The sequence below is a fragment of the Methanobacterium sp. BAmetb5 genome (genome assembly GCF_003491305.1).
Taxonomy (GTDB): Archaea; Methanobacteriota; Methanobacteria; order Methanobacteriales; family Methanobacteriaceae; genus Methanobacterium.
This window is the reverse complement of record NZ_CP022706.1, coordinates 1,507,501-1,560,000: the sequence shown is the minus strand read 5'-3', so window position 1 is coordinate 1,560,000 and position 52,500 is coordinate 1,507,501. Positions and strand designations below refer to the sequence as shown.

The window sequence follows — 52,500 nt, the reverse complement described above, 5'->3', positions numbered from 1 at the left end:
CCCGCTTTTACAGTAAATGATGTAGGGCTGGTTTTTATCCAGTTTTTCCACTTTACTCGGGAACTGGTGGCCATCATAATCCAGGTTCACTGACCCGGGAATATGTTCCCTCTTAAAATCTGCATTGGGCCGTATGTCCAGTATGGTGATCTCTGGTTCCTTTTTAATTAATTCCCAGGCACTTTTCGGGGTTATGGTAATGAACTCTCCCATATTTTATCACCATTTTTATTATTGTTTTAATGACCTTTCTTATTTTCTATAGTCGGCAAAGATTTAACTATAGATTAAAAGAAGGGATATGGTAAAATGAGAACATCTCTCCCGGACTATGCCCGTGGATTAGATCAGATTGTATCCTCTCCATAATTTTCATTGTCAGGATTATGTCATCATACATGTCCAGAATGGAGAATCTGACAGAAATTTAACCCTTTAAATCCGCAAAGTATATATAAAGGTTGAAATTATAATTATATCCCATACCCGGGGGACAATTAAATATCCCGGAGTTTCCCAAATATGGGGGGTTACAGTTTAAATCCATAGCGGTTACTGTAGAAAAAGAAGGAACTAAATATATTAAAACTGATCTTAAAGGGAGTCAACTCCTTCAATCTTCACAATTAAATAAGGGTACTGCTTTTAGCACTAAGGAAAGGGAATTGTTTCATCTTATCGGACTTTTGCCCCATTCAGTAGAAACTCTGGACGATCAACTGCAGAGGGCTTACCAACAGTTCTCCCTGCAGAGCGATGATCTGCAGAAAAATATCTTTTTAAACAACCTCTACAACACCAATGAAACACTATTTTTCCGCCTAATCAGGGAACACATCCAGGAAATGATGCCCATCGTTTACACACCAACTGCTGGCCTGGCAATCCAGCGTTACAGTGACGAGTTTCGAAAACCCCGTGGTATTTACCTATCTTACCCTGAAAGGGAACATATCCAGGAAATTTTAGACCACTGGGCTGAAGATGAGATCGATCTTATTGTTTTAACTGATTCTGAGCAGATACTGGGGATCGGTGACCAGGGAGCCAATGGAATTGGTATTTCCGTGGCAAAACAGGTGGTTTACACCCTGTGTGCCGGTATCAACCCCCGGAGGATGCTGCCCATCATGATCGATGTGGGCACCAATAATTCACGTTTACTGGAGGATCCATTCTATCTTGGCTGGCGTCATCCTCGTATCAGCCAGGGGGAATACCATCACTTTGTGGAGGCGGTGATTGAGGCCATAAAGGGCAAATTCCCCCGTGTTTTCCTCCAGTGGGAAGATTTTGGTAAGAAAAATGCCAGACACCACCTGGATCGTTACCAGGACAGGATGTGCACCTTCAATGATGATATACAGGGTACCGGGGCCGTTGCCATGGCCGCCCTCCTTAATGCTTTGGAAGTAACTGGAACCCCTTTATCTCATCATCGGGTGCTTATCTATGGGGCGGGAACTGCCGGATGTGGAATTGCCGACCAAATATGGAAACAAATGGTAAAGGAAGGACTAAACCATGAAGAAGCCTACAGGCGTTTCTGGCTCATAGACAGGAAGGGACTGGTAACCAGTACCCGGGAGGACATCGATTATTTCAAGGCGCCCTACGCCCGTCCACCTGAAGAAACCGAAATTTGGGGTTCTGGTGATGATCCAGGAGACCTGCTGGATGTGGTGCGTAAGGTGCACCCCACCATCCTGATAGGTACCAGCACAGTGCAGGGAGCCTTCACCCGTGAAGTCATTACCACAATGGCCTCCCAGGTGGAGCACCCCATCATATTCCCATTATCCAACCCATTAACTCTGGTAGAGGCTGTTCCCGATGATTTAATCAGATGGACAGGGGGAAAGGTACTGGTGGCCACTGGAAGTCCCTTTAAAGACGTGAATTTCCAGGGACAATCTTATCCAGTGGCCCAGTGCAACAACGCCCTGATATTCCCGGGGCTGGGTCTGGGTGTAATCAGCAGCCAGGCGGAAAGGATGACTGCAGGAATGATGGACGCGGCTACACAGGCACTGGCCAGTTCTGTGGAAGAGGAAGACATCCGGAGATTGCTCCCTGATGTTTCCCATTTAATGGAAGTGAGTAAAAATATTGGAATGGCTGTGGCAGAGCAGGCCATTCTGGAGGGAGTTGCCTGCTGCCAGGATAACGATGTGGAAAGCCTGGTGGAATCTAACATATGGGAACCAGTTTACAGGCCCTACAAACCCTTAAAAATACCAGCTAAATAATGGTAGACTTATAAATATTTTAAGAGAAGATTTAACTATTTATCATCGGTGATGCTCATTTTAAACCCATATTTACTGTTCAGTGCTGTTAGCGATCTGCATTTTTTTACACTAGGACTATTAACCCCCACATCCATAATTAATTTCTAGATAAAATATCCCATAAAAAATGAAGGTTAAAACATGTCACTGGTCATTAACACCACCACACCAGAAGGAATAGTGCTGGCTGCCGATAGCCGGCAGAGTTACCGCAACATGAAGGGCATGGCCCGGATAGGCAGTGAAAACGCCATTAAAATCTTTCAAATAAACCCTAGGATAGGGGTAGGTATAACTGGTCTGGCTTTCCTCCCTGAGGAAGGAGTGCAGAAGAACGTCAGCCAGTACATTGAAGAGTTCCGCCGCTCATCCCGGGTTAAAAAAATGGGAGTTAAGGATGTGGCCTGGAAACTGCACAGCATCTTCAACGATAAATACCACTGGAAGGAACAGATGGACCAGATCAAGGCTAACATCCAGAATGACCTGAATTCTAAAGGATGTACCATCCTGCAGATGGAAATGGATGACCAGTCTTTGAAGTTCAGCTTCAGAACGCCCCAGGGAACCATTGAAAATGGGATGGCCCGGGCAGACCCCATTGAGATACTGGTGGCCGGTTACAATCCTAACGGGTCCCACCAGGTTTACAGCGCCACCATCCCCGGAGATGTGCAGGAACTGCGGGACAGTGCCAAGCCTGGCATGGAATATGGTAGTTCCTGGCTGGGCCAGGGAGATGTGGCTGCCCGGATTGTGCTGGGATTTGATGGGAGGATTCAGAACGTGGATTTTGTTAAAGAAGCTATCCAGAACCAGGGGGAACAGTTGATAATGACCCAGCTCCGGGGGTTGGAATACGCCATCCAGTGGGGGACCATGACCTTGCAGGATGCCATTGACTTCGCCACCCTCATGATCCAGACCACCAGTGCCATACAGCGTTTCAGTGATGGTATTAACGCTGACCCGGGCGATATGCCTGGTGTAGGGGGCCCTATAGACGTGGCCGTCATCACTCCCGATCATGGCTTTGTCTGGGTAAATAAAAAGAAGTTAAAATTTGGTGCTTGTGAGGTCGACTTGGATAACGAGTCATTCCTCTAATCTCATCAATCCCGTCCTAATCCAACCATTCCTAATAAATTGAACAAGTACAGAGATTAACTTACGATTTTGAAAGTTGCAGAAGTTAAAAACCTCTAATGAAGATGAATTATATAATGTACATCTCTTCAGCGCGCCGGTAGAGTTCTTCACGGAACCGGGGATGGGCTATGTTTATTATTTCATGTGCTCTTTCCCGGGTGGATTTACCCTTGAGATTGGCAACCCCATACTCAGTGACCAGGTAATGGGTGTCCATACGTGGTGTGGTGACCATGGCCCCGGGGTCTAAATGATCCACCACCCGGGATACCGTGCCATTTCTGGCGGTGGAATAGAAGGCCAGTATGGATTTCCCTCCACGAGAATCGAAGGCCCCCCGGACAAAGTCCAGCTGTCCACCGGTTCCACTGTACTGGTGTCCTGCCAGGTACTCGGCATTACACTGACCCAGGAGATCCACTTGTATCAGGGAGTTTATGGAGATCATCCTGTCGTTTTTGGCGATGACTGCGGGGTTGTTCACGTAGGAGCAGGGATAGCTTTCCATGGCCGGGTTCTGGTTCATGAACTCCAGCATTTCCTGGTCTCCCTGGGCTACAGTGAAGACGTGTTTGCGGGGGTGGAGGGTTTTCTTTTCACCGGTTATCACTCCCTTTTTTATGAGGTGTACCATTCCCGGACCAAATACTTCGGTGTGTATTCCCAGGTCAGAGTGGTTTTCCAGTTGTTCAGCCACGGCGTTGGGCAGCACCCCGATACCCATTTGGATGGTTGCACCGTCAGGTACCAGTTTGGATATGTTTTTACCAATGATATCTGCCTCGGGCTGTTTTTCACCACAAGGGAAGTCGGAGATAGCCTGATGGTTTTCAACCACCGCATCCACCTCAGATATGTGGATCAAGGAGTCACCGAATACCCGGGGCATGTTACGGTTGACCTCCACCATTAAAATCCGGGCTGCCCGGGCTGCGGTGGAGGTAAAATCATTAGCCGTGCCAAAGGAGAAATATCCTGCATCATCCATAGGTGAAACCGTGGTTATACACACGTCAACTCCGATGAACTCTTCCAGGAGTCGGGGAATCTGGTGGAGGTGATTGGGAACGTAATAGTTTAGACCGGCACTCACCAGGCCCCTGGTACCGGAGTCTACGAATCCACTGTAGGCCTCCACACAGTCCACCAGGTCCGGGGCCAGTATGGTGGAACAGACACTGTCCAGGGGGATAACACTGAACATCCTAATCTTTTCCAGGTCACCTTCACGTAGACGGTCGGCCACTGCTTTTAGGAGTGCTGGTGGCTCGGCCATGGTCAGCCCATGGACCAGCATGTCTCCATTATGGATTGATTTAACTGCTTGTGCGGGTGTGGTTAACTTCCCCTGGTAGTCCTTTTCATACATTTAAAACCCCTTATCCCCTTTTTTAGTTTTTAAATAAATATTGTAGCTTAAAATTTTATTTTAAGAGTTATTTTCTGATCCTTTTCCCATCAGGTATCCTCCGAATCCCAGCAGCCAAAGGATAACCGGGTAAGCCACCCATCTTTCCACTCCTCCTCCACCGAGCACTGGTATGAACAGGTTGTAGGTGAAGAGGAAAAATAGGGAGAGGAGTCCCAACAGGAGTGATATGTATTTGAATGGTGATTTGATTAATTTGTAGGAGTAAATAGCCGATAAACCTCCACAGATGAAGGTCATCAACGAGAATATGGGGTGCATGGGAGTCATATTCCCCGGGAATACCCCCACACCGAGGGCTCCTAATCCCAACAATCCCACCAGTATCCCACCGATTTTATCGTGGTAAACTTTAAAAAGAAAGTAATTACCCATTAGAATCAGAATTCCAGCGATGATCATAGCAAAATTAAATATGGTTGCCGAGGGCTGGGTTATGATACTGTTAGGAGGCACTGTAGCCCCCAAATCACTGATCATACTCTGAGCCGTGGTGTAAGTGAGTTCTGGAGGGTAAAAAATTTCTCCAGTTATAATACCCATTAAAACCACCATGGCGGCTATGAAAATGAAAATACCCGCTAGAGTGACATGTGTAGCGGATGGTTCCGTCCCCTTAATCTGGTTTTCAGTTGATAAATCCTCTTTATAAGACATGGTTCCCCCCCTTACTTCGAGTTTCCCTTTAGACTTTTAACTATGTAAATTTATCATATTTCCGGTTTTTAACATTTCATATATTTCCCATTATTATAAATAAGTTGTTATACCCTCTCCAACTGCCAATGTAAGGCATTATAATTACTAAACTATTTTGAAATTAGATAATATTCTATGAAATTTGTAAAAAAGTTGAATGACTGATTTTCAAGCCAATGATAATAATATAATATTTGTAAAAATATACATTACTGGAAAGGATACCACTTCTATTAATTTGAACAGTTCCTATTTGCAATTGGACATCACTTACATTAAAAAGAGGAGATTATATGAGTTCTTTAAATTTGGATAATTTTAGGGCACTGGCCGAAAGATTCGTGTCCCAGATGTTACAGGGTAACTACGAAATGGCTGTCCAACAGTTTGATAACCAGATGAAAACTGCTATTCCTTTACCTGAGTTGAAAAAGTCCTGGCAACGTTTAACCATACCCGCAGGTGATTTAATCCAGTCTGGAGTGTTGCAAACCGCGGAACTGGAAGGACACCAGATCGTCAGTGTAAGGTGCCAGTTTGAACGGGCCAACATTGATGTACAGGTCGTGTTCAACAGTAAGGGCCGTATCAGTGGATTAAGCATAATACCCTCCCAAACTGAGTACCATCCACCAGATTACGTGGATGATTCCACCTTTAGAGAGGTTGAAGTGACTGTTGGCCGCGGGAAATGGTCTTTACCCGGAACTATCACCCTTCCCACTGGTTCTGGGCCGTTTCCGGGCGTGGTTCTGGTCCATGGTTCTGGTCCCAATGATCGGGACGAAACTCTGGGACCCAATAAAATATTTCGGGATATCGCCTGGGGCTTGGCTTCAAAGGGAATTGCAGTCTTAAGGTATGATAAAAGAACCCTCCAACATGCTTCAAAGTTTACACCGGACCAGTTGGCTCAGCTGACGGTGCAGGAAGAAGTTATTGATGATGCTCTCCTGGCAGCAGATTTATTGCGCCAGACCCCAGAAATCGATCCAAAAAGTGTATATTTACTGGGCCACAGTTTAGGTGCATCTGTTGCTCCACGTATCGGGCAGGAGGACCCGGATCTGGCAGGATTGATTATAATGGCCGGTATTATCCGGCCCCTGGAGGATACCATCCTGGAACAGTTCACCTACCTTTACAGTCTTTCGGGTAAGATGACCAGGGAACAGAAGGATACACTGGAATCTTTAAAGGTTAAAGTGGCTCGTGCAAAGGATCCTGAGCTTTCCGCAGATGTTCCATCAAAAGAGCTGCCTTTGGGTATGTCAGCATCCTATTTCTTAGATCTGCGCAACCACCCCACTAAAGAAATCATTAAAAACCTGGAAATGCCCCTGTTGATCCTGCAGGGAGGACGTGATTATCAGGTGTCACCAACCAAAGACTTCAAAGTGTGGGAAAAGGAGCTTGAATCTAGAGAAGATGTCACCTGCCATCTATTCCCCAGTTTAAACCATTTGTTCATTGAAGGAGAAGGTAAATCAACTCCCACTGAATACGGAGTAGAGGGACATATCAGTGCAGAAGTGATACAAACCATCAGCGATTGGTTGATATAGGTTTTAATCTACGGCTTAACTCCACCCGGGCCATGAAATTCTTTGAATCTGAATACTGGTCTTCCAGCAAAACTCATGTTACACCTCGACTAACACTTTGTTTTGGGGTTAGTGTTATGGTTTGTGTAAAAATACTCTGGAAGAATCTAAATCAAAGAAGGGTTAATATCCCTTGACAAGACCCTTAGAGTGCAGAAGTGGATTTTCACCCAAGTGTGAGTAATAACATAACTATAATAATTAATTTAATCAAATAACCCAGTGGAGGTTAATTTATGGGAAAAATGTCTTATACTCTTGTACTTGGTATACTGTTGTGTATTGTTGTGGCTGCCTCAGGATGTACCCAGCAAACTGGAACTGGGAACCAGACCCCGGATGTTAAGGGGATTACCACTGTTGCTTTAAATGGCCCTGGTACCTTAATCATCCAGCAGGGTGACAATGAATCCTTCCGAATGGAAGCAGATAGTAATTTGATGTCTAAAATTTCCACCACTGTATCGGGGAACACCCTGTCAATCAACAACCTGAACAGTGTGGGTAATGGGGCTGTAAAATTCTACGTCACCCTTAAAAATTTGAAAACCCTCGTCACCAATGGCGGAGGTAACTCGGAAATCACCGGCCTGAACACCGATAAACTCACCATTACCCTGGATAACGGTAAAATGACCCTTTCGGGTACTACCCAGAATATGGTGGCCACCATCAACGGAGGGGGTAACATAGACGCCAATAACTTACAGAGCCAAACTGCCACCGTGACCATTAACGGGCAAGGAAAAGCCAATGTTAACGTGATAAACACTCTCACCGCAATAGTTAATGGTGGAGGTTCCATAACCTACACTGGTAGCCCTCAGGTAACCCAGCAGGTCAATGGTCAGGGTTCCGTGACCAAAAGCGGTTAAAAAATACATTAAGAAGTCGGGGAGGGATGGTGATTATTAACTCTATCCCTTTATTTTTTTTGATTTTTAAAAAATTTCCAAGTTTCAAAAGGGATTTTAGACAGGATAGGAGTTTTTTAGGGCATTTATCCAACCATATTTAATATAAACCTTCACCTTTGGATAAATATAAATCAACGAAAACAAACTCACAGTGATGAAAACCCAGTTTAACTTCAACCCTAAAGGACCCTTCAACCTGTCCCTCACCATCAACAGTGGCCAGACCAGCCAGCCCCCGTGGAAAGAGGATAGTCATCATTTCCAGGAACTGGTGATAGTGAATGGTGCTCCATGTCTGGTAAAGATTGGTCATGAAGATTCAGATCCAGAAAATAGGGTAAATATCATGGCAGAATCTCCAGAAGAGATTTCAGGAAAAGCCATTGAAAGTAAGGTCCGGGATATTTTTGGTCTTGACCATGATCTGGACCAGTTATACGATTTTTTAGGTGAAGATCCTAAACTAAAACCAACCATTGCCTTCTGCCAGGGTCTCAGAATCTTTAAAGCCCATAACCCATTTGAATGTATTATATCTTCAATATCTTCGGCTAACTGTTCCATATTACGCTGGACACGCTCAGTGAATGATATTAAAAGGAGGTGGGGTGATGGATACCGGTTCAGCTCCGGTGATTTTTACACCTTCCCCTCCCCAACTGTACTGGCCCGTGCTCCGGAACATGACCTAGAAGAGATGCAACGCTGTGAAGATAACCTGCCCCCGGATTTCGTCTTTGATAAAAATCTCCAGGCCTGCGGGGTTGGATACCGGGCTAAATATATTATTAATGCCTCGCACATGGTGCAATCCGAAATAAACCTGGATAAACTGGCCAGAATGAAGTACGAAAAAGCATTTGACACTATCCTACAGCTACCGGGTGTGGGGCCCAAGGTGGCCGACTGTATCCTGCTCTACGGTTTGGGGATGGGAGAGGCTTTCCCGGTGGATGTGTGGATTAAAAGGATCATAGAATACCTTTATTTCCCTGGTGAGGAACTTAAACCACAGGAAGTCCGTGAATTTGGTATGGAACATTACGGTGACTGGGCAGGGTACGTTCAGCTCTATTTATTCCATTATGCCCGGAAATCTGGGCTTTTAGAATCTTTAAAGAAAAAATAAACCTTCAGTACCCACACCTATTAGAATCTTTAGAAAAAATAAAAATTTATTCTTCATCGGTGTCCGCATTTCTCCAGTCATAGATGCTGATGGCCAAAAACACCGCAAAGGCCAGTATGGCCAGGAAATTGAAGGTGGAGTACTGTCCCATAACGAAGGTTTGGTAGAGGAGTATCACCAGGATTATCCCCATCAAAACTGCAGCAATTAGACTTAAAGTTTTGTTTATTGTATCAGTCCCCTGTGGATATTTTTTAATTACATTTTGATTATTTAATTCCAAGTGTTTTTAATTCCAAGTGGTATATCATTTAGAAATCAATTTACTTAATGAAATCAATGGGTAATCCCTGTTCTAAACATTTTTCCAGTATCTTTTTCAGTTTCTTCTGGTGAGGTGGCCAGGCCATATATAACAGACCCTTCAACTTCAAGAGTGAAGATGGTCCTGGTGTTTCCATGAGTTTCCGTATTTTCTGGGTATCCGGTATCCCTGCTAGAGATAGCATGTTTTGCAGGGCATCAGCATAGTATACTGACTCTGCAAATCCTCTTCCCAGGAAACGACCCTCATTGTTTCTGATATTTACTCCTCCCTCGGAATACTGAGCCCCACTGGCATTGTAACCCGTCTGCCCCCCAGTTACTATGGGTGTCATGGTAAATTCCCTCAGATCATCCGGTACCATGTCCTGGAACTTGAAATTCCACCTATCAGGATACCAAGTGTTGGTGATGAAGTAATTCTCAGGGTCGGATGATTTAACACTTTTAACCCACTTATCAACCACTAAAGTTCCTTTCATGTCTGTTAAATTGTGTTCAGCATCAATAAACTGTCCTTTAACCTGGACATTCATGTTTCCTGGTGGTTCTTCCCCAGTCTGCCCGTAGTACCCTGAGTTTTCGTCAGTGTGGGGTGCGTACATGGTCATCTGCCGGTCCTCGTCGAATTGGGCCATGAACCAGTCCCATCCTCTTGATTGAGATGGTTTGGCGAGCATGCTTGCTGCCCGAACCACCTTACATCGGCTGTTTCCCAGGGGCTCCAGGCCGTTGCCCCACTGGTGGTCGAACCAGAACTGTCCCTGGGTGAGGGTTATCTCCTCTCCACCCAGTTTCAAAAGGCTGCCTGGTTCCAGGCGTAGATTGGTAGCGGAATAGTAGAGGGTTCCAATGTTACAGCAGCAGGGGAGACATCCTTGGTTTCCCTGCAGTAGGAAGTCCTTTTTGGAGGAAAATCCCAGATCGACCTCCATCTCCACATCTTCTTCCCCTCCCTGGTTCACCCCCCAGGCCTGCAACCGGAGAGGGAACAGTTCATTTTCCTGTAAAGAGATTATCCGGTTGTTTCCTGCTTCATAATGGAAGGGTTGGTTGGAGAATTTCAAAAGTCCGGTGGTTCCCGCAACTGCGAATGGGCGTGCCTGGAGGTGTTCTTCCCCTTCACGGGCCACTGCCAGTTGCATCTCGAATATCTGGTTATCCCAATCTGTTAACCCAAAACTATGGGCAATTTCTGGAGGTAATAGTGAATAGCGGTAGAAAGATACTAAAATTCCGTATTCCCTCCTTCGGGTATCGCGACAGTGACCTACAAAGAAGTGCCAGCCTACCTGGTATCCCAGTTGGGGGGCGAAGTCACGGGGAAACTCCAGGTTAGCCTCGGGAGGGACATCCTGGTAGCCCCGGCTGGAATCCAATCCTAACAGGTGGTTCATGGCGTAGGCCTGAAGTGGTGTTAGGGAATCACAGTGGTCCAATAGCTTATTATATCTTTCCCGATAATTGGGAGTGAATGAATCAGGATTATCCAGTAAGTCCTGTATAAGGTGTTTCATACGGATTCCGAATGCTTCAGGACTGTTTTTATTGCTTAGAATCCTGGTCTTCACATTTTTGGGGATTTTTTTGACCTGGAAATCCTTCATCCACAGGGCCGTGGCTATGTTCTGTTTTTCCAGCTCATCCAAATTATTTAGTGTATCTTTTGGCATGAGAACTTTTCCTCCAGTGGATCTTTTTTTTGCAGGTGATTCCCGTAATACAGGAACGTGCTTGATCTATGTAGTCCTTTTATAGTTATATAGAATCTCTCCAGGAAAAAATAAAACAGGATGTTTAACATAGATAATCACAGAATAAATCCCGATTTGGTGATCAGTATGGGCAAACTCCAGGAACAGTTGGATAAATTTCAGGATACTGCAGGTGCTGCCTACCAGGAAATAATGGATACCCTGGAGGATAAATACTGCTGGAAATGTCCCATGCGCAGTACCAGTATAAATTCCCATTGCCGGGAAATTCACTCGATGAAAGTCCTGCAGGAAGCATTAGACCAGGGAATTAGGGAAAAGTTAGGGGAAACCGGTGTTTCATCGGTTTTGTTAGAATCTCTAATTTTGAGAACAACCAAAAAAAGGTTTAAAAACCAGGGAGGGGCTGCCCGGGAAAAAACCATTATTATGGATGTTTCACCAGGCCAAAACCTGAATCTGGAGCCTGGAACCCAATTAATGGTTAAAATAAATCCTAAAAAGATCCGTGAGGGTGAACGGATTATGATACTCTGCGAATCCACAGAATCACCAGTTTTAGGAGTTTGTGCCCTTATAATGGGATTTCCCTTCAGGGTGACGGTGGTGGAAAGATTCTTTCATGAAAACAATTTTTGGTATGTTGAAGTGAAGAATAAGAAAATATTTCCCTTAAAATCTATTTTGGGAGTGTTGATTAAAGTTATAAGGAAAGATCAACCAGAGATTAGTTATTTATAATATTCCAGGGATAAATTAATAAAATACATAGCATGGTTAGATTATATTCAGTTTCAAGGTATTGAAGAATAGTTCCAGAACCCGGAGGGTTTTACATGGCTGGTGAAGAAGATCTGTCCTTTTTAAGGGGAAAAATTCAAGAAATGATGCCTGATTCCAACCTCAAAGAAATTTCGGACGAGATTTGGAAAGAGACAAAAAAACATCTAAAAAGCAAAAACTGCTACGTGGCCTTTGTAGATCCTGAAAATAAGGATAGTGTAGGGATATCATTTTCTCATCTCACCCCGGAGTGCCAGATGTATGCGGATATGGGAGAAGCCCGGTTCAAGGTCCGAAAAGACGGTAGTTACGGTGGACTTCTCGGTTACTCCCTGGATACTGGTGAATCACTTTACGTCCATGATGTGGCCGGACATCCCGCAGCCCATGGTGTTCCCCAAGGCCATGAACCGGTGGATCAGTTTTTATCAGTCCCTGTAAAATTTAATAATGAAATCTTAGGCCAGATTGTGGTTGGAAATCCAGAAAAGGATTACGATGCCCATGACCTGGAAATAGCTGAAAATATAGCCGAAATCTACGGTATGGTTCTGAAACAACTTTTATATTAAAAGTAAGCCTCAAATAGTTGATTGATAGATTCTAAGGTATTATTTAAAATTTGAGATTATAAAAAATATTTAGGTATCCTTTAATCTAATTATCCTTTAAAAATAGAAGAAAGATAAAAAAATACCAAGAATTATTCTTGGAATGATTATTCGTCGATTACTGTGACCTTATTCATCACGTCGCCGGCTTTGATGGAGTTAACCACTTCCATTCCCTTGACCACTTTACCGAAGACAGTGTGCACACCATCCAGATGTGGCTGGGGAGAGTGGGTGATGAAGAATTGACTGCCACCAGTGTCTTTACCGGCATGGGCCATGGAAAGGGCTCCAGTTCCGTGTTTGTGAGGGTTAATTTCACATTTTATGGTGTAACCAGGCCCTCCAGTTCCGTTACCCTTGGGGCATCCGCCCTGGATTACAAAGTTGGGTATAACCCGGTGGAAGGTTAATCCATTGTAAAATCCACTGTTTGCGAGTTTTTCAAAGTTAGCCACAGTGTTAGGGGCTTCTTTTTCAAAAAGGGTGAGTTCAATGTTTCCCTTATCCGTTTCAATAATTGCTTTTTTCATGAGAATCACCATGAAAACTTCACTATCTACCAGTTAATAAATGTATAACCAATGGGAGGATGTAGCTATGGTGAGCTTTATGGAGAAAAAAATAAATTGGGGATCATAACCCGGGCTTAAAAAATCATTAAGATTCTAAAACCTCAGTTTTACCCACTAACATGAGGGAAATCAAAATTCCCATTAATCCAGCAATTAACCAGGCTATTCCTGCCATTAAATCTGCCATGTATAGGGTGTAGGCCCCGATTCCCAGTAAAATAAGGGCACATAATAGGGTCATCATCTTCCTTACTTTCACTGCCGTAAGGGGACGTCCCAGCTGGGGGGATATTGATAGAAAAATCACTCCCAAAATGATCCAGATTATACCCTGCGACATCTGACCCATATAAACATTATAAGCTCCAATAATGAGGAGAACTACTGATCCAACATATAGGATAATTTTTTGGTGGTTCATAAATTAACTTCCTTCCCAATTCCAATACAATCTGTGTACATAATGGTAATTCCTTGACACTTTATAACCATTCGGTGGGTTTTAAGTATATTTAATTATTTCCTTTGTTCAGGGATGGATAATGATTATAACCGCAGCAACCAATAATTCATTATATCCGTATTACTGTTGGGAAAATACTCCGGAGATAAAATGGAGGATTATTATATTTACACGGTGATAACATGAATACAGAGGAGATAATAGCTTTAGACAAAGAATATGTAATGCAAACTTATGGTCGGCAGCCTCTGGCCCTTAAAGAGGGTAAGGGAGCTGTGGTGTGGGATGTGGAAGGTCGCCCCTACATTGACTGTGTGGCGGGAATTGCCGTGAACAACGTAGGACACGCCCACCCCAATGTAGCCGAGGCCATAAGCAAGCAAGCCCATAAGTTAATCCACACATCCAATATTTACTACACCGAGGAGCAGGTCCGCCTGGCCGAACTCCTGGTTAAAGTTTCTCCCCACCAGAAGGCCTTTTTCTGCAACAGTGGAGCAGAAGCCAATGAGGGAGCCATTAAACTGGCCCGCAAGTACACGGGCAAAGGTGAGATCATTGCCATGGAGAACAGTTTCCACGGACGGACCATCACCACCATAACTGCCACTGGCCAGCACAAGTACAAGAAGAACTTCGGACCACTTACTCCTGGTTTTAAACATGTACCTTTCGGTGATGTGGAGGCAGTGGCCGAGGCCATCACTGATGAAACTGCAGCAGTACTGGTAGAACCAATCCAGGGAGAAGGTGGAATTATAATTCCCCCCGAAGGATACCTGGAGGAATTGAAGAAAGTGTGTCATGAAAACGGCGTGTTGCTCATATTCGACGAAGTGCAGACCGGATTTGGACGTACCGGGGAAATGTTTGCCTCACAGACCTTTAAAGTGGCCCCGGATATTACCACCCTGGCCAAGGCCATAGCCGGAGGATTCCCCATGGGGGCTGTCCTGGCCAGTGAAGAGGTGGGTAATGCATTTGAACCGGGTGACCATGCTGCCACCTTTGGAGGGGGCCCCTTGGCCTGTGCAGCAGCTCTGGCTTCAATTCAAACCATACTGGATGAAGGACTCCTGGCCCAATCACGGAGCCATGGTGAATGTTTTAAAACCCAGTTGAAAGACCTCTTCCAGGAGTACGGAATGGTAGAAGATGTACGGGGTAAGGGAATGATGCTGGGAATGGAAATGGGCATGCCCTGTGCCAATATGGTTGACGAGATGCGCCATCAGGGAGTGCTGGTGAACTGTACCGCGGGAAATGTTCTTCGATTTGTCCCACCCCTGGTAATCACCACCGAACAGATCAACGAAGTGACTGACTCCCTGGATGAAGTTTTAAGAAGAATTGCAGACTGAATGTCTGATCTTCTCCTTTTTTAGTGGTACTCATACCTGGTAAATGATCAAGGGGTGGTTAACTAAATCCAGGACAAGAGTTATATGCAGTTAAATTGATATATTTAATGTTTACTTCTTTTCGGAGGGATCATTTATGAAATTACACTTCAAGACCAATGAAAAAGGCAATCTGGACATCGGTGGTGCTGATGCTCTGGAGCTTGCCCAAAAATACGGAACACCCCTTTACGTTACCGATGAAACGAGGGTGAGGAATAATTATCAAAGGGTTTATCAAGCTTTCAGTAAAGAGTACGATGATTTTAAAATATTCTACGCAGCCAAGGCCAACACCAGCCTGGCCATGATGAGAGTATTAGAACAGGAAGGAAGCTGTATTGATGCTGTATCTCCCGGTGAAATCTACACTGCGCTAACGGCCGGTTTTCAACCCGAGAGGATCCTCTACACTGGGAACAATGTAACCAGCGAAGAACTGAAATTTGCAGTGGATGCCGGAGTTCGCCTGAACCTGGACAGTACATCCATGTTAGAACGCCTGGCCAAAATTCCCGGGGCAGAAGGAATGGAAATTTCATTCCGGGTAAATCCCATGGTGGGTGCCGGACACCACGACCACTGCATAACTGGTGGAGAACTATCCAAGTTTGGTATAATGGAACAGGAAGCAGTGGAAGTCTACCAGAAAGCCCAGGATTTGGGTTTCAAACCAGTGGGTATTCACACCCATATCGGTTCCGGCATTCTGGACCCCGAACCATTCAAACTCGCAGTACAGGTTCTCATGGATGTTGCGGGTAGGGTACACCAGGAAGCAGGAGTTACCTTCGAATTCATTGATTTCGGTGGAGGACTGGGAATACCTTACACTCCAGAAGAGGGATTACTGGATATTGAAAAATTCGCACAAGAAATTGTGGCCCTATACCAGAATAAACTCGCCGAACACGATATGGGTAACCCTACCATGTGTATAGAACCCGGTCGTTACATTGTGGGAGATGCATCTTATCTCTTAACTCAGGTAAACACAGTTAAACAGAGTTATCGGAAATTTATAGGAGTTAACGCCGGATTTAACACTTTACTGCGACCTACCATGTACGGTTCCTACCACCACATCCTGGTGGCAGATAAACCCGAAGCAAAACCCGTGGAAACAATGGATGTGGCGGGAAATGTATGTGAATCAGGAGATCTCTTCGCCCGCGACCGGCCACTGCCTGAAATCAAAGAAGGGGATATCCTGGCTATTATGAATGCCGGTGCCTATGCTTTCAGCATGGCCAGCCAGTACAATTCCCGGCCAATGCCCGCCGAAATTATGGTATGTAATGGTGATATAGACGTTATCAGGGAACGTGAAAACTTCGCAGACCTTTTCAGAAAACAGAACATTCCCTTGAGGCTATTAAAATGAGTGAAAGAAAAATTTTATTATTTCATAAAATGCACGGACTAGGAAACGATTATGTAGTGATTGATGAATCCGTCGAGGAAATAATTCCCGAAGAGAAAAAGGGAGAAATTTCCGCGGAACTTTGCACCAGAGGATTTTCTGTAGGTGCAGACGGAGTTATATTCGTGGTTAAATCCACTAAAGCAGACATAAGATTCCGTATATTTAACAGTGACGGTAGCGAAGCAGAAATGTGCGGTAATGGAATCCGTTGCTTTGGCAAATACGTTTATGAAAACGATGTCCTGAAACAGAAACAGATGAGTGTGGAAACTCTGGGTGGAACCAAAGAGCTGACGCTACATGTTGAAAATGGTACGGTGAAATCCATACGGGTAGACATGGGAACTGCCACCTTCAAAACCAGGGAAGTGCCTATGGCTAGTGATAAAGAGGAATTCATTGATCAGGAGTTACTAGTTGAGGGTGAACCATTGAAGCTCACCGCCGTCAACGTGGGGAACCCCCATGCCATTGTATTCACCGATGACTTGGAAGATGTGGCCCTGGACCATATGGGCCCTCTCCTGGAGAATCATGATGCATTCCCTGAAAGGACCAATGTGCACTTTGTAGGGGTGTTAAGCCCACAAGAAGTAGAAATGCTAACCTGGGAAAGAGGTGCTGGTTTCACCATGGCTTGCGGTACCGGAGCCACTGGTACGGTTATTTCTGGATACAAACTAGGCTTACTCAACAAGGAGGTCCTGGTTCACCTGCCAGGGGGAGACCTGCAGATAACCGTGTATGAAAAAGATGGGAATCTGGGTGCTTTCATGGAAGGGGATGCAGTTAGTGTCTTTGAAGGTATAATGGAAGTGGAATTTTAATAAAGCACATTCCCCTTTCCTTCATTTTCCCTTCTATCTTTCTTTCTTTTTTTGAATTAAAAAAAATGTATTGGCGGAATTTGAAACCATTTATTATTCAAAAAAACACGATTTTTATGGGTTAAAAAATATTTTTAGGATTTTAATTCATCCAAGACTTCTTTCAGAACTATGGCACTATTGTGTTCCGTGTTGCCTGACGTATAAACCAGAGTAACTGTTTCTTTTTCCCTTTCCAAGTCCAGTATCTGATTTAAAAACTCAGATTTATCCATTAATTCTTCCCTGTATTTAGTTTTGAATTCTTCCCATCTTTGGGAATTTTGAGTAAGCCACCGGCGCAGATCATGGCTGGGGGCTATATCTTTTAGCCATGCATCCATTTTTAAACGTTGTTTTGACACTCCACGAGGCCATACTCGATCAACCATTATCCTGTACCCATCCTTCTGGGCAGGTGACTGATAAGCTCTTTTTATGCGAATCATTTTACATCACTAACATTAATCTGTTGCACATGGTACATTATACTATTGGAAAATTGATGGAAATGACCAATCTTAATGTCAATTATCATTTTAGTGGATTATTTTCATACAGCCTGTGGTTTTTAAAGTGAACAACCATTTTTTCCCAGAATAAGAAAAAATGAAGTTATTTTATTAAATTTTATGAGTAAAGAGGATTTATTAGTTAGGAATCTTACTATTTTTGAAAAACTAAAAACTGAATAAAAAAAGGTGGCCCTATAGTAAAGGAGGGTGTTTTTATTTGGTATGATAAATACATTCCCGTCTTAATTTAAGTAGCTCCTTCTTTTTATCCTCGAGGTCTTCCACTTTTTCCATGATTGAGGGGAGCTTACCCTCTATGCATTGGACAGTGTTGTCCTGATGAATCCAGGTACACTGGTCGCAACTCCATACTTTCTTTTCTTTTATCCAGTGCCCTCCGGTAGATGGATCTCCACAGGGATAGAATGGACAGTAGCAAAATGTACAATTTTGGGGGTGCTGGTGGCAGGGATAATATTCACAACCCCGGTTAGGTCCTTTATTTCCCTCCCCAGCTAGATATTTCTGGTAAAATTCTTCAGCAAGAGGGTGGGTGGAATGGGGAAGTACATATCCCCGGGGCGTTACCATTTTACCATCATCCACATAGGTAAAGGTGTTTCCCACCAGTAAAGTGGTGTTCATGTCCACTTCTTCTTCAATCAATTCCCCTAAAGATACTATCCTAACTTCAGATCCCTTATCACTGGTTTTAACTATTCCCACTGGTGTTTGGAGATTTCTGATCCTGCGGAGTATCTTTAAAGCTTCATTTAAGGGTTTAGTTCTCCGTTTACTCCTGGGGTTGTAAAAGGCGATAATAAAATCAGCGGCGGCAGCTGCCCGAACCTTCCTTTTAATTTCCGAGAGGGGTGTGAGTATGTCACTGAGACTTATAACTGCAAAATCATGTAAAGGCGCTCCTAATAGGGCTGCAGAATAATTGACAGCAGTAACTCCGGGAATTACCTCCACCTTTACATCAGAATATTTTCCCCGGACCTGGTGGATTACATTGGCCATTCCATAAACCCCAGGATCACCACTGCTTATAACCGCCACATGATAGCCTTTTTTAGAATAATCAATGGCTAATTCTGCCCGGTCTACTTCCTGACCCATGCCTTTAGAGATGATCTTTTTACCTTCCAGGAGATCCTTGATCTGCCGGGTGTAACCCCCGTATCCAATTATCACGTCTGATTTTTCCAGGGCTTTGAGTGCCCTTAAGGTCATATCTTCCCGGCGTGGCCCAATACCAATAATTCTTATCATTTGTTTCACCAGTTAACCATAAATTCCCTAATCAACTGTTATACAGTACGCGTGTGGCAGTTATGACAATGGAATTTACATCAATCTGAACTCCCTTATTCTTAGGAGTGCCCACGGCAGTGGCGGTTATACTGTAAGTTTCGTTGGATTTAATTACAATTGGGCCACTAGAAGCGTTTCCAGTTGTTCCTCCAGTCTGCGAGTCCTTGTATCCCATGGCGGTAAGGTTCACAGTGATGGTGTCTGCACTGGTATCCTGATAGGTGGTGGCCTTCAAACTCTGCAAGTTAATTCCATCAATGCCGGTCTTGGCCTTCAGGGCATCGACCACTTCATTCTCATTAAGGATGGTAATATCCTTCTGGGTGGCAATTTTAGGACCTAGGTTAAGCAGTGAAGTAACACCGTTTATTTGCATTTCAATCAGATCAGCAGGGTTTGGCGCCTGTTGGGTTACAATAGTATACGACGCAAAGAGACCTGCCTCGAAAAATACAACAAAGAAAATTAGAAATAAGATTATCTTAACTGCTCTGGACAATAATATCACCTTGAATTATGGATTTGTTTTTAATACGGTTATTGTGTGAAAGTTGATTTTAATAAAGGTTTTTTGGTAAAAACCCCTATAATGGATTTATATCATGAATCTACAATTGAATTATAATCCTTAGGAACATCCGTAAGGATATATAAATTACCAATCAATCTGAATAAATAAAACACATTATCTCATAAACTGTTAGTACTATTATCAGTTCACCTCACCATATTAAATGTTTTCTCCTAATTGTTTTTTGTCCATACTGTCATCTATTAAATTAATTAAAACATAGATCTGTAAACTAAGTATGAGAAAATAAACTACGGAAACATGGACAAAAACATTAAGGAAGGGTTTGTAACAGAATATCGAGGATAATACCATGTTAGGATATTTTTATTTACATTAAAACCTTTATTAAATATTAAAATCAATATTAACTTGTGAACTGATATTTACCATGTAAGAGACAGAATTATGTTTGGGATGACTAAAAAGCAGTTCTTGAAAAAAAGTAAGAATTGTTTGAAGGATACCGGAATTCAGCTACTTTTAGTAAGGAAAATTATTTACCAAGAACAGAACGGTAAAATTGGTTACAGGGAAGCATACCAGAAACTGGATAAGATTCGTGAGAATATGGAAACTATATTCTTTAAATACGAAGACTTGAAACCCCCTTCAAAATGCAGTTCACTCCATATTGAAATCCTAAATACGTTAATAATTCTTCAGGAAACTTTAGTTGCCAATTCTGAATATCTAACCTTATCAGAAAAAGGTTCAAAACCGGAAGCTCTCCGAGAATTAGAAAAATCCCAGGAAAAACTGGAAAACTTCCGGAAGAAATTCCAGGAAGTGGGTCAAAAAGTTGATGTATATCTACAATAACGTGATATTATAACATGTTTTATGTGGTCATTGGCTCTTGCAAAATTGATTCATACAAGAGTAAAGAATGAGTTAAATCTCGGGAAAAGTAAATAAAAGCAGGATAATGGTATAATAAACCTTAAAATCCTTATATTAAAGCCAAACCACTAAAAATGTAATCTGGAGTAGTCCATGACTGATAATATAATAAATAAATTTGTTGATGCGGAAATATTACTAGATGAGTCCGCTTATCAAAAGATAAAAAATTACAATGACTCCGCTTACCTAGTGGACTCTTTAATCAAACACATGACCACTTCTTCACCGGAAATGATGGTTCTCACCGGAAAAGTAGTGGAAGATTACTTGGAACGAACCAGTCCCGATATTCTAAAAACCGCCTACCTTAATGACCCCAAATCCCAAATGAAACTGGTCCCCCAGGACTATGATTTCCAGATTTTGAAAGATGCCAGTAACAAGTCCTACACCAACGGGGAAATCAGGGATCTTTCCAGTTATTTCCGGAGCAGATATCACAAATTAAGGGATCTTTTAACTTACAAACGAGAACTTAAAGATAGTACTTCTATTAAAGAGGCTATGAGTCGTGATGATGTGGTTAACATTGTGGGAATGGTTAACGATATACGTTACACTAAAAACAACCATAAACTCATTGAAGTGGAAGATGAAACTGGTAGTGCTACCGTACTTATTCACAATGAGAATCACGAAGTCTTTGAACATGCCGAAAGAATAGTTAAAGACGAAGTAATTGGGGTGCTGGGTAGTAGAAAAGGAACTCTGGTTATGGCCAACGAAATAGTAAATCCCGGAGTGCCCCGTATCGATGAGAAACCCATGGATTTTGCCACAGTATTCATCAGCGATATACATATAGGAAGCTCCACATTCCTTGATGGTGCTTTTAAACGATTCATTGAATGGATAAATGGAGATTTCGGCGATGAACAACAGCGGGAAATAGCAAACAATGTGAAATATGTGGTGGTTGCCGGAGATATAGTGGATGGGATTGGTGTTTACCCCCATCAGGATAAAGAGTTAACTATAAAGGACATCCATGAACAGTATGAAGAAGCAGCCCGATATTTCGGGGATATCCCCAATGTTAAAATAGTAGTGGCCCCTGGAAACCACGACGCCAGTCGCCTGGCAGAACCACAACCCGCAATACCTGAAGATTATGCTAAGGGACTCTATGAACTGAAAAATTTGGAATTCGTGAGTAATCCGGCTATGGTAAGCTTGGATGGGATTAAAGTGCTAATATACCACGGTCGTAGCTTCGATGACATGGCCATGACAGTTAAAGGGATGAGTCACCAGCAATCGGATCTTATCATGAAAGAACTCCTGGAAAAACGACATTTAGCACCTATATATGGGGAGAGAACTCCCTTGGCCTCTGAAATTGAAGACCATTTGGTTATTGAAGAAATTCCCGATGTTTTACACACCGGACACGTGCATATTAACAGTTACAAAAGGCACAAAGGAGTGCATCTTATAAACAGTGGAACTTTCCAGTCCCAAACTGAGTTTCAGAAGATATACAACATCGTGCCCACCTGTGCTCAGGTTCCAGTTATCAACAAAGGCAGCCTGAAGATGCTGGACTTCAATTAAATTCTGGAAGAATGGATAGAAGGGAAGTTAATAAATTACAGGAGAATAATTTAATGATTCAAAATCCTTTAACCAAGGAAATATGTGAAATCGCCCATTACCTTTACAGTAAGGGACTGGCCCCTGGAAAATCAGGAAATATTAGCGTCCGTTTCCAGGATACCGTAGCCATAACCCCCAGTGGTGTTTCATTGGGGCAACTTAATGAAGATGAGATTGTTTTAACTGATATGGATGGACAAGTAATGGCTGGTGGTGACAATCCCTCATCAGAACTACAACTACACTTGGAAGTTTACAAAAACAAAGAAAAAACTGCAGGGATAGTTCACACCCATTCATCATACGCCACGGGCTTTGCCATGTCTGGACAAAAAATTGAACGATTAGAAGGTTTTGGCGAAAAATCCAAACCATTTTTAAAAATGGTGGATTATAAACCCCCTGGGACCATAGAATTAGCTAAACTGGTGGGTGAAGGTCTTAAATATGAAGACGTGGTTATTTTAGAAAACCACGGGGTGGTGGCTACGGGGGAAGACCTTAATGAAGCTGCACTGCTAGCCGAGTTCGTGGAAGAAACTGCCAAAACCCAATTTGTAGCCAGAGTTTTGAGTAAAATAGAATTTTAAGTTTAGGTTAAATGGGAGAAACCAGGATTTTATAAAAAGTAGTCCTTTAAATCCTGGATATTAAATTTAATTTAGACTAAAAAGAAATTGATTTTATTTTTATTAATTTTTATTCGCGTACGGATTCTAATTCACTTAAAACATTCCATATAAGGGTTCTGGCATGAATGGGGATGTTGGGGTCATTGCTTATTTCATCTAAAATAGATATAACTGTGCTGGCTCTAACAGTTGGTTCATCATCATCCTGTGATAGTAAGTTCTTGGATTCTTCAGCGGCCCGTCTAATATTTCGGGGCACACTTGTATCTCCCATAATGTGTTTTAAAATCTGATTACAACGTTCAAATGCTTCTGTACTCATAATAGCGCCTCCATAGGTCAATTGTGTTTAATGATTTAGTGTGCTTAAAATGGTAATTCATAAAAAGCCTTATCCAAGTTTCTTTATATCTTGGGCTTTAAAAATCTTTTGGTGGGAGGAATTTAGAATCCTGCTGAAAACTGTGTAAATCCAATTAGATGCATATTTTTTCCTTAAAACGTGTTTAAAAAAATTAATTCAGGGTTTTAATCACTACCGCGGGACACTGCAATGGCAACTGTAACCCCGTTGTAAGCTGTTTTTCTCAAGAGGAGGTGTGAACCATTCCCCGCAGTGATTAGAGATGCCGGCTCACATACTCCCTGTACACCAAATTCACGTTGCACCAGTGGTGATGGAGTGCAGTCCGCATGTTCAAACTGGGCAATTTCTTGGAGGGGGACTATGTTAAGAGGTAAATCAGATTTTGCTGCGGTTTCCAAAATACCAGTTTCATCTTTCTTAACTTCGGCAGTTGCCAGGGTATCCAACCTTTCCAAAGGCAGGTGAAGATGTTGAAGAGCAGATCTTAGGGCAAAAAAGACTTGATCTCCAGTTACACCTTTTTTACTACCTAAACCAGCCACCAACTGGAGGGGATGTAAATCTAAAGTTTTTTCTGATTCTATTCCAGCTCCTGAAGTTTTTTCTGACTCTCGTTTTGATTCGTTAGATACGTTTAATTCCCGGGATAAAACTGCTCTTATGAATGATTCCTCCCATATATGGAGTTTATAAGACATGCACACTAAGGGATGGTTTTCTAAGAATCTGAAGCTGGGAGGAATATGCAGATCAACCTTAGTATCCTCAGCAATCAGCTGGTTTACATCTTTAATAAGTTGAGGTTGTTTAATGTCAAGCCAATACTGCCTGGCCAGTGAATCGATACCAATTCTACCTTTTAAATCTGTTGAAGTGGTTATAACTGGAACAGCTCCAATTATTCCGGCAACCTTAATTGATAACTGATTGCCTCCCCCCAAATGCCCGGATAATAAGCTAATAACATGTTTCCTGTTTTCAGATATTACTAGGACAGCTGGATCTGATAGTTTGGATATTATAAGGGGACACACAGTCCTAACCACAATCCCGGTGGCCATTATTGCAATCCAGCAGTCATAATCATTGAATAAATCACGGAAGGTTTCATTCACATTTTTATGGAATAAATCCACCTTCAAAACAGTGGGATCATTATTCAAGTCTAATTCCAGGTCACTGGCGATTTTTTTCCCTTGTTCAGTCACGCTTATAATTGCAATTCTCATATAATCACGTCAAACAGTTTATAGGATAAAGATGAGGAAGTTGTTAGATATACTGATTTTTCTATGGCTAGGCCATGGGTAGTTTTTCAGTTTTCTCTTATGATGATGTTTCGTTTAAATTATGTTATATGTGCTGGTATTGTCTAGTAGTGCCAGTATTTGATATTCATTTAATATTCCTTTATCGAATTATTTAATAAAAAATTTAACAAAAAACAATGAAAATGAGAGTTAACATTCCCATACACATTAAAAAGGTGACTGCAACTATTTTTGCTAATTTTATGGCTTTTTTTATCATTTCTGGTTTTAAATCGTTTTTAGAATGTCCTAAAGTGTACACTCCTGGTTTTATCAGTTGAACTCCCAGTGCGCCAGCTGCTGCTGCCATGGAGTATCCAGAATTAGGACTGGGGGTATTTCGGGCATCAGTTTCCATGACTCTCCAGGCACATTTGTAATCAAGGCCAAGGATGCTGGCTGATAAAACCACTAAAAAACCAGTGCCCCTGGCCGGTACATAGTTCAATAGATCATCTAAACGGGCAGAAAACCATCCAATATTAAGGTTCTGGGGGTCTTTATAACCAACCATGGCATCTAAGGTATTTACCACCCGGTAAGAAACACCAGCCAGCACGCATAATAGAACTGGAAATTGATATCCAGTAAACAGGGATCCTCCCGGCCACCAGGTTGTTGGGTTAATGTTTAACCAAGTCAACCCCAGGATTCCCAAAAAACCAAATAGAAATATGTAGAGTAGGGGGCTTACAATTGAATCGGTGATATTTTCAGTGAGAGTTTCGATTGCCGCGGATATAACTTCTTTTTCAGATAGCTGGGATGTATCACGGCTTACCAATAAAGAAATATATTTCCTACCCGTTTCCAAATCTTTATTTAAACTTTTATACACCGAATTAACTGAACTAATAAGAGATTTTATTGCAAAAGTTGATGATAGGAGGATTGAAGCCACTAGGATGTATAATACAGGGTTAATGGAAGATAATGTCAAAATTATCAGGAAGATTAAGTTAAAAACAATAATCAATAGGGCGGCCATTATAAATCCATTTAATCTGCTTTTATTCCTGTGAGTAGTAGTTAAGAAGGTTTTGATTTTGTAAATTCCTTTACCCATCCAGACCACAGGGTGGATGGAAGAAGGTAACTCCCCTACAGTTAAATCAATTAGAACACTGATGAAAATCACGATTAACAATTCAGTTCCCATTGCTTTTCCTCATTTAAATAGATTGAAAATTTTAAAACAGGTTAAAGGTATATTTTGGGCTTTTAGTTATTATCCTTTTTCCACGGGGGCCAGATAATCTAGAAAGGAAAGTACATTCAAATAAAATAAACAATCCAAAAAGATAAAAACATATTTATTGTAATTCAATCTTATTTTATGTCCTTATTATCCCTCCTATTTTTTAGTTTAATGCCAATAAACCACATAAATTAATTCATGGGGGATTCGAGGGGATTATATTAAATTAAAATCATTCAAAGCAGGGAAAGGTATTCATTAATCCATTAAAATCAGCACCACAGTGAGTAAGACACTGATTTCAAGTGTAAAAATTATTCAGGATGGGCCTTGAAATGAAAAACAGAATAGTTAGTGGTAAATAACATAGAAGGGGTGAAAAAATTATGGAAAAACAAAAAATAAAGGAGTAAGACATTGGTTTCAAGTGTAAAAATTTAAGGGAAGGAAATAACTCACCAGTGAGAGATTAACTTCAAGTGTAATAACCAATGAAAATGAGTTGAAAATAAATAAAACATACATTTCAAGTGTATTTTTTATACGTTTTTTAATTTTATTTAGAATGAAATAGTTGAATGTGAATAATTAGGATTGTGAGAGATCAATTTCAAGTGTAAAAAATAGAAATTTCTAGTGAAAAATAATAATTTACAAATAAAATATACTAAAAAAGTAATTTTTTATTTTTATTTTTTATCTTAAAATGAATTAATTAAATAGATTTTTTTATAATTTTTATATCACTAAAAAAACTTTTTTAAAAGTTATTAATTAAATTAAACAGATAAAATAAAGTTTTTTTCAAAAAAAAATTTAGATAATGTCTAATAACTAAAAAGAAAGCTTAAAAAATTTCCTTTTTTACAAGGTATTATATTATAGAATACTTATTTTTTTATTCTAAAAATTGATAATAGCTATTTTTATTAATTATTTTCCTGTTAAAATTGATTTTATATTTTTTTTAATAATAAAAAATTATAATTTATCTTTGTTTAGTTTTTAATCTAATAAAATATTTTTTTTAAATTTTTTATTACTTAGATCCTTTCTACCTGTGTTTTTTTACAGTTGAAATCAATCTCTCTTTCTATCCTTTTCATTTTTCACTAATTTTTTACACTTGAAATGTACCTCTCACCAAACTTTTTGAAAGTGTGTCATTTTTTACACTTGAAACTGATCTCTTTCATCGAATTTTTGTGAGGTAATTGTTCTTTTTTTACACTTGAAACCTACCTCTCACCATAACCATTAATATAGGATTAGTTACTTACACTTGAAACGCACCTTCACTTCTTAGATATGCAATTTTACACTTGAAACCCACCTCACCCCGGGTGTGTTTAATTGCTTTATGAAGTGTAGACTGTAAATTCATCACTCACATGTTGATAACTTCCACAAAATTTGGTAGATATCTATTTATAAGTGTATAATTTAAGTTGGGCGGAATGGGCTTTGTTAGTTTGGGGTATTCTAATATTAAAGTCCTAACCTGTGTTTATGCAGGTAATCGGTGATGTATGTCATTCAAAATTTGAATTACTGTTTGAATCATTATTAATCTCTGGTGAAAGGTCGGTTTGATCGTTGTCAGGGGTTTGGTCACCGATGCAAACAGTTCTCAATCCTTTTGATTAAAATTGAGAACGAAAATGTATTTTTATAATAAGAAGTGGTATTTATGAATATTTTTGAGGAATTGGGCGGAAAAAATTCGGTATTCAAATGTAAAAAATTTTTAGACCATAGATTTTTACCGGATAATCTTCCTCACCGTGAGGATCAGATTAAATCTGTGGCAAAATATTGGGTTGAAGCATTAAACAATGTTACACCTCCTGATGTTACTGTTTATGGTAAAACTGGAACTGGTAAAACTGCAGTGGCTAAGTTCGCCAAGAAGCAGCTGGACCAGATATCCAAGGAGAAAAACGTTAATATACGAGTAGAATACATTCGTTGCACAGATTTTACCACCGAATATCAAGTTATCGCTCGTTTATGCCAGCAGATGGGTCAGGATGTTCCTTACCGTGGTTGGACCAAGGCTGAAGTGATTAACGCTTTTCGAAACCTGTTCAAGAAAAATGTTTTCGGAAATGACTTGATTTTGATTATCATTCTTGATGAAATTGATATCTTGTTAAAGAACGATGGTGATGGTTTACTTTACACGCTTACCCGAACTGACAATGTTTCCATTGCTTCCATCAGTAACTTTGTTGATTTTAAGCAGTTCATCAAACCACGAGTACGAAGCAGTCTCCGTGATCGTGAGATAGTATTTCCACCTTACAATGCTCAGCAACTGGTGGACATCCTACAGGAACGTTCTAAACTTTCTTTTAATGATGATGTCTTGCATGATGAAGTTATACCTCTCTGTGCCGCACTCGCCGCTAAAGAAGAAGGAGACGCCCGGTATGCTCTGGATTTACTGCGAACCTCCGGTGAACTGGCTGATGAAAAGGGAACGGAAGTGGTTTATGAGGAGTATGTTCGGGAGGCCAAGGACCAGATTGAACACAACAAGGTCACGGATATTGTAATGACACTCCCCAGTCAGCAGCAAAAAGTACTGGAATCGCTCATCTACCTGACCAAACGCAAGGAAGAAATCACCTCCGGTAGACTTTACGACGTATATAAAGACATAACCAAAGGAGATTCTGTGTCATACCGTAGAATTTTTGACTTTATAAACGAACTGGAAATGTTAGGACTTATTTCCACAAAAACAGTCTCCCGAGGTAGAGGTAAAGGAAGAACAAATCTCATCACTCTGCAATGTGATATGGTACTGTTGGAAGATGCTATGTGGAGTGGTTAAAACCTTTTTCTTCCTAAACCCTCTCAAATTTTTAAAAACCTGGATTTTTTGTCAATCCTGAATTTTTTTGTAAAGATTTTATTGTAAATATTAGGATTAATTTACCAATATCCGGTTTAATTTTATTTTAAAATAAAAAATTATAATTTAATAACCTCATTATTTTTTAAAAAGTAATTAAAAGAAATCAATACAATAAAATAAGAAATAAAATTCTCTCCTATTTTTAAACACTTTATATTACTTAAAAATCACTTGATTTTGAATAAATTTTTACTTGTTATCTTATAATCGATTTTAGAAGAGCCATTCGTACTGGAACTCCATAAAATGCCTGTTGGAAATATTTTCCATAGGGGGTGTTGTCTACGTCATGGGAAATCTCATCTACCCTTGGAAGGGGGTGCATTACTATTGCTTCACTACCCTTAAGAAGCTGCGAATCAATAGTGTAGGCTCCTTTGATCTTCAAATATTCCTGTGGATCAGGGAATCTTTCTTTCTGTATTCTGGTCACGTATAAAACATCGGCATAATTTAGAACATCCCGAATATCCTCTGTTTCCTGGACATTGACCCCTGCTGCCGAGAGATCGTGCAGAACTTCTCGGGGCATTTTAAGCTCGGGAGGTGACACAAAACTCATCCTGGCCCCAAACATGGCCAGAGCATAAGAAAGAGAGTGTACAGTTCGCCCATATTTGAGATCACCAATTAAAGCCACGTGCAACTCTTCAATATCCCCCAGTAGACGCTTCATTGTGTATAAATCCAGTAAAGTCTGGGTAGGATGTTGTCCTGCTCCGTCACCAGCATTGATCACAGGAACGTCAACCATTTCAGAAACATAACGTGCAGTACCTTCCATGTTATGGCGTATAACTACAGCATCAGTGTATTCCCCAACGATTCTCACAGTGTCAGTTAAATTCTCACCTTTAACTGCAGAACTGGTTCCAGCCTCGGCAAAACCAACTGTACTCCCCCCCAACCGTTTCATGGCTGTTTCGAATGATAGGCGGGTTCGGGTAGATGCTTCATAAAATAACATTCCCAGGATAGATCCGGAAAGGATACTTGATTTTTCCTGTGAACGGGCAATGGGTTCCATTTCTTCGGCTAATTTAAGAATATATTCAATATCCCCTTTACTAAAATCCTTGATTGAGATTATGTTTTTTAAATTGAAACCCATGGGTATTCACCATCTATTAGTTGTCCACCTGATATTCTTCTTTATCCTTACCTTAACCCCGTAGTTCTATTTTTTATTTTCTATTATAACTTATTCATTATAATTTGTCCCTTAAGATTTAGGGAACTTTTACTTTCAATGGCTTCCCGTACCTAAACTTTCCTTCCAAAGGTTAAATAAGCTGTGTGTCCCGTCATCCGGGTTTTGGGCCGCACACCTTTATCTTTTACTTCAATTTCACGCACTAAACATTCCACACTTTTAATATCAGAGAATTTTCGTTTTTTAAGAATTCGGGTGAGTAGTTTCACCTGGTCAATGTAGGGGGTGTAAGCTGCCAGATAACCCCCTGATTTGAGGGCATCACGGGCCTGCTCCACCACATCCCATGGTTTGGGAAGATCCAGGAACACCAGATCCACATTTTCTTCATCTATCCCATCCACCACATCCTGGCATTTCAGGGTCACATTTTCCAATCCAAATCCCTTGACATTTTTCTCCGCAATTTGGGAGAAATCCTCACGTAATTCATAGGAGTAAACATGGCCAGTTTCCCCCACTAAATTTCCCAGAAAGATGGTGGCAGCACCAGCTCCGGTCCCTGCTTCAACTATCTGCTGGCCACTACCCAGTCCGGTGTAGGCAGCAATGATTCCCAAGTCTTTAGGTAAAATTATGGAACATCTACGGTCCATGAGTTGGATGTAATCGTTAATATTAGCCTCTAATACATGGAATTCCCGGCCCATATGGGTTTTTAACACATCTCCTGGGCTGCTACTGGCAATTTCTTCTTGTTTAATATAACCCTGCTCGGTGTGTAGATCCTCGGTACCAGTCAGGAATTTTTTACCCTTATTATTCATTAAAATTTTCATCAATAATCAATCTCCCAATATAAAATCTCGCCAATGATTTGACAAAATGATTTTCATTACCTTAACTATTCTTTTACATCTATTTTACAACTTAAATTCGAATATTACAGATTAATCAATTATTTTACTAATTGTCCTAATCATTTTACAAGTGAATGGAATATTAATCATTTTTTTCCAGTTTATACTCCATTTTTGGCTTGTTTTTTCCAGTTATGATGGATGTTTCAGTAGCATTCTCAGAATCTGATGGAAAACGGAAGGTATCTGAATATTTAGATTCAATTATCTTCCGAATATTGCGGGCAGTTTTATCCCCAACACCACTTACTTTCTTTAGATCATCAATTGATGCGTTAAAAACACCTTTAACACTATCAAAGGCCTCCAGTAATTTTCGGGCAGTGACTGGTCCCACATTGGGCAGTGACTCTACAATAAAAAGTTGCTGTTCCTGCAATGTAAGTGGTTTCTTTTCAGTTCGCACCTGAATGCCTTTAGAGCCCTTGTAAACTTCTCTACTTGCAATTCTAAGGATCATGGCTGCAGTGTCCTCGGGATCACGGGTGGGGATAATAGGTATGTTAAAATCAACCGTCAAACTGGCCAATGCTCCTCGAATAGCGTTGGGGTGCAATCCACTGCTGTAAAGGTCCCCTCCCTCCAGGATTATCAGTGGTTTGGGGAAGTTTTCCACTAGTTCCTGGGCCTGTTTGTAGATCCTTTTGTCAATTAATGAGCTTACAAAGTCTTTACTACTTTTTCTTTCCACGGCCACGTGGGGACTCACCTGATAATCTCCTACGGGTAAACTTACAGTTTTTACTGTTGCTTCCATATTACTCAATGCTCGAGTAACCCCTGACTTGGCTTCCCTATGATCCACGTAAACTACCAGATTTTTTTCATCTTCTCCCCCTGATGTCCCGGGTTTTAAATCCTCACCCTTCCGATCTAACATCCTAACGTCTGCATCATCGGCGATTAATGGTTTTTCTGGTTGTTTGTATCCATTGGCCAACTGTTTTTTCATTCTCCTTTCACGGTGCATACTGGAATAATAGAAAGATTCATCCCGGGTGTTTTTGGTTATTAACACGATCATGCGTCCTTTAGTGGTCCTACCGGTTCTACCACGCCTCTGGATCATTCTTATCTCCGAAGGAACTGGTTCGTAGAGCACCACTAGGTCCACGCTGGGGATGTCAATTCCCTCTTCAGCCACACTGGTGGAAATCAGAACCTGATAGGTTCTCATCCGGAAAGCTTTAATGATCTCCTTCTGTTCCTTCTGACTGAGACCCTTTTCTTTCTCCCGACTGGCCTGTCCAAAGAATTTAACGGCATTAACACCTTCTTCCTTACATTTATCGTAGATCTGATTCACGGTGTCCCGGTACTGGCTGAAAACAATAACCTGCTCCTGGTCTTCAGAAGCATCCTTAAGGATTTCCAGCAGTTTTCCCAGTTTAGGATGTTCAATACCTTTCTTCTGGGCCTGTCTGGTTAAATTCACGGCTGCTTTGAAATTTTCATCCTTGAATAATCCCTGTGCCGCTTTGGTTTTTTTCTTGGTCATTCTCTGGAAGTATGCATACAAATTACCTATGCCCTGTGTTTCTAAAAGTTCCAGCGAGTGAAGAACACTTAAAACGGCACTAAGCATAGATATTGCTAGCAAACAATCTCGAGGTGGGCTGTTACTCTGAGACAACCTGTTCTGTACCTTTCCTCTAGCCCTCAAAACATCTTTCTTGGTGACCTGTTGGATGGAGCTCAGTACTCCCATTTTCTTTAAGCCCTTAAGACGGTTCTTTAGAGCCACATCCAGATGTTTTTTAATGTCCAACTGTTCCTTCTTCAGGTCTACTCTTACCCATTCCACATCAATGGGGTTGAAATAGGGTTTCACATCGGAGTCATCCTCACTTTTCACCACCACTTCGTTGATGAACAGGTTGTGGCATACTTGATTTATTTTTTCTTCTTCACCACCGGGGGAGGCAGTTAAACCCAGTATTAACTGATTTTTAGCCTGTTTGTTGTAGCGCTGGGCCAGGAACACGTAAGAATAGGATCCGGTTCCACGGTGACATTCATCAAAAATAAGGAGTGAAACATTCTCTAAAGAGTATCTCCCGGCAATTATATCTGACTCGATAGTTTGGGGGGTGGCCACAATTATTTGGGAGTCATACCATCTTTTTTCCCGTTCTTCCACCTTCACGGCCCCGGTTAAACTACTGACGGTGGATTTTAAAAACTCCCGAAAGCTTTCTTCGTGCTGTATTACCAGGGGTTTGGTGGGTGCTAAAAGTAAGATTTTACTGTCTGGATATTTTTCCAGCCTATCTGCTGCAACAAGGGCCGCAACCACAGTTTTTCCCAGGGCAGTGGGGGCCACTATCATGGTGTTTCCCTTTTTAATAACATCAGCAGCCAGTAATTGCTGGTAAAGGCGTGCTTCGATTTTTCCCTGTTCAATTAAAGGGTGTTGTATCCACCGGACCGGTTTTCTTGAATTTTGGGTCTCTTTTTGACGTTTCATTTTGTTATCCCGAAATAATGAAATTTTACTGCTTGATTCCTATTAGAAATGAAAATTTCACATGGTTATTTATTTGGTATTGGTTTAATACAACTTTTTTCCCTATGAAATTTATTGTTTAAAATCGGGGCTACATGACATGGCCAAGGTATGGTTAAGAATAGGCCACTTTTGGTTAGAATAAGTGTGAATTATGGGATATTGCGAGTTGAAAGCTTTAAAGGAAATATTTAAGGCATATCCTCATAACCAGACCCACTATTAAACCAGATAAAACAGCTGCCATTATAATAGGAAGGTTAATAATAAAATACATGAATAAAAACAGTATTAAGGCCCCAGCTAAACCAGTGATCCAGATAACTGACTTTTTATCCAGGTCTCTAAATTTATTTTTTGTATCTACATCTAATTCATAATCTAATTTTACTGATTCCTTATTTTTGAGTTTGCCCCCGCATTCACATGCAAGGTCAAAATCTTCTGGAGATTCACCTTCTTGAAGTTCATAGTAACTCCCACAGTTATCACAAACTAAATATGACATAAATCTCATCTTAGTATTCATTACTAATAAAATGACTCAATATTTGTTACAAATTTTAGATTGACTAAAATAGCCTTAAATTGCCATTAATTTTATTTTCAAAAATATATAACCTGTGAATTTGGAAGAAAATGATTTTGTCTAATAAAAGCCTTGAAGAATGTAAAAATGAGATTTAATAATGATAAAAAGTATTTTAGGGTTTATCTCTCAAAATCCTCATTTTTCTGGTAAATGGTAATGTCTCCATTTTCTTTAATTACATGGTAATCCTTCAGTGCAGGTTTTTTTTCACTCAGGGCGTCGATATAGTATTCGGCACCGGAAGCAGTTAACATGGAGGAGAATTCATTGGTATTTTTAAAATCTTTTAACACACCCCCAATCACCATTTTTTTCATACTCCAGGACACTGCCGGGCTGTAATCAGAGAAAATTACTTTTTCCTGGTAGTGTGGATCGTAATCCTCCAGCCACTGGGTGCAGGGGTCAATGTACTTAATCAAGCAGGTATTGGGAGTATGCCCCATGAAAGTCACGGTCGATGATGTCAAAAATATCAAACCCACCATTGCGTATAACCCCCATGTCTTCCAGGTCTTACTGTTAATTTTTAGCTTATATCTTTCAATTAAAACACTTAAACCCAGAATTATGAAGTAGGCCAGTGCCGGAAGCACGGTAATGAAATAGCGGTCAACTTTCATGGGAATGGAACTATGCATGATGAAAAAGGTTAAAAACCAGCATAGGAATAGTAAATCAATTTTTAAATGACTATTTTTGCCATCGTGGAATATCTTGTAGGTTAAGACGCAGCTTAAAAACAGCAGAATATCCGTGATTATGTAAGATAAATAAAAAAAGCTCACCAGGCTTAAAATTATTAAAAAAACCAAGGCAACTATTTGCACCATGCTTTTTTTATCCCTTTGGTTGACCTTTTCTATTTTATTTTTTAAAATGCTGTAGATGTATATGCCCAGGCCACAGAGGACCAGAACTCCTGTTAGGTAGGATAAGATTGAGGGAACTGCCTGGCTGGGGCTGAATAATTGATAATAACTGCCTTTAACCGGACCTACTCCCATGTAATTTAACAGATTATGCAGATAGTACAGATTATCCGGGTTGTAGGCCACATCTCCCCTACCAATGGACCTCCAGTCAGAGATAGAAGCGTTCATCAGTAATAGGAGATAGGATATGTATTTGGATTTCTGGTAAAGGTAAATCACCAATGGGGTTATTAAGGCCCCTATCACCAATAAATGGGTTAAATGTGTCTTTAAGCCTTTTTCCACAGCACCACCCATGGTCAAGTATAATATCATGGGAAATATTAAAAGGGCAGCAGTGTACCTGGTTAGAACTGCCAGGACAAACAGGGGCAGGGCCAGATATAAATATTTTGAATGTTCCTCTACACCTCTGACCATTAAATAAATAGCCCAAATTGAAAATGAGATGGCCGGAACATCAATAGAACCACTGGCGGCCCAGGAAATTATCAAGGGGAATGAAATATAAATTAAACAACCACATAAACTTTGAATTTCATTAAATCTTTGTTTCAGAAGGAGATAGAAACCGATGACCCCAAATATAAAGAGGACAGCGTCTATAATTATGATAACGTTACTGGACACAAAACCTGCCCGAAATACCAGGGAAGTTAAGAAGGGAATTAAGAAAGGCCCGTGTAATAAATCAGGATTCACCGGTCCCATTCCAGCGTAAAATAGGGCAACATTAAGGTAACTAAATACATCGAAGTAATTGACCCCAATTGATATTTGAACCGCAGAAATATAGATGGCAATGGTCACGGTTACAATGGTTAAAATTATCAGAGGATTTTTAAGCATTTTCCTGATATTTTCAACTAGACCAGCTTTATTCTCCAATATTAATCACCTAAAAATAGAAATATTTACTTCTGGTCTGGCTTTTTAATGGCTATTAAATTCTCCCATTCATCAAATACCACGTCCAGTCCGCACATACTGGGCACGTAGTTAGCAGCTTTAGCAGAATTAACCCCAATAACTTTAAAACCCATATCTTCTATGGGCGCCACCACCATGCAAGTATCACAGACTACATGTCCTCCGGCATTTTCTATGGTCCGGGTGTAACCCATTCTATCGGCGGCAGCTTTAATGGAAATAGATGTGCATATCCATAACTGATTAGTTAATTGTTTACCTTCTAACTTGTTGGCAACTTCTGTTATTTCCTCTAAAGAGGAATGAGGGCATCCTAAACAAACCAGGTCTGGTTTTTGTGATGTGGAAAGCTTTTCACGAGTATTATTCAAATCATTCCGGGTTACAGTTAATTTATCCAATTCATTGACATGTTTTAAAGCTTCCAAGTATTCAGGGGTGATATTTTCCATGTGATAAAGGGCCACTGCTCCGGAAGATGCCAGTGCCGCACCAAGTGCTTTTAATTGGTTTACTTGGGGGGTTATCTGAGTTTTATCCAGTAATCTAAAATAGGGAACTCCGTTTCCCACACTTTTTCCCACCAGATAACCTAGTGCACCGTAATCTGTACCCTTTAATGGAGTTTCAACTTCCACCAGCAGGTTGGGAACTCTCCCCTGGTCCAGGTGGTAGCCGTAGTTGGGCGTTCTACCACATATTGCTGCGGACAATGCTCCGGGGCCACCTTCCCTATTAGTTCTTGCTCCCAGAACTGAATTGGCATAGCAAACTGCGGATGACTCGGACCAGGCAACATGACTGCCTAATGGTGGCACATTACCCACCAAATAGGGGGTACAGGTACAGGTGGTGCTGATCCCCATTCTACGGTAGGCTTCCACGATGAGTAGCTGTTTTTCAGTGAATTCCTGGGGAAAACCAAGTTCTGTACCCTGGTCCAGGTCTACACCTGCGGGGTTGAGGGTGCTGGGGACCACTACCTGGGCTCCTTCCTGGGCCAGTTCTTCCAAGTACTCCAGACCAGCATCACCAATGGTCTTATAGGAGACTCCGGCTATCTGGGCGGAAACAATCTCCACCATTCCATCTGCTCCATATATATCTCCCAGAGCGACCAGTATCTCCATGGATTTCTCCACAGCCGGGCCGTATTCTCCAGAATACATTTTTTCCTCTTCTCGGGTAAGATACATGTAATGCCTCAGTATTTTATGAATTCACTAACAGAATTATCCGATTTAAATAATAATATCAGGGTCTCAGAACATTATTCCCTTATTTTATTTCTATATTTCTGGCAGGAATAATCTTTAAAGGCTCCCTTAATGGTCGTTGATGGTTAACTGACCTGTGAGCCTACAATGTCATTAACCAGGTTTTTGAAGTTTTCCAACTCTTTATAGGGTACCATTGCTCCAGCAGCAATGTTATGTCCTCCACCCGCGCCGTTAAAACTTTTAGCTGCCTGTTCCAGGGCAAAACCCAGGTTGACTCCTTTCTGAGTCATTTCCAGTGTGGTACGTCCCGAAACTTTAACGTCTTGGTGCATGCGGGATAGGGTTATCACTGGTTTTTGGGGATTTAATATCTCTAATTCAATCCCTAATGATGCTAATGTTCCCATTATCTTTTTATTACCTTTATCTTCGGTGTAAAGGTACTGCACATAGTCCATTTCCTGGGAACCTTCCCTGGAGATCCAGCGGATACCTTTGATCAAGGATTCCTGGTATTTGCTCAGATATTCCACTCCTTCGGCAATGGCTGAATCCCGTTCACCCAGACAGATGCTCAGTCCCACGGAGTATTTCTTGTTTTTACCACAGGCATCTAATATTTCGGAGTATTTTTCCAGATTTCGCAGTGCCGGGTTTTCCTGGGGCATGCTGTACACGGTGTCGAATATTTTTGGATTGATCCGGGTCAGGTGTTCAGTGAGGAAGTCCTTCTCCTCGTTGGCCAGGTCGGTGAATTTAATACCGTAGGATATTCCAATTTTTTCTAGGAAGGCCTGACTTTTTTCCAGGTTTCCTGAAATTCCAGGGATGGCTGGCTGAAATGTGTGGGCCAGGGCCTTGTAAAGGGGTTCGGTTTTTGAGGAAATTTTAAGGTCTTCGTGTTCTTCCACAACCCCTGCTTCGGTTGCTTCAGATAAAATGGTCTCGTTCACACCAGTAAAACCATTGGCATACTGCATATCACCAAAAGCACCTACAAGAGCCAGTCCTGCTAATTCAACTTTGTTAAAAGTTTTTACAGTGAGGTAAGTCACTCCCGAGGCACTAACATCTTGGGTCCCGTCCAGTCCGAACAGGTGGGGGTTCACATGCACCACAGTCTCCTCATCATCTCCGGTGCTATCCATGGTCTGGTGGTGGTCGGCGATTATAGACTGGCCATTTAGCCGGCCTATTCTCTCCACATAACCACTCCCCATGTCACAGAAAAAGAAAATTTTGTATTTCTCCTGGGAAAGCCTATCCAGGACTTTGTCCTGGAGACGGGGCACTAAAGTTACATGGAACTTTCCCCCTTCCTGGGAGATGGCATTGCAGATAACACCTGCTGCCGATATACCATCAGAATCATTGTGGGAGATCACTCTCACCACATGGTCCTGATCCAAGTGCTCCTTCAGGAGCACATTTGCTTCTTCAGCTCTATTTAACAAGTAGTGCTGCTTTTTGTGGGTCATATCTCCATCCTTCAGGCAGAACTCCTTCCCGGGTGTAGTACTTTACCAGTCTTCTGATCCTGGATTCTACCAGCTGCAGACCCCTCTTGGTGTGCAGATCCTTAGGGTTTTCCTTAAGGTGGTCCCGGATGTTAACGGCCTTACGGATGAGGTTCATGAGGTCTTCAGGGTATTCTTCACCCTGGTCGTGTTTTTCCAGTACATGGGTTATTTTCATCCCGGTTACTGCTTTAACATCTGGAATTCCGTACTGGTCCCGTAGTATAACTCCGATGACACTGGTTGATTTTCCTTCTTTTCTCAGTTTCAATATGATTTCTTCTATTTCTTCAGTTGAGTATTCAACCCATTCAGGCTTTGCTGCCATAAAATCACCTCTTATATTATATATCTAATTAGCTTTAAAATACTGATTTAAGCTCAAAATGTTCATTAAGCTCCAGACTAAAAGACATCACTTAATGCAAGCTCGTCCGGTCAAAGATTTCATTATTCGCCATTTATATAATTCTTATACCATTGGGCAAAGTTTTCCAGTGAACAGCGACGGTGGGAGAATTCATTCTTCTCTTTCCGGGTGAGTTCACCAAAAGTCTGGCTGTATCCTTCGGGTACAAACAGTGGATCGTAGGCGAAACCATGATCTCCTTTTTCCTGATGGGCTATCTGTCCTCCGACTACACCTAAAAAAGTCTCGGGCTCGGTTTTGGGTGTTGCAAACCCAATCACCGACCTGAACTCGGCGTAACGGTCTTCGACATTGTTCATCAGTTTTAAAATGCCTTGATTGCCCAGGGTGTCCTGCACGTATGATGAATATGTTCCGGGAAACCAGTTAAGAGCTTTTATAAACAGACCGGCATCTTCAACAATGACTGGTCTTCCTAGTCGCCGGGCAGCATCCACTGCACCAAAGCGAGCCACATCTATCAGCTCTCCCTGAATTTCAGGGTATCCCAGGTCTACGTGTTCCACCTCAATATTGAACTGGTGGAATATTCCTTGAGCTTCTTTTACTTTGTGTTGGTTACCGGTTATAAAGGTTATGTATAACGGATCTTCTGATTTGCCCATCGATGCCACCAGTGTTATTTTGGATAATTTATTTGATATTTCACATTATATTGGTTTAACCGAATGTATAAAGCTTACGCCGGCTTTAAAAATATTTATTTAATCTTTATTCTAATCAACTTATTCCGAATTACTGTATTAATACCAACTATAATGAGGGCCCCCACCAACAACAGTAGCATTTATATACTTCTTAGTGTCTTTAAAGAGTGTTAGAGTGATACCACTGACTTCAATGGACTTAAACTGAGTGAAGAATAAGTTGTGTAGAACGTGGAGTATGGTAAAAATTTATTTTTGTTTTAGGTAAGTACAGTAAATTCCTGGAAAAAACATTTCTAAATAGTTTTAATTCCAAAAATTAAACCAAGGACTAAATTCGTTTGGTGTGCATGAATTCCAAATTTAGTAATAAAAAATAAAGAATTAATTATGCATTTAATGGAATATGCTAAATTTCTTAAAGACCAGATTATTCCCAAACAGACATTCCAATCGTTATTTTCTCTAAAATGTGATTTAAAAAAAATTTAAAAAAATTAAGGGTGAAAAAACATGGTAAAAAGCGCCAATAACTTGGATAATGAGAAAAAAGTTTTTAAACCTAATTATATGTTGGTGGAAGAGGCCCACGTAAAGAACTGGGAGGCAGAAATCGAGAAGGGTAAAGATATCGAGAAGTACTGGGCAGAAAAGGCCGAACAATTTGAATGGTTCCAGAAATGGGACCAGGTCCTGGATGAAAGTAATAAACCATTTTACAAGTGGTTCAACAATGGAAAAATCAACCTGGCCTACAATGCCGTGGACCGCTGGATACACACCGATAAACGGAACCAGGTGGCTATCCTCTACGCCAACGAGAGGGGTGACGAGAAGAAGCTCACCTACTACGAGCTCTACCGTGAAGTGAATAAAATGGCCAATGCCCTGAAGAACCTGGGTGTGGAAAAGGGAGACACAGTTTCCATGTACATGCCCATGTGCCCGGAACTTCTGATCTCCATGCTGGCCTGTAACAAGATAGGGGCAATACACAGCGTGGTATACTCCGGATTGAGTGTCGGTGCATTTGTGGAGCGAATGAACGATGCCAAGGCCAAAATCCTGGTAACCGCCGATGGAACCTTCCGCCGAGGAAAAGTCATTGACCTTAAAAAAATCGTGGACGAAGCTATGCTGAAGTGCCACACCATTGAAACCACCATCGTGGTCAAGCACGCTGGAAACCCCATTCACATGTCGGAGTTAAGTGGTAAGGAAATATTTTATGACACACTCCTGGAGGGTGAACCAGACGAATGTCCAGTTGAGGAAATGGACTCAGAAGACCCTTTGTTCATACTTTACACTTCGGGAAGCACAGGGAAACCCAAGGCTGTCCTCCACACCACAGCGGGATATATGGTGGGGGTGGCCACCACTTTAAAAACCATTTTTGACATTCATAACGGTGATTTGTGGTGGTGTACTGGGGATATAGGCTGGATCACTGGCCACAGTTACCTTATCTACGGGCCCCTGCTTCTGGGAACCACCACCCTGGTATATGAAGGAGCCCCTGACTATCCTGATCCTGGGATTTGGTGGAAGATTGTGGAAAAATATGGTGTAACCAAGTTATACACCTCCCCAACCGCTATAAGACATTTAATGCGTTACGGGAATAAGTACCCCACCGTTTACAACCTTTCTTCCTTGAAGATACTGGGTAGTGTGGGTGAACCCATGAATCCGGCCGCCTGGATGTGGCTGTACAAGAACATTGGCCAGGAAAAAACGCCAATTATGGATACGTGGTGGCAGACAGAGACGGGAATGCATATGATTTCCCCGCTGCCGGTTTCCCACCTGAAACCCGGAACACCCACCCTTCCCTTCCCTGGTGTGGACATCGATGTGGTGGATGAAAATGGAAACCCGGTTCCCGTGGGGGAAGATGGTTACGTGGTGGTTAAGAAACCATGGCCGGCCATGTTCCGTACCCTCTATAAAGATGAAGAAAGATTTGTCAATGTCTACTGGAAGGACATACCGGGAGGGGTCTACCGGGCAGGTGATATGGCCCGCAAGGACGAAGATGGCTACATATGGATACAGGGCCGCTCCGATGACGTGCTGAAGATAGCCGGCCACCGGGTTGGAACCTCGGAGGTGGAAGCTGCCTTTTCCTCCCATCCTGCGGTGGCGGAAGCAGCAGTCATTGGTAAATCAGACCCGGTTAAGGGACAGGTTATTAAGGCCTTTGTCATACTCAAAGAAGGGTATAAATTAACCACCAAACTCATCAGTGAATTGCAGCGGCATGTGCGTTACGAACTGGGACCAGTGGCCGTGCTGGGTGACATTGTACAAGTTGATAAGCTACCTAAAACCAGGAGCGGTAAGATCATGCGCCGTGTACTCCGTGCCCGGGAAGAAGGAAAGGATCTGGGAGATTTATCCACCTTAGAAGAGTAAATCTTTAAGTGGATTCATTTAATTACCCGGATATCGTTAATAAACCCCGACCTTGAGTGAAAATTGAAGATTTGATTGATTAATAAATTCAGACCTTCATTTTCACTTAATTGGGGCTGTTAGATGGGTAGATTCTCACAGGGAATCTTTAAAAGAGAATTTTTATAATAAAATAAAAATTAAGGAGATATCATCTTCTATCCTTTAATTAACTTTTATTCTTATATTGTCGTTATCAAGTACCTTTTTATAGGCTTCGGCTTCGATCACGGTTTTCAACTTGGCCAGTGGGATGGATATTCCCCCTGATTCAAGTTTCAATGCTATTTTTTTAATGTCTTCGTATTCTGCTTTTAATGATATGACCTGGTCGTTATCATTTTTGAGATATTTAACTTGTACTTCCAGTTCTAATTGATTATTTTCTGTTTCAACTAATACTTTTCGAGAAATTATTTCAAAAGGGAGTTTAATATGATCTGTATGGAATATTTTCATTCCTAATGTCCCTAATTCCAATGCAAGGAATGCTGAAATATCTTCTAAAGATTTTTCACTAACTTCTACTAAAAAAATATATTCTACACGTCCTTTTTTAGTAATACCATTCAGGACGTGTATATTTTTAGCTCCTCTCTCCATGGTGCGTTCAATAACGTAGGGCAAACCTTCGGTGGGTAGATCGTCCACGGTGATCATCAGCAGCATTTTTTCACCGGGATTAAAGTTCAGCCATTATTTTAATTGCTCGTTTACTGACTTCTTCAGCCCTTGGAATTCCTCCCGGTATTGCTGATGATATGTAGGCACCGGCCACAGCCTTTCTTGCTATTTCACGGGGGGATGCTTTGGTGTTCATTGCTGCAGCAACTGCTGCCGGAACGATGATGTTGATAATGGTGTGGCCACATAACTGTAACTCCACCACTGGAACTGCTGCTAGGGGGATTGCTTCCAATATATCCCTTTTTTTGTTAACCACTGCATCAGGTATTACTTTTTGCGATAAACCGTCAAAAACAATTTTTTCTCCATCAACAGTTACTTCGACCGTGGCGTCGGTATCAAATCCACAATATCTTTTCAGGAAATCATTGGGGCGTCTACGACCACATCCCTGGTAGTTGGTTATCTTTATGTCTATTTTTTTACCCATCATTCCACTGAACAGGGCACTGCAAGCAGTTTCCACGTTGTTTAATTTTTCATCATCCAACATGTGCACGATTTCATCCAGTTCTTTACCTTCTTTTAGTTTATCAAAGGTAAATTTAGCCCTTTCGCTCACGGCTTTTGCCAATCCACCATCAGTGGCCAGTATCATTGCTTTGGTGACGGGTCCCCTTTTAACTTGTTCTGCTTTGCGGGATATGGTGTTGGTGGCTACTTTGGCCAGTTCTGGTTCGATCCAGAATTTTTCTTTAATTTCTCGTATTTTTTCAGCGGCCACTTCCAGGTCACCAGCACTGGATATTAGAACTTTCATGGCCAGTACAGCGTCGGCGGTCATGTGTCCCAGTGGGGGTTGTAATGGCCCACCAGAAAAACCAGCCCCGATTTCAAGGGACTCTTCAAAGGCGGATAACATTTCTTCAAAGGCCATCATACCTATAACTGATGGTCCTCCGATATCTTTAAGTATAACACCTAAATCCCCCACAAGGTGGGCGGTGTCATATTCTTCCCCGGTTCCTCGGATGTGGAGCTTTTCGGGAAGTCCAGCAGCTTCAACTGCACCCAGTCCGGCAACGTAGGCGCTGTTATCTTTGAAAAATTCCCCATATTTTTCCCCTATTTCAGAATCTGGATGGACAATTTCGAGTATTGCTGCAGCTCCAAATATTGCTGCGGTAATTGGGCTTGGTGGCATGCCCACGTTAGCATATGCCTTTAACATTCCTTTGGTCCCTGCGGCAGCACCGTTGCGGGCTATTTCAGGGAAGGCGATGTCTTCTCCCAGGGTACCATGACCATAGAGTGGTCCACCTCCCACCCCCAGGGGCACAATACTTCCATCTATTTTGGTGATTTTGTTTTCGAAAACATCATCATATAAAGCTTTTACTGCTGCGTAGCCGGATATCCTATTGTTTACTTTGGCTGTGGGTATGGCAATGACCCCGCAACGATCCACTCCGGCAATTATCCGGGCCATGGCCCCTAGTTTCCGGTTCCCGGCGGGCACTCCTGCTTGTGCGTTTGTCCCGGCAAAATAACATAGAGCAGCACTTATAAGGGCGGCGTTTGCAGGATCAGCTCCTGCTACTTCGGCGGATTCAATGGCTTTTTTTAAAACATCGTCTATGGGTAAATGCTGAACATTGTGGTCGGTGAGCTTTATTTCTGTCCCTCTTAGAACCTCTTGTGCAATAGAGTTGGCTGCACATATGGCAGCGACATTTAACATCCCATGTCCCTTGGTCAGAGCTTCTATCCGATCGTTGGTCATCATATCTATGTCGGACGTTGAAGCCATAATGGCTGCTATTATCTCTTTTTCCATAGAATCACCGTTAATATATATGGGATGATGTTCTCATATAGTTTTTGATATATATTCATAATAAGAAATTTTAAATTATTATGCAGGTTGATTTTGTAAATCCGGACATAACTTGGCTTAACTCCAAAAAAAATAGGAACATGTTACTTAGAATATATCTTATAACTTGTAACTTATTACTTATAAGTTATAACTTATAATTACAATACTAATGGGAATAAAAAAAACTGCATCAGGTGTAACGGCCCCGCCCTTCTATTTCTTCTATTTTGGCCACTACTGCCCGGTAATCCCGGGCACCCTCATACCCTTTAAGTATATGGTCAAAACATTCCTGGCTGATATCATGGTGAATTCCGTTAATGGCCTTTTTAAACACCAGGAGATCCACACCCTTATCCTCCACCAGGTCGGAAACTTTACCCAATCCAAAGTCTATGAAGACCACGGATTTTCCATCCTCCCCTAATATGAGATTACTGGTGGTAAGATCCCCGTGGATCAGGCCACAATCATGGAGACGGGCCACATTTTCCCCTATAGTCCTGGAGATTGATTGTATTTGGTTTAAATCAAGGTGATCCTCACTGCTGAAAATCTTTTTCACCTCTATGCCCCGGACTTTTTCCATGGTAATGGAGTGTTCCTTAAGATCCACGTCGTAAACCAGGGGAGTTACCACTCCGCAGCGTTTGGCCTCGGCCAGGAGTTTGGCTTCATTTTTGGTCCTTTTTTTCCGCAGATATGCATCGATTTCTTTAATCCGGTAACCCTTAACCACCCTCTTTTTAACCAGGACTTCTTCGTCCAAGTAATGATCGGGATAGATATTGGCCTCGGCACCCTTAGCCAGCAGTTCGGAAGGTAATTTCAGCTTCAGGGGAGATTTTTCTCTCCAGGGAACATCCACCTGATCGGTCCGGAAGCGTTGTTTAACCCGGGTGTCACCAATATCCATTTTTTTAGAGTTCTGGTACATTATTAATCCCAACCAGGCATTCATGGCCCCATTATCCCCACAGTACTTCATTTCAGGCATGAAAAATTCAGCGTAGTGTTCCTGGGCCATGACTTCCAGCATCTCCCGCAGACGCTGGTTGGCAGCCACTCCACCCACCAGGAGGACTTCTGATTTTTTGGAATGGGCCAGGGCCCTTTCAGTTACCTCCACCAGCATGGCAAAGGCAGTTTCCTGCAGGCTGTGGCAAACATCTTCCAGGGCAGCACCAGATTCATATTTACGGATAGCCGCAGTGAGTAATCCCGAGAAAGATAGATCCATACCCTTCACAGTGTAGGGTAATTTCAGGTAGTTATCTGAGGCCAGAGCCAGTTCCTCCACCCGGGGCCCACCAGGGTGTCCCAGACCCACTGTACGGGCGAACTGATCCAGGCAGTTACCAATGGCAATGTCCAGGGTCTCTCCAAATATCTGATAGCGACCGGCATCGAAGGCCGTCACCTGGGTGTTTCCCCCACTCACGTAGAGGGTCAGGGGGTCCTGGCACCCCGTGGTCAGTCTTCCAATCTCTATGTGGCCTATGCAATGGTTAACGCCCACAATGGGCACATCCAGAGAAAGAGCCAGGCTCCGGGCGGCAGTGGCCACCGTTCGCAGTGCTGGTCCCAGGCCCGGGCCACGGGCAAAAGCCACCATATCCAGATCTTCCAGACTCAAATTGGCTTCATCCAGGGATTTTTTTATGAGAGGAACCAGGTTTTCGGCATGGTGTTGGGCTGCTTCCCGGGGGTGAATTCCTCCCTTCTCCGGAAGAAGAGCCCGGCCTTGCAGGGCCAGTACATGACCATCGGAGTCTACAATTCCCACACCAGTTTTTTCGGCTGTTCCCTCTAAACCTATACATATCACGTACATCACACTCTAAAAAAACCATGAAAGTGACTTAGATTAGGTTATTTTTTTCCCTTCGGTTTATGATAGGGATCATAAACCCTAGTCCTTCACACAGTCATTAAATATTCTTTTTATCTCTTTTCTTTTAGTTTATTTCTTTAGCCCTATTCCCTTTCAATGTCAGGTGAAATTTATTTTATATAGCACTTCACCCTATTTTATAGTCAAACATAATTTTTAAAATTGATACTTTACCTTTAATTTTCCAAGAGGAATTGATATGGATAAATCTGTAAAATGTTATGGATCACGCGATGCACTCTACCAGCTACAGGATAAGGATTCATTGTTTTTATGCGTTATTGCCACCACCTTAACTTCCAGAATACCAGGAATCACCGGTGCAGGAGCATCACCAGAATTAACTGATTACACTCCTGCCGCAGATGTTGAATTAATAGTCCATGGTGCACCAAAGTGCCTTCCGGAAATTCCCCAAACAGTGGTAGGGGATGAAGCAGCTCCCACACCAGCAGTGATTACCAAAGCTTCCCTTGAAATAGCGGATATTCCTTTCCTGGTTGCTAATGCTGGTTCAGTAGTTAAACCATCTCTTCCCTACGTGAATATCAACGATAAACAGGGAGGGGACATTGCCACTGGAAATGCAGTTGAAGATCCGGAAGATATATTTAACAAGGGGAAATTATTGGGTAAAACCCTTTCCAAGTTTACGGATCACCTGATAATTGGTGAAAGTACTCCCGCAGGCACCACCACAGCCCTGGGGGTTCTGGCTGCCATGGGATATGATGCATGGGGAAAGGTAAGTGGAAGCACCCCGGAAAACCCCCACACCTTAAAGCGTCAAACAGTGGAAAAAGGACTGGAAACCGCTGGATTGAATGATAGTATCCCTCTGGATCCATTCCATGCCGTTAAGATAGTAGGCGACCCTATGATCCCTGCAGTGGCTGGAATTGCCGCCGGCAGTACCGTACCCGTAACCCTGGCTGGTGGCACCCAGATGACAGCGGTCTGCGCCTTGCTTAAAGAAGCGGTTAAAGACTTTGATTTCGACAAGATTTCCATTGCCACCACTATCTTCGTGGCCACTGATGAAACTGCCGATATTAACTACATAGCCCGGCAGATTGGACCAATAAACATCATTGCCGTGGATCCAGGTTTTGAGAAATCAGAAAATAGGGGACTGCAGAAATACACCAAAGGAGCGGTGAAGGAAGGTGCCGGTGCGGGAGGGGCCATGTTAGCTGCCCAGCTTAAAGGGGTTTCCATTGATGAGGTACGGAACAAAACCGAGGAACTGTGCCGGGAGATCTTCAAAAACTAATTGTTTTTATTATAAGGCTAGGAAAATTATTGGGTCTTAGGGAAAATATTGGGTTTATTAAGGAAGTTATTGGTTTATTAGAGAACGTATTGGGTTAACAAAATCATTAGGGGGAAAAAATGAAAAATAACGAGAAAAATCTGGAAAATAAGTCCAGATACATAAGAATCTCCTATACTCTCACTGAAGACACACCAGTCCATCCAGATCTTACTAAAATCACCATAACTCCTAAAAATCAGATTAAAGCAGGAGATTCCTACAACACCTCGGTAATAACTGCAGAAAACCATTCGGGTACCCATGTTGACGGGCCAGCCCATTTTCTCAGAGATGGGCGGCCAATTTACACATATGATCCTAATGAATTGGTATTCCACCGACCCTTTGTTGTGAATTGTCCAAAAGAACCCGATGAACTCATAGTTCGGGAAGATATAGCCCCTGCATTTAGAGAAATTGACGAAGAAAATGAACTGGATTTTGATTGTATTTTAATATGCACTGGATTTTCTGAGTATCGTGAAACTGGCACTGAGATGTATCTGACTAAGAATCCCGGAGTTTCACCGGCAGCTGCTTATTATCTCCGCCAGAAACTCCCTAAACTTAGATGTCTGGCCATAGACACAGTTTCCATGTCCCGCTTCGGTAGGATGCAGGAGATGGTTGACCTGCACCAGACGGCCTTCAAAACACAGGAAGATTTAGGCCAACCACTGGTTTTTGTGGAAGACCTGGACTTGCGACCAATTCACGAAGGAATGACTCTGGAGGAAGTCCTGGTTATCCCCTGGCAAGTGGGGGGAATTGACAGTGCTCCCTGCACCGTACTGGTGAAGATCAGGGAATAAGCATTATTCCCACTTTATTTGAAGGATAAAACTAAAAATTGAATTCAGATATTTTTTAGGTAAAATTTTCTTCTTTAAAATTTAAGATAAACCTCATTATATTTTTAAGATCAAAAAAATAGGAAAAAAATAGAATAATATTATCTTTTTTTAAAAAAAGTGGGGATAAATAATTTTTAACAATTCTTCACGGACTTAGACCCATACCATGGAGATTATGATGGTCAGGGCACCTATAATCCAGCAGTAAATGGCAAATATGTTCAAGCTGTGTTTCTGGATGTAGCCCATCATGAATTTAACTGCCAGGTAGCTGAAGATAACTGCCGATAGGAAACCAGCAATCATAACTTCGGTGTTGGCATCGAAATTAACAATATCCTTGGCCTGTATTAGTGCTGCTCCCAGTATGGCGGGTATGGATAGTAGGAAACTGTAACGGGCCGCCAGTTTCCTTTCCAGCCCGGAGAATAACCCGGCAGCAATGGTGGATCCGGATCGGGATATCCCGGGGGCAATGGCCAATCCCTGGAAAACTCCAATAACCAGTGAATTGGTAAAACTAACCTCTTTAACATCTTTACCTTTTTTATCAATGTTTCTTTTGGCTATCCATTCTGAACCCCATAGAATAACTCCGGTCACAAGCAAAAAGAAACCAACTATGGTAACTGAGTTGAAAAGGGCTTCGAACTCGCTTTTAAGCAGTACTCCCATCAGTCCTGCGGGGATGGTACCTACCACTACCAGCCAGGCCAGTCTTTTATAGGGATCTTCAGCCACCCCTTCTTTGAATTTTCCCCGGGGAATATCCAGTAGACTGGCTACAAACGATTTTATCATGGAGGTAATATCTTTCCAGAAGTATCCGATCACTGCTACCAAGGTACCCGCGTGCAACAGCGTGTCAAATGCCAGACTGGATTGTGCGCCCAGTAACTCCGGTACTATGACCAGGTGGGCGGAACTGCTTACTGGTAAAAATTCAGTTAATCCCTGAACCATACCCATTATTATTGCCTGAATGATATCCATAAATAACTTCTCCGATTTTCTCTATTTTTACTGATAAAATTTCCTTATTTTGACCATAAAATTTCTCTGATAAATTTCTTAATATTTGATAATCATCCCTAATTTGAACTCTGAAGTTAATTAGTGCGGTTGGCTATTATTTAAAACATGTGCCTTGAACTCGTCTTATAACTTGTAACTTATAAGTTCTAAGTTATAACCCAGATGGTTTGACCTCACATCTTTACCGGGGATGGTTCTAACTGGGATGTTAATTACACATCCTTATTTTAACCCTGTTTTGTTCTTTAATAATTTTTTTCCAGGATTAATCACAAGTTTAACACATTTTCCCTATGATTTGGCTGAAAATTACACCCAAATTTAATTAGTATCCTAGAAACAAGTGTGGTTAATTTCTAAATAAAAGAAAGAAATTGAAATAGGAGATTTTTAGGGTTAGAGGAAGGTCAGCCAACCGTGGATGTCGTCGGTTTCACCATCTATAATGGCGAAGAACTGTTCCTGTAGTTTTTTGGTTAGTTCGCCTCTTTTTCCATTGCCCACAGTTATATGATCCACGGATCTGATGGGGCTAACTTCTGCTGCTGTACCGGTTAAAAAGAGCTCATCTGCAATGTACAACATTTCCCGGGGTATTTCTTCTTCTTTAACTTCCAGGTCCATCTCCTGGGCCAGGGTGATTATGGAGTTCCGGGTTATTCCATCCAGTAATGAGGAAGAACGTGGCGGGGTGTATAGAATTTCGTCTTTTACCAGGAAAACATTTTCTCCACTGCCCTCACTCACCAGGCCCTGATAGTCCAGCATGATGGCTTCATCATATCCATTGGCTACTGCTTCCATCTTAGCCAGCTGGCTGTTCATGTAGTTGGAACCGGCTTTGGCCATGTTGGGCATGGTGTTGGGGGCCATGCGGCGCCAGGTGGATACACCAACATCTACTCCATTTTCCAGGGCTTCTTCTCCCAGATATTTGCCCCAGGCCCAGACAGCAATCAGGGATTCTACTGCGCAGTTAAGGGGGTAAACTCCCAGTTCAGCATAGCCCCGGAAGATTATGGGGCGTATGTAACAGGCTTTCAGTTCGTTTACTTTAATGGTGTCTAAAACTGCCTGACAGAAATCTTCCTGGGAGTAGGGAATTTCCATTCGGTAGATCTTGGCTGAATTGTAGAGTCTTTTAACATGCTCTGCCAACCGGAATACTGCCGGCCCTTTTTTAGTATCATAGCACCGTATACCTTCAAAAACACTGGATCCATAGTGTACTACGTGTGATAATGCGTGAATTTTTGCTTCGTTCCAATCAACGAACTCTCCGTTGAACCATATTTTTCCTGACTCGTCAAAGGCCATGTTATCCCTCAAAATTAAATAATGATCTTATCCAGAATCTATTGGTTAAACTAGTTATTAATAATGTGTTTGCACACTTTGGACGGAAAATTATTATCAGTTAATTCAGTAGTTACCTTCTCACCATCATCCTTGGAAAACTTTATATAACTTCCCTGCCAAACCATGGAAGTACCCAATGTGGGCCGGTGGTCTAGGGGTATGATACCTCGCTTACAACGAGGTGATCAGGAGTTCGAATCTCCTCCGGCCCATTTAAAATCATTTATTGATATTTTAAATCTTTAATAGCCAATAAGTTGTTATTCTAAGATATTTGAAGAGTTTAAATTGTATTTGGAATTATTGTAGGTGGGCCGGTGGTCTAGGGGTATGATACCTCGCTCACACCGAGGTGATCAGGAGTTCGAATCTCCTCCGGCCCATTTCATGTACCTCTAACCATCAACTAATTTTGATATAAACTACTTCCTTCACAAATTGAAGTTCTCCTTTTAGAAAATAAGATAGAAATTCACTACCCTTCAGATTATGCTGCTGCATTTACAGGATCATGGTAGTTGTAGGGAGAGTGAAATCAGTTTTTTTAAAATTAAGAGGGAACGTTAAACAGAAAATGAAAAAGTAGTAATTAGATGATCCCGGGTGTTGATTAAAAGGCAATGATCATGATGACGTAGATCAACAGGGAAACAAAGAATACTATGGTCCCCTTACTGAGAGTGGTTGTTATGTCGCGTTCAATGGCCATAACCAGCCCGTAGGACAGTACTGCAGAAATCAAAATTTTGGTAACTCCTAGAATGGCGGTGTTAGAGTATCCTGTACTGATAAAGTAGGTTATTAGGGATGAAAGTGCGAATACAATGATTATCAGCGAGATTGTGTTGGTCAGTAGGGGTTTGAGTCCGGGACTACTGGGCATGGAGAATGATGATCTTTTTGCCTTGTCCAGGCTGCCTTTTCCTCTGCTGAAGAAACTCTGGGGGTTTGATGTCTTGGGAAAGGATGATGCGGTGTTGGAAGACGGGGTGTAATCCTCAATAACCTCTGGATTTCCCACTTCTCCTTCATTTTCATCGTATACCTGCACTCCTCCGTATTCACCATGCTGGGCAGAGAATTTTTTTGCCAGTGCCATTAAACCCTCTTTATCTAGAATTTTAATATTCCTACGGCTAGCATAATTCTCAGCGCTTTTGGTGAAGTAGGAGGTAGTAACTACCACGACCTTGGAGGCTTTCAGGGTTTTGGCCACCATTTCCATTTCCTTTAAAACGTCCAGACCCACTTCCCAGCGGTCATCATAGTTTTTACAGGCTACAACCACCCCAATGTCTCCGAGGATAGTGGGTAGAACTCCGTAGATGTCAATGATGTGTCGGGAAGTCTGGAAGTTACGGTAGACCTTGAAGCCTGATTCTTCCATTATCCTTGCCATGAATTTGACTAATCTGTTTTTATCCAATTCCCCCACCTTCTAACAGTGATGATATAACATCACCTCATAATTTCTTAATTTAATAGATGATAATATTTGTTTTCTACTTCTTTAT

At 41.8% G+C, this 52,500-nt stretch carries 45 protein-coding genes and 2 tRNA genes (1 of these 47 only partly in view); 19 read left to right on the top strand and 28 right to left on the bottom strand.

What is annotated here, in order from left to right; translation table 11 throughout:
* Positions 1-213 carry the 5' portion of a rhodanese-like domain-containing protein gene (locus CIT02_RS07575; protein ID WP_292611199.1) on the bottom strand. The gene continues 120 nt to the left of window position 1, outside the view, so 213 of the gene's 333 nt are visible here — the first part of the coding sequence; its start codon is at positions 211-213; its stop codon lies beyond the left edge, outside the window.
* A gap of 290 nt (positions 214-503) precedes the next feature.
* Between CIT02_RS07575 and CIT02_RS07570 the strand changes: the two genes are divergently transcribed.
* Both CIT02_RS07570 and CIT02_RS07565 read left to right on the top strand, forming a co-directional pair.
* Complete coding sequence (locus tag CIT02_RS07570; protein WP_363124167.1) at positions 504-2,249, top strand: NAD-dependent malic enzyme; 1,746 nt, start codon at positions 504-506, stop codon at positions 2,247-2,249.
* 183 nt (positions 2,250-2,432) lie between these two features.
* On the top strand, positions 2,433-3,398 hold the full coding sequence (locus tag CIT02_RS07565) for a hypothetical protein (protein ID WP_292611197.1): 966 nt from the start codon (positions 2,433-2,435) through the stop codon (positions 3,396-3,398).
* A 109-nt stretch (positions 3,399-3,507) separates the two neighbouring features.
* Here the strand turns inward: CIT02_RS07565 and CIT02_RS07560 are convergent, their stop codons facing one another.
* Together CIT02_RS07560 and CIT02_RS07555 are read right to left on the bottom strand one after the other, a co-directional pair.
* Positions 3,508-4,809 carry an acetyl-CoA hydrolase/transferase family protein gene (locus CIT02_RS07560; RefSeq protein ID WP_292611195.1) on the bottom strand — a complete coding sequence of 434 codons (1,302 nt, stop codon included), beginning with the start codon at positions 4,807-4,809 and terminating at the stop codon, positions 3,508-3,510.
* A gap of 60 nt (positions 4,810-4,869) precedes the next feature.
* A complete protein-coding gene (locus CIT02_RS07555; RefSeq protein WP_292611193.1) occupies positions 4,870-5,526 on the bottom strand; it encodes a DUF998 domain-containing protein in 657 nt (218 codons plus the stop codon).
* A 335-nt stretch (positions 5,527-5,861) separates the two neighbouring features.
* On the opposite strand from CIT02_RS07555, the gene CIT02_RS07550 reads away from it, so the two are divergent.
* From CIT02_RS07550 to CIT02_RS07540, 3 genes are all read left to right on the top strand, one after another.
* A complete protein-coding gene (locus CIT02_RS07550) occupies positions 5,862-7,133 on the top strand; it encodes an alpha/beta fold hydrolase (RefSeq protein ID WP_292611190.1) in 1,272 nt (423 codons plus the stop codon).
* 275 nt (positions 7,134-7,408) lie between these two features.
* Positions 7,409-8,047 (top strand): head GIN domain-containing protein, encoded by a 639-nt coding sequence (locus CIT02_RS07545; RefSeq protein ID WP_292611188.1) that lies wholly within the window; start codon positions 7,409-7,411, stop codon positions 8,045-8,047.
* 196 nt (positions 8,048-8,243) lie between these two features.
* A complete protein-coding gene (locus CIT02_RS07540) occupies positions 8,244-9,218 on the top strand; it encodes a DNA glycosylase (protein ID WP_292611186.1) in 975 nt (324 codons plus the stop codon).
* 46 nt (positions 9,219-9,264) lie between these two features.
* Here the strand turns inward: CIT02_RS07540 and CIT02_RS07535 are convergent, their stop codons facing one another.
* A complete protein-coding gene (locus CIT02_RS07535) occupies positions 9,265-9,501 on the bottom strand; it encodes a hypothetical protein (protein WP_292611184.1) in 237 nt (78 codons plus the stop codon).
* A 40-nt stretch (positions 9,502-9,541) separates the two neighbouring features.
* Positions 9,542-11,215, bottom strand: coding sequence for a lipocalin-like domain-containing protein (locus CIT02_RS07530; RefSeq protein ID WP_292611182.1), 1,674 nt, complete (start codon positions 11,213-11,215; stop codon positions 9,542-9,544).
* Between the two features lie 168 nt (positions 11,216-11,383).
* Between CIT02_RS07530 and CIT02_RS07525 the strand changes: the two genes are divergently transcribed.
* Together CIT02_RS07525 and CIT02_RS07520 are read left to right on the top strand one after the other, a co-directional pair.
* Complete coding sequence (locus CIT02_RS07525) at positions 11,384-11,998, top strand: hypothetical protein (protein ID WP_292611180.1); 615 nt, start codon at positions 11,384-11,386, stop codon at positions 11,996-11,998.
* 95 nt (positions 11,999-12,093) lie between these two features.
* A complete protein-coding gene (locus CIT02_RS07520; protein WP_292611178.1) occupies positions 12,094-12,612 on the top strand; it encodes a GAF domain-containing protein in 519 nt (172 codons plus the stop codon).
* A gap of 146 nt (positions 12,613-12,758) precedes the next feature.
* On the opposite strand, the gene CIT02_RS07515 is transcribed toward CIT02_RS07520, so the two are convergent.
* Both CIT02_RS07515 and CIT02_RS07510 read right to left on the bottom strand, forming a co-directional pair.
* Positions 12,759-13,184, bottom strand: coding sequence for a peptidylprolyl isomerase (locus CIT02_RS07515; protein ID WP_048085861.1), 426 nt, complete (start codon positions 13,182-13,184; stop codon positions 12,759-12,761).
* A gap of 127 nt (positions 13,185-13,311) precedes the next feature.
* On the bottom strand, positions 13,312-13,647 hold the full coding sequence (locus CIT02_RS07510; protein ID WP_292611172.1) for a hypothetical protein: 336 nt from the start codon (positions 13,645-13,647) through the stop codon (positions 13,312-13,314).
* A 224-nt stretch (positions 13,648-13,871) separates the two neighbouring features.
* On the opposite strand from CIT02_RS07510, the gene CIT02_RS07505 reads away from it, so the two are divergent.
* The 3 genes from CIT02_RS07505 (at position 13,872) to dapF (ending at position 17,342) form a co-directional block, all read left to right on the top strand.
* Complete coding sequence (locus tag CIT02_RS07505) at positions 13,872-15,050, top strand: acetylornithine transaminase (protein ID WP_292611171.1); 1,179 nt, start codon at positions 13,872-13,874, stop codon at positions 15,048-15,050.
* Positions 15,051-15,186: 136 nt separating this feature from the next.
* Positions 15,187-16,473 carry a diaminopimelate decarboxylase gene (gene lysA / locus CIT02_RS07500; RefSeq protein WP_292611169.1) on the top strand — a complete coding sequence of 429 codons (1,287 nt, stop codon included), beginning with the start codon at positions 15,187-15,189 and terminating at the stop codon, positions 16,471-16,473.
* Entirely contained in the window at positions 16,470-17,342 is an 873-nt protein-coding gene (gene dapF, locus CIT02_RS07495) for a diaminopimelate epimerase (protein WP_292611167.1), read from the top strand. The genes lysA and dapF overlap by 4 nt, the downstream gene beginning before the upstream one ends.
* A gap of 134 nt (positions 17,343-17,476) precedes the next feature.
* On the opposite strand, the gene CIT02_RS07490 is transcribed toward dapF, so the two are convergent.
* The 3 genes from CIT02_RS07490 to CIT02_RS07480 all read right to left on the bottom strand — a co-directional run bounded on the left by CIT02_RS07490 (position 17,477) and on the right by CIT02_RS07480 (position 19,721).
* A complete protein-coding gene (locus CIT02_RS07490) occupies positions 17,477-17,830 on the bottom strand; it encodes a DUF488 domain-containing protein (RefSeq protein ID WP_292611165.1) in 354 nt (117 codons plus the stop codon).
* Between the two features lie 279 nt (positions 17,831-18,109).
* Positions 18,110-19,171 (bottom strand): precorrin-3B C(17)-methyltransferase, encoded by a 1,062-nt coding sequence (cobJ, locus tag CIT02_RS07485; RefSeq protein WP_292611163.1) that lies wholly within the window; start codon positions 19,169-19,171, stop codon positions 18,110-18,112.
* A 31-nt stretch (positions 19,172-19,202) separates the two neighbouring features.
* Positions 19,203-19,721 (bottom strand): hypothetical protein, encoded by a 519-nt coding sequence (locus CIT02_RS07480; RefSeq protein WP_292611161.1) that lies wholly within the window; start codon positions 19,719-19,721, stop codon positions 19,203-19,205.
* 471 nt (positions 19,722-20,192) lie between these two features.
* Here CIT02_RS07480 and CIT02_RS07475 point away from each other — a divergent pair, with 471 nt between their 5' ends.
* The 3 genes from CIT02_RS07475 (at position 20,193) to CIT02_RS07465 (ending at position 22,876) form a co-directional block, all read left to right on the top strand.
* Positions 20,193-20,606 (top strand): hypothetical protein, encoded by a 414-nt coding sequence (locus tag CIT02_RS07475; protein ID WP_292611159.1) that lies wholly within the window; start codon positions 20,193-20,195, stop codon positions 20,604-20,606.
* Between the two features lie 174 nt (positions 20,607-20,780).
* Positions 20,781-22,244, top strand: coding sequence for a DNA-directed DNA polymerase II small subunit (locus CIT02_RS07470; RefSeq protein ID WP_292611157.1), 1,464 nt, complete (start codon positions 20,781-20,783; stop codon positions 22,242-22,244).
* Between the two features lie 53 nt (positions 22,245-22,297).
* Complete coding sequence (locus CIT02_RS07465) at positions 22,298-22,876, top strand: class II aldolase/adducin family protein (RefSeq protein WP_292611154.1); 579 nt, start codon at positions 22,298-22,300, stop codon at positions 22,874-22,876.
* A 109-nt stretch (positions 22,877-22,985) separates the two neighbouring features.
* Here CIT02_RS07465 and CIT02_RS07460 read toward each other — a convergent pair whose 3' ends face one another.
* The 3 genes from CIT02_RS07460 to CIT02_RS07450 all read right to left on the bottom strand — a co-directional run bounded on the left by CIT02_RS07460 (position 22,986) and on the right by CIT02_RS07450 (position 25,754).
* Entirely contained in the window at positions 22,986-23,240 is a 255-nt protein-coding gene (locus CIT02_RS07460; protein ID WP_048072839.1) for a UPF0147 family protein, read from the bottom strand.
* 206 nt (positions 23,241-23,446) lie between these two features.
* Positions 23,447-24,514, bottom strand: a complete 1,068-nt coding sequence (locus CIT02_RS07455) for a cobalt-precorrin 5A hydrolase (protein ID WP_292611151.1) — start codon at positions 24,512-24,514, stop codon at positions 23,447-23,449.
* 205 nt (positions 24,515-24,719) lie between these two features.
* A complete protein-coding gene (locus CIT02_RS07450) occupies positions 24,720-25,754 on the bottom strand; it encodes a cobalamin biosynthesis protein (protein ID WP_292611149.1) in 1,035 nt (344 codons plus the stop codon).
* Positions 25,755-27,483: 1,729 nt separating this feature from the next.
* On the opposite strand from CIT02_RS07450, the gene CIT02_RS07445 reads away from it, so the two are divergent.
* Complete coding sequence (locus CIT02_RS07445; protein WP_048072842.1) at positions 27,484-28,632, top strand: orc1/cdc6 family replication initiation protein; 1,149 nt, start codon at positions 27,484-27,486, stop codon at positions 28,630-28,632.
* Positions 28,633-28,912: 280 nt separating this feature from the next.
* Here CIT02_RS07445 and pyrB read toward each other — a convergent pair whose 3' ends face one another.
* The 9 genes from pyrB to CIT02_RS07400 all read right to left on the bottom strand — a co-directional run bounded on the left by pyrB (position 28,913) and on the right by CIT02_RS07400 (position 39,524).
* The gene (gene pyrB / locus CIT02_RS07440) at positions 28,913-29,827 is read right to left on the bottom strand and encodes an aspartate carbamoyltransferase (RefSeq protein WP_292611146.1); all 915 of its coding nucleotides are present in this window, start codon (positions 29,825-29,827) and stop codon (positions 28,913-28,915) included.
* Between the two features lie 152 nt (positions 29,828-29,979).
* Positions 29,980-30,708, bottom strand: a complete 729-nt coding sequence (locus CIT02_RS07435; RefSeq protein ID WP_292614931.1) for a tRNA (adenine-N1)-methyltransferase — start codon at positions 30,706-30,708, stop codon at positions 29,980-29,982.
* 163 nt (positions 30,709-30,871) lie between these two features.
* Positions 30,872-33,256 carry a DEAD/DEAH box helicase gene (locus tag CIT02_RS07430; protein WP_292611144.1) on the bottom strand — a complete coding sequence of 795 codons (2,385 nt, stop codon included), beginning with the start codon at positions 33,254-33,256 and terminating at the stop codon, positions 30,872-30,874.
* Positions 33,257-33,473: 217 nt separating this feature from the next.
* Complete coding sequence (locus CIT02_RS07425) at positions 33,474-33,803, bottom strand: hypothetical protein (RefSeq protein WP_292611142.1); 330 nt, start codon at positions 33,801-33,803, stop codon at positions 33,474-33,476.
* A gap of 203 nt (positions 33,804-34,006) precedes the next feature.
* The gene (locus CIT02_RS07420) at positions 34,007-35,710 is read right to left on the bottom strand and encodes a glycosyltransferase family 39 protein (protein WP_292611140.1); all 1,704 of its coding nucleotides are present in this window, start codon (positions 35,708-35,710) and stop codon (positions 34,007-34,009) included.
* 26 nt (positions 35,711-35,736) lie between these two features.
* Complete coding sequence (locus CIT02_RS07415) at positions 35,737-36,948, bottom strand: aconitase X catalytic domain-containing protein (RefSeq protein WP_292611139.1); 1,212 nt, start codon at positions 36,946-36,948, stop codon at positions 35,737-35,739.
* Positions 36,949-37,094: 146 nt separating this feature from the next.
* Positions 37,095-38,450, bottom strand: coding sequence for a DHH family phosphoesterase (locus CIT02_RS07410; RefSeq protein ID WP_292611137.1), 1,356 nt, complete (start codon positions 38,448-38,450; stop codon positions 37,095-37,097).
* On the bottom strand, positions 38,416-38,817 hold the full coding sequence (locus CIT02_RS07405; RefSeq protein WP_048072849.1) for a 30S ribosomal protein S15: 402 nt from the start codon (positions 38,815-38,817) through the stop codon (positions 38,416-38,418). The genes CIT02_RS07410 and CIT02_RS07405 overlap by 35 nt, the downstream gene beginning before the upstream one ends.
* Before the next feature lie 122 nt (positions 38,818-38,939).
* The gene (locus CIT02_RS07400) at positions 38,940-39,524 is read right to left on the bottom strand and encodes an XTP/dITP diphosphatase (RefSeq protein WP_292611134.1); all 585 of its coding nucleotides are present in this window, start codon (positions 39,522-39,524) and stop codon (positions 38,940-38,942) included.
* A gap of 555 nt (positions 39,525-40,079) precedes the next feature.
* On the opposite strand from CIT02_RS07400, the gene acs reads away from it, so the two are divergent.
* On the top strand, positions 40,080-41,984 hold the full coding sequence (gene acs / locus CIT02_RS07395; RefSeq protein WP_292611132.1) for an acetate--CoA ligase: 1,905 nt from the start codon (positions 40,080-40,082) through the stop codon (positions 41,982-41,984).
* 204 nt (positions 41,985-42,188) lie between these two features.
* Here acs and larC read toward each other — a convergent pair whose 3' ends face one another.
* The 3 genes from larC to CIT02_RS07380 all read right to left on the bottom strand — a co-directional run bounded on the left by larC (position 42,189) and on the right by CIT02_RS07380 (position 46,366).
* Positions 42,189-42,692 (bottom strand): nickel insertion protein, encoded by a 504-nt coding sequence (gene larC, locus CIT02_RS07390; RefSeq protein WP_292611130.1) that lies wholly within the window; start codon positions 42,690-42,692, stop codon positions 42,189-42,191.
* A gap of 13 nt (positions 42,693-42,705) precedes the next feature.
* Positions 42,706-44,487, bottom strand: a complete 1,782-nt coding sequence (locus tag CIT02_RS07385) for a hypothetical protein (protein ID WP_292611128.1) — start codon at positions 44,485-44,487, stop codon at positions 42,706-42,708.
* A gap of 232 nt (positions 44,488-44,719) precedes the next feature.
* Positions 44,720-46,366, bottom strand: coding sequence for a bifunctional N(6)-L-threonylcarbamoyladenine synthase/serine/threonine protein kinase (locus tag CIT02_RS07380; RefSeq protein WP_292611126.1), 1,647 nt, complete (start codon positions 46,364-46,366; stop codon positions 44,720-44,722).
* A 256-nt stretch (positions 46,367-46,622) separates the two neighbouring features.
* Here CIT02_RS07380 and cobT point away from each other — a divergent pair, with 256 nt between their 5' ends.
* Together cobT and CIT02_RS07370 are read left to right on the top strand one after the other, a co-directional pair.
* Positions 46,623-47,696, top strand: a complete 1,074-nt coding sequence (gene cobT / locus CIT02_RS07375) for a nicotinate mononucleotide-dependent phosphoribosyltransferase CobT (protein WP_292611124.1) — start codon at positions 46,623-46,625, stop codon at positions 47,694-47,696.
* Positions 47,697-47,815: 119 nt separating this feature from the next.
* Positions 47,816-48,550: a cyclase family protein gene (locus CIT02_RS07370; RefSeq protein WP_292611122.1), complete on the top strand. Its 735-nt coding sequence runs from the start codon at positions 47,816-47,818 to the stop codon at positions 48,548-48,550.
* Positions 48,551-48,745: 195 nt separating this feature from the next.
* On the opposite strand, the gene CIT02_RS07365 is transcribed toward CIT02_RS07370, so the two are convergent.
* Positions 48,746-49,585, bottom strand: coding sequence for an undecaprenyl-diphosphate phosphatase (locus CIT02_RS07365; protein ID WP_292611120.1), 840 nt, complete (start codon positions 49,583-49,585; stop codon positions 48,746-48,748).
* A gap of 438 nt (positions 49,586-50,023) precedes the next feature.
* Positions 50,024-50,944, bottom strand: a complete 921-nt coding sequence (ilvE, locus tag CIT02_RS07360) for a branched-chain-amino-acid transaminase (RefSeq protein ID WP_292611118.1) — start codon at positions 50,942-50,944, stop codon at positions 50,024-50,026.
* Between the two features lie 182 nt (positions 50,945-51,126).
* On the opposite strand from ilvE, the gene CIT02_RS07355 reads away from it, so the two are divergent.
* Positions 51,127-51,198, top strand: a tRNA-Val gene (locus tag CIT02_RS07355).
* A gap of 99 nt (positions 51,199-51,297) precedes the next feature.
* Positions 51,298-51,369 (top strand) — tRNA-Val (locus CIT02_RS07350).
* A gap of 227 nt (positions 51,370-51,596) precedes the next feature.
* On the opposite strand, the gene CIT02_RS07345 is transcribed toward CIT02_RS07350, so the two are convergent.
* Positions 51,597-52,421 carry a restriction endonuclease gene (locus tag CIT02_RS07345; RefSeq protein ID WP_292611116.1) on the bottom strand — a complete coding sequence of 275 codons (825 nt, stop codon included), beginning with the start codon at positions 52,419-52,421 and terminating at the stop codon, positions 51,597-51,599.
* Positions 52,422-52,500 lie beyond the last annotated feature (79 nt).

Bases quoted from the DNA above. Each gene is read 5' to 3' on its own strand.
- CIT02_RS07565 (WP_292611197.1), top strand. From the start codon at position 2,433: ATGTCACTGGTCATTAACACCACCACACCAGAAGGAATAGTGCTGGCT.
- CIT02_RS07560 (WP_292611195.1), bottom strand. From the start codon at position 4,809: ATGTATGAAAAGGACTACCAGGGGAAGTTAACCACACCCGCACAAGCA.
- CIT02_RS07555 (WP_292611193.1), bottom strand. From the start codon at position 5,526: ATGTCTTATAAAGAGGATTTATCAACTGAAAACCAGATTAAGGGGACG.
- CIT02_RS07550 (WP_292611190.1), top strand. From the start codon at position 5,862: ATGAGTTCTTTAAATTTGGATAATTTTAGGGCACTGGCCGAAAGATTC.
- CIT02_RS07545 (WP_292611188.1), top strand. From the start codon at position 7,409: ATGGGAAAAATGTCTTATACTCTTGTACTTGGTATACTGTTGTGTATT.
- CIT02_RS07540 (WP_292611186.1), top strand. From the start codon at position 8,244: ATGAAAACCCAGTTTAACTTCAACCCTAAAGGACCCTTCAACCTGTCC.
- CIT02_RS07530 (WP_292611182.1), bottom strand. From the start codon at position 11,215: ATGCCAAAAGATACACTAAATAATTTGGATGAGCTGGAAAAACAGAAC.
- CIT02_RS07525 (WP_292611180.1), top strand. From the start codon at position 11,384: ATGGGCAAACTCCAGGAACAGTTGGATAAATTTCAGGATACTGCAGGT.
- CIT02_RS07520 (WP_292611178.1), top strand. From the start codon at position 12,094: ATGGCTGGTGAAGAAGATCTGTCCTTTTTAAGGGGAAAAATTCAAGAA.
- CIT02_RS07515 (WP_048085861.1), bottom strand. From the start codon at position 13,184: ATGAAAAAAGCAATTATTGAAACGGATAAGGGAAACATTGAACTCACC.
- CIT02_RS07510 (WP_292611172.1), bottom strand. From the start codon at position 13,647: ATGAACCACCAAAAAATTATCCTATATGTTGGATCAGTAGTTCTCCTC.
- CIT02_RS07505 (WP_292611171.1), top strand. From the start codon at position 13,872: ATGAATACAGAGGAGATAATAGCTTTAGACAAAGAATATGTAATGCAA.
- lysA (WP_292611169.1), top strand. From the start codon at position 15,187: ATGAAATTACACTTCAAGACCAATGAAAAAGGCAATCTGGACATCGGT.
- dapF (WP_292611167.1), top strand. From the start codon at position 16,470: ATGAGTGAAAGAAAAATTTTATTATTTCATAAAATGCACGGACTAGGA.
- CIT02_RS07490 (WP_292611165.1), bottom strand. From the start codon at position 17,830: ATGATTCGCATAAAAAGAGCTTATCAGTCACCTGCCCAGAAGGATGGG.
- cobJ (WP_292611163.1), bottom strand. From the start codon at position 19,171: ATGATAAGAATTATTGGTATTGGGCCACGCCGGGAAGATATGACCTTA.
- CIT02_RS07475 (WP_292611159.1), top strand. From the start codon at position 20,193: ATGTTTGGGATGACTAAAAAGCAGTTCTTGAAAAAAAGTAAGAATTGT.
- CIT02_RS07470 (WP_292611157.1), top strand. From the start codon at position 20,781: ATGACTGATAATATAATAAATAAATTTGTTGATGCGGAAATATTACTA.
- CIT02_RS07465 (WP_292611154.1), top strand. From the start codon at position 22,298: ATGATTCAAAATCCTTTAACCAAGGAAATATGTGAAATCGCCCATTAC.
- CIT02_RS07460 (WP_048072839.1), bottom strand. From the start codon at position 23,240: ATGAGTACAGAAGCATTTGAACGTTGTAATCAGATTTTAAAACACATT.
- CIT02_RS07455 (WP_292611151.1), bottom strand. From the start codon at position 24,514: ATGAGAATTGCAATTATAAGCGTGACTGAACAAGGGAAAAAAATCGCC.
- CIT02_RS07450 (WP_292611149.1), bottom strand. From the start codon at position 25,754: ATGGGAACTGAATTGTTAATCGTGATTTTCATCAGTGTTCTAATTGAT.
- CIT02_RS07445 (WP_048072842.1), top strand. From the start codon at position 27,484: ATGAATATTTTTGAGGAATTGGGCGGAAAAAATTCGGTATTCAAATGT.
- pyrB (WP_292611146.1), bottom strand. From the start codon at position 29,827: ATGGGTTTCAATTTAAAAAACATAATCTCAATCAAGGATTTTAGTAAA.
- CIT02_RS07435 (WP_292614931.1), bottom strand. From the start codon at position 30,708: ATGAAAATTTTAATGAATAATAAGGGTAAAAAATTCCTGACTGGTACC.
- CIT02_RS07430 (WP_292611144.1), bottom strand. From the start codon at position 33,256: ATGAAACGTCAAAAAGAGACCCAAAATTCAAGAAAACCGGTCCGGTGG.
- CIT02_RS07425 (WP_292611142.1), bottom strand. From the start codon at position 33,803: ATGTCATATTTAGTTTGTGATAACTGTGGGAGTTACTATGAACTTCAA.
- CIT02_RS07415 (WP_292611139.1), bottom strand. From the start codon at position 36,948: ATGTATCTTACCCGAGAAGAGGAAAAAATGTATTCTGGAGAATACGGC.
- CIT02_RS07410 (WP_292611137.1), bottom strand. From the start codon at position 38,450: ATGACCCACAAAAAGCAGCACTACTTGTTAAATAGAGCTGAAGAAGCA.
- CIT02_RS07405 (WP_048072849.1), bottom strand. From the start codon at position 38,817: ATGGCAGCAAAGCCTGAATGGGTTGAATACTCAACTGAAGAAATAGAA.
- CIT02_RS07400 (WP_292611134.1), bottom strand. From the start codon at position 39,524: ATGGGCAAATCAGAAGATCCGTTATACATAACCTTTATAACCGGTAAC.
- acs (WP_292611132.1), top strand. From the start codon at position 40,080: ATGGTAAAAAGCGCCAATAACTTGGATAATGAGAAAAAAGTTTTTAAA.
- larC (WP_292611130.1), bottom strand. From the start codon at position 42,692: ATGCTGCTGATGATCACCGTGGACGATCTACCCACCGAAGGTTTGCCC.
- CIT02_RS07385 (WP_292611128.1), bottom strand. From the start codon at position 44,487: ATGGAAAAAGAGATAATAGCAGCCATTATGGCTTCAACGTCCGACATA.
- cobT (WP_292611124.1), top strand. From the start codon at position 46,623: ATGGATAAATCTGTAAAATGTTATGGATCACGCGATGCACTCTACCAG.
- CIT02_RS07370 (WP_292611122.1), top strand. From the start codon at position 47,816: ATGAAAAATAACGAGAAAAATCTGGAAAATAAGTCCAGATACATAAGA.
- CIT02_RS07365 (WP_292611120.1), bottom strand. From the start codon at position 49,585: ATGGATATCATTCAGGCAATAATAATGGGTATGGTTCAGGGATTAACT.
- ilvE (WP_292611118.1), bottom strand. From the start codon at position 50,944: ATGGCCTTTGACGAGTCAGGAAAAATATGGTTCAACGGAGAGTTCGTT.